The sequence below is a fragment of the Nocardia crassostreae genome (assembly GCF_001613405.1).
Taxonomy (GTDB): Bacteria; Actinomycetota; Actinomycetes; order Mycobacteriales; family Mycobacteriaceae; genus Nocardia; species Nocardia crassostreae.
The window spans coordinates 1-56,284 of sequence record NZ_BDCH01000043.1 but is presented as its reverse complement, the minus strand read 5'-3'; the positions used below and the strand labels follow the sequence as shown (position 1 = coordinate 56,284).

The following is a 56,284-nucleotide window of genomic DNA, read 5'->3' as shown; positions in this document are numbered from 1 at the left end:
CCGCCAGCCTGACTGTGGCTGCTTTTGAACCACCGTGCGTCGGATAGCTCTACATTCACGATGTGATCTCCCTTGTTCTCTGTCTCAACAGGTTACGACTGGTCACTTCATCCAGCGCCGCCTGACAGATCGTTCGATAGGCCTGGTAGTGGAACCGCACGTCCGCATCGTCCTCGAGGTACATGCTCCCAACGGCGCCTTCCAGATACACGACCGGTGGCTCGCTCGGTTCGCCTGGTGGTGGTGTCCCGAAGTCCATGACGACGAACGGCAACATCGACATGCCTCCGGGAAATCCTGCCTCGAAAGGCAGTATCCGAACCGAAATATTGTCGTGTGTCGACATGTCGGCGAGATGCCGCAACTGGGCCGCCAGGATCTTCGCGCCACCGACTACGCGGTGTAACGCGGCCTGGCCGACAACCACGTCGAGATCAAGCGGTCTGGTGCGGCGCAGGATCGTCGACTGGCGATACTTCTTGATCTGCACTCGCCGGTCCCGTTGATCTGCACTCGCCGGTCCCGCTCGCCCTCTGATTCGTCAGGCCAGCGTTGCCGCAACAGGGCACGATCGTACTGTTCAGTTTGAAGGAGGCCGGGGATCAGCTACGGTTGATAGGAGCACAGACTCGTAGCAGCGGCCTCCAATCCGACATACACGTCGAGATTCTTGGGCATCAGATCGCTGTATGAGTGCCACCAACTCTTCACCTTCGCCTGCTGCGCCAGACCGATCATTCCCGTTGCGATATCGACGGGAACTCCGTAGATCCCGCACGCCTCCTTGATGGTCGAGGTTCTGACGCGCGAGTTCTCGGCCTTCTCGATGCGCGCAAGACTGGTCGCTCCCATCTCCAGCAACTCGGCTGCCCTGGCTTGACTGAGTCCGGCCCGGTTACGCCACTCCAGCATCAGCCGACCGAGCTGGCGCAACGGAACCGTCGAGCCTGCATCGCCTCCACCCATGGCTTCTCCGTTTCGGGTAGTGGTGTTCACCCGTTTTGCGAGCCTCGCTTCACCCGGTTCGGTGCAAGAGTCCCATCGAATCGGTGATCTTTCAGGCGTTTTGGCGAATCCGATCCGGAGACTCTGAATCGGTGTCCTTGCTCGATGTGTGCCGCGTTGCATTGACGCACGGCAGGCGGGCCAGCGTTCCCCCGGCCTCCCAACCGAATAAGTCTGGAAGTTCACACCCTCGGGAGGTAGCGATGAGTGATATCGAGATCCGAGTGCTGCATGAGGTGATCGAAGCCGTTGAGATTCACCTGTCCGCGCTCGAGGCATCCGGAAGACCACTGGCCACAGCACGTTCCCAGATTCACGCGGCGGTCATTCATGCTGTCATTGCCAGCGCTCGCGCGAGCGGGCACTACGGATCCGGCAGCCTTGCCAGTGCTCCACTGTTGGACGCCATACTCGTCGGCGCTGAGGCATCGCAGTAGGACAGAGCGACTTTCGCCGCTCTGATCGACAGTGCGACCCTGAGCTGAGTAGGTGCGGCGAACTGCAACAGTGGCGACCGGGAAATGGTGGCGGGGGTCTCTCGGCGAATACCGCCACAGATTCCCGGTGATCGCCGGTCCAGGTCAGGGACTACGCCAGTTGTTCGATCTTGGCGGCCAGTTCGGCGCCGGTGATGGGTTCGCGGGCTATGACGGCGATGGTGTCGTCACCGGCGATGGTGCCGACTATTTCGTGGAGGGCGGCGCGGTCGAGGGCGCTGGCCAGGAAGTGGGCGGCGCCGGGTGGGGTGCGGAGGACTGCGATGTTGCCGCTGGAATCTGTCGAGACCAGGAGGTCGCCCAGGAGTTTCGAGAGGCGTTCGGTGCCGCCGGTGACGCCGCGGACGGGACTGCCGTCTTCGGGGACGACATAGACGCCTGCGCCGCCGTCGGCGGCGCGCAACTTGACCGCGCCCAGTTCGTCGAGGTCGCGGGAGAGGGTGGCTTGGGTGGTTTCGATGCCTTCGCCGGAGAGGAGGGCGGCCAGTTCGGATTGGCTGCGGACCTCGTGCTGGGAGAGGATGGCGACAATGCGGGCCTGGCGGCCGGCGCGGGTGCGGGCTATGGCCGCGCCCTTGCCGGTCGCCTGGGTACGTCGCTCGATGGTCATCGGGGGGTGCTTTCGTATTTCTCCAGGAGCCAGACCAGGAGGGCTTTTTGGGCGTGGAGGCGGTTTTCGGCTTCGTCCCAGACCGCGCTGTGGGGGCCGTCGATCACCTCGTCGGTGATCTCCTCGCCGTGGTGGGCGGGGAGGCAGTGCAGCACCGTCACATCGGGGGCGGCGCCCGCGAGGAGGGCGGTGTTGATCTGGAAGTGGCGGAAGGGGGCCACGCGGTCGCGGCCGTCATCTTCCTGACCCATGGAGGTCCAGGTGTCGGTGACCAGGGCGTCGGCGCCCTCCGCTGCCGCGATCGGGTCGTTCGTCAGGGTGATGGTCGCGCCGGTTTCGGCGGCGCGCTTCTGCGCGAGGTCGACGATCCACGGGAAGGGCTCGAAACCCTCGGGGGCGGCGATGGTTACGTTCAGGCCCGCCGTCACGCCGCCCAGGAGCAGGGAGTGCGACATATTGTTGGCGCCGTCGCCGAGGAAGGCGAGGTCGCGGCCGGTGAGGTCGCCCTTGCGTTCCTTCAGGGTCTGCAGGTCGGCGAGGACCTGGCAGGGGTGGAATTCGTTGGAGAGGGCGTTGACGACCGGAACGGTCGCGGCTCCGGCCATTTCGTCCAGACGGTCCTGGCCGAAGGTGCGCCAGACGATCATGTCGACATAGCGGGACAGCACGCGGCCGGTGTCGGCGAGGGTTTCCTCGCGGCCCAACTGGGTGTCACGGCCGTCGACCACGACGGCGTGCCCGCCGAGCTGGGCAATGCCCATTTCGAAGGAGAAGCGGGTGCGGGTGGAGTTCTTCTCGAACATGACCGCCACGCCGCGCGGGCCCGCGAGGGGCTTGCGGGCGAGCGGGTCGGCCTTGAGTTCCGCTGCCAGAGCGAGGACTTCGGCCTGCTCGGCGGGCGAGAGGTCGTCGTCACGCAGGAAATGACGGATGGTCACTTGGTACCCTCTTCTGCTTTGGCCTGCGCGGCATCGAGAATGCCGGGCAGGTCGGACAGGAAATTGTCGGCCTGTGTTTCGGTGAGAACCAGGGGCGGCGCCAGGCGAATCACATTGGGCTTGGCGGGATTCAGGAGATAACCGGCTTCCCGGGCGGCCTCGTCGACCTGTGCGGAGACATCCGCGGTCAGCTGGATGCCGATGAGCAGACCCGCGCCACGAGCATGGTCGATCAGCGGGTGGCCGAGCTCCTCGATGCCGTCGACCAGAATCTTGCCGACCGACTCGACATGCGCCAGCGACCCCTCCTCGTCGATGGTGCGCAGTACGGCCAAAGCCGCTGCGGCACACACGGGATTGCCGCCGAAGGTGGTGCCGTGCTGACCGGGCTGCAACAGCTCCGCCGCCGGACCCTGCGCGAGCACCGCGCCGATCGGCAGACCGCCGCCCAGCCCCTTGGCCAGGGTGATCACATCCGGCACGATGCCCGCCGCCTGATGCGCGAAGAACGCGCCGGTGCGGCCGATACCGGTCTGCACCTCGTCCAGAATCAGCAGCGCCCCATGCTCTTTGGTGATGGCGCGCGCCTTGGCCAGGTAATCGGCCGGTGGCACCACCACGCCGCTCTCGCCCATGATCGGCTCGATGAACACCGCCGCGGTATCGTCGTCGACCGCGGCGGCGAGCGCGTCCGCATCGCCGTAGGGCACGTGCACCACACCGGCGGGCATGGGCGCGAACGGTTCCCGCTTGGCAGGCTGGCCCGTCAAGGCCAGCGCGCCCATGGTGCGGCCGTGGAACGCCTCCTCGCACGCGACGATCTTGTGCTTGCCGGTCAGCCGCGCCATCTTGAACGCGGCCTCATTGGCCTCGGTCCCGGAATTGCAGAAGAACGCCTTGCCGTGCCCGTCGCCGAAGTGCGCGAGCAGTCGCTCCGCCAATTCGACGACCGGTTCGCTGGCATACAGATTCGACACGTGCCCGAGCGTCCCTAACTGCTGGGTGACCGCCTCCAGAATCGCCGGATGCGCATGCCCGAGGCTGTTCACCGCGATACCGCCGAGAAAATCCAGGTACCGCTTGCCCTCGGCGTCGTAGACGACCGCGCCCGCGCCGCGCACCAGCGCCACCTTCGGGGTGCCGTAGTTGTTCATCAGCGCGGCGGACCACCGCTGCTGGATATCGGCTGTACTCATGAGATCTCCTGAACGGGGGTCACCATCGTGCCGATGCCTTCCCCGGTGAACAGTTCCAGCAGTACCGAATGCGACACCCGCCCGTCGAGCACGTGCGCGGTCGGGACGCCGCTTTCGACGGCGCGCAGGCAGGCTTCCATCTTGGGCACCATGCCCGCATCGAGGCGGGGCAGCAACTTCGCGAGTTCATCGGTGTCGATGCGCGAGGTCAGCGAGGAGCGGTCCGGCCAATCGGTGTAGAGGCCCTCGACATCGGTGAGAATGACCAGCTTCTCCGCGCCGATGGCCTCGGCCAGCGCGGCCGCGGCGGTATCGGCATTGATGTTGTGCACCACGCCGTTGGCGTCGGGCGCGATGGTCGAGACCACGGGAATCCGCCCGGCGTCGATCAGGTCGTGCACCGCATCGGGATTCACCGAGGTGACATCGCCGACCAGGCCGATATCGGTTTCCGCGCCGTCCACGTTCACGGTGCGCCGGGTGGCGGTGAACAGGTGCGCGTCCTCACCGGAGATGCCGACCGCGTACGGCCCGTGCGCATTGATCAGCCCGACCAGCTCCCGGCCCACCTGGCCGAAGAGCACCATGCGCACGATATCCATGACCTCGGGCGTGGTGACGCGGAAGCCGCCGCGGAATTCCCCTTGCAGGCCCAGCTTTTTCAGCATGGCGCTGATCTGCGGCCCGCCGCCGTGCACCACCACCGGATGCACGCCCACGGTGCGCAGGAACGCCATATCGGCCGCGAACGCCCGCTTGAGTTCCTCGTCGATCATGGCGTTGCCGCCGTACTTCACGACGACGATCTTGTCGCGGAACTTCTGCAGCCACGGCAGCGCGTCGGCGAGCACATGCGCCTTGTCCAGCGCCGATAGACCGTCGATGGGTGTGCTCATGAGCTGTACGCCGAATTCTCTTCCACGTACCCGTGCGAGAGGTCCGTGGTGCGAATGGTCGCCGTGCCGTCGCCCAGGCCGAGCTCGACGGTCACCTGGATATCGGGCCCGGACAGGTCGACCTCGCGCGCCCCGGGCGCGGCGGTGCCGTCGACGCACACCGGATGCCCGTTGAACGCGACCGTGATCTTGTTGGGGTCCAGTTCGATCGGCGCGATGCCAATGGTGGCCAGCACGCGGCCCCAGTTCGGATCGGAGCCGAAGAACGCCGTCTTCACCAGGCTGTCCCGCGCGATGGTGCGCGCTCCGATGAGCGCCTCGGCCTCGCTGACCGCGCCGCTCACGGTGACGTGCACCCGCTTGGTGACGCCCTCCACATCGGCCATGAGCTGTTCGGCCAGATCGTCGCAGACCGCCATGACGGCGGCATTGAGCGCATCCTGGCTGGGCGCGACCCCGCTGGCGCCATTGGCCAGCAGCAGCACGGTGTCATTGGTGGAGCAGGAGCCGTCCACGTCCAGGCGGTCGAAGGTCATGCGGGTGGCGGCGCGCAGCGCGGTGTCCAGCTGTTCCGGGGTGGCCACCACATCGGTGGTCAGCACGACCAGCATGGTCGCCAGCGACGGCGCGAGCATGCCCGCGCCCTTGGCCATACCGCCCACATTCCATTTGTCCTGATGGTGGAAGGCGGCTTCCTTCGGCACGGTATCGGTGGTCATGATGGCCCGCGCGGCCTCCGCGCCGCCCTGCAGTCCGCCGCCCATCTCGTGCACGATCTCGGTGACGGCGGGCAGCAGCTTGTCCATGGGCAGCCGGTCGCCGATGAGACCGGTCGAGCAGACCGCGATCTCACCCGCGCCGGTCTCGGTTCCCCAGTTGCTCAATGCCTTCGCCAGCTCCTCGGCGGTGGCGTGGGTGTCCTGGAAGCCGCCCGGACCGGTACACGCGTTCGCCCCACCGGAATTGAGGATGACCGCCCGCAGCCGCCCGCCTGTGAGGACCTGCTGCGACCACAGCACCGGCGCGGCCTTCACCTTGTTGCTGGTGAACACGCCCGCCGCCGCGTACTCCGGCCCTTCATTGAGAACCAGTGCCAGGTCCGGCTTTCCGCTGACCTTGATCCCGGCCGCGATGCCCGCGGCGCGGAAGCCCAGCGGCGCGGTGACGCCCTGGGTCCGGACCAGCTTGCCGTCGTTGATTGAAGTCACGGAGCCACTCCTACGGTGGAAAGTCCTGCGGTCTCGTCGAATCCGACGGCCAGGTTCATGGATTGCACCGCGGCGCCCGCGGTGCCCTTGGTCAGATTGTCGATGGCGCCGATCACGACCAGCAGCCCGGCGTCGGTATCCACCGCCACCTGCAGAGTGACGGCATTGGAGCCGAGCACCGCACCGGTCTGCGGCAGTACGCCTTCCGGTAGCAGGTGCACGAACGGCTCATCGGCATAAGCTTTTTCGTAGACCGCGCGGGCCTGGGCGGCATCCACGCGGACCGGGGCGGTGCAGGTGGCCAGAATGCCGCGCGGCAGCGGGGCCAGCACCGGGGTGAAGGAGACGGAGACATCCGTGCCGACCGGAGTGCCCGCACCGCTCGCGGCGGCGGCCTTCAGGTTCTGGGTGATCTCCGGGGTGTGCCGGTGTGCGCCCGCGATGCCGTAGGCCCGCAGCGACCCCATTACTTCGGAGCCGAGCAGCCCGACATCGAGTTTGCGTCCCGCGCCCGAGGTGCCGCTCACCGCGACCACGTTCACGGTCGGCTCGATGATCCCGGCCGCGATGGCCGGGGCCAGCGCCAGGCTCGCCACCGTCGGATAGCAGCCCGGCACCGCGATGCGGGTGGCGCCGCGCAACTTCTCGCGGCCGCCCAGCAGCTCGGGTAGACCGTACGGCCAGCTGCCCGCGTGCGGGCTGCCGTAGTACTTCTCCCACGCCGCCGCATCGGTGAGCCGGAAATCCGCCCCGCAGTCGATAATCACCGTCGACTCCGGCAATGCCTTGGCAATCGCGGCGGACTGGCCATGCGGCAGCCCCAGGAAGACGACATCGTGCCCGGCGAGCACCTCGGCGGTGGTGTTCTCCAGAATCCGGTCCGCCAGCGGCAGCAGATGCGGCTGCAGCTCCCCCAGCGCGCTTCCGGCATTCGACCCGGCGGTCAGCGCCCCGATCTCGAGGCGCCCGGCTCGGTACGCTGGATGCCCGAGTAGCAGTCGCAGGACTTCGCCGCCCGCGTACCCGCTCGCACCAGCCACCGCGACCCGAACCGTGGGTCCACCCGAGGTATCCACCATGTGATGATTATGCACGACTGTGCAAGCTCATTCACCATCGGGTGGAGTTCGGGCGTCAAGTGCGGTTTTCCGGCACACTCGATAGAGCCATGCACGACGATGACACCGAACCCATCCCGGCCGTCCGCCGCCAAAGCGGCAACCATCGAGCATCCGATGCGCCAGCCACCACCCCGGCAGGCGACAACGCGGACTCGGAAACGGCCACCGCGCGGCCCCGCCATGCCCGTCGCGGAATGCGCGGCCGCCACGGCGCCGGTCCGGTTTCGCACCGGCGGCGAGCGGAATCACATCCGCTGCGACGGATCGGACAGGTCGTCTCCGCCATGGCGGCGGTCACAGTCGTCACGGTCTCCGGTATCGCCTGGTACGGCGAGAACAGCCTGGAGGACGGCTTCGTCCGTTCGACCGGCGGCATCGCCGAGGAGGACCGCAGTCTCGACGGCGATATCAATATCCTGCTCATCGGCCTGGATACCCGGAAAGACCTCAACGGCAACGACTTACCGAAGGACATCCTCGATCAGTTGCACGCCGGGGACGGCACCGAGGGCGGCTACAACGCCAATTCCCTCATCCTCGTGCACATTCCGAAGGATATGAAGAAGATCGTCGCCTTCTCCATCCCGCGCGACGACTACGTGCCGGTGACCGGCATCCCTGGCTACACCAATATCAAGATCAAAGAGGCGTACGGCCTGGCCAAGTATTACGCCGAGCAGAAGCTCGAAGCCCAGGGCGTCACCGACAAGGTGCAGCTGGAACGCGAAGGGCGCGAAGCGGGCCGGGCATCCATCGTGCGAACGGTGAAGGCGCTCGCCGGCGTTCCCATCAACCGCTTCGCCGAGGTCTCCCTGGTCGGCTTCTACCATCTGGCCGAGGCCCTGGGCGGCGTCGACGTCTGCCTCAACAATGCCGTCGACGACAGCTACTACTCGGGCGCGGTCTTCCCCGCGGGCCGCCAGCACCTGGACGCCGCCAGCACCTGGACGCCGCCAATGCCCTGGCCTTCGTCCGCCAGCGGCACGGCCTGCCCAATGGCGATCTCGACCGCACCCACCGCCAGCAGGCCTTCCTCACCTCGGTCGCCAATTCGCTCAAACAGGCCGGAACCTTCACCAATATCGGCAAACTCCAGGACCTCATGGACGTCGCCCACCGCGATATCGTCCTCTCCGACGGCTGGAGCCTCACCGACTTCCTCACCACCCTCGGCCGCGCCGACTCCCCGCAGGTGGAATTCCGCACCCTGCCCGTGCTGCGCTACGACATGATCAACGGCCAGGACGTGAACATCATCGACCCGGTCGCCATTCGCAAGGAGGTTCGCGCCGCCTTCGGCATCGAGGACCCGGCCCCGCCGACCACCCCCGTCACCACGCCGGTCTCCACCCTCGACGTGGTCAATGCCAGCGGCACCTCCGGCCTGGCCGCCCAGCTCTCGAAATCCCTGACCGCCAAGGGCTTCCCCGCAGGCACGGTCAGCACGGGCACCTACTCCGACGGCACCACCACCGCCATCTACCACGGCACCGGCGCCGACACCGACGCCAAACAACTCTCCGACATGCTCGGCGGCATCCCGGTCTCGGCCTCGACCAGCGTCACCCCCGGCCACGTAAGACTCGTCCTGGGCACCGATTTCAACCTCCCCGATACCCTCGACCCGGCCGCCGCCTCCACCACCCCCACGACCACCACCCGCGCCACGACCACCACCGCCCCCGACACCCCCGACGCCGGAAAACCGGTCACCACCACCATCGGCGGCGGCATCCCCTGCGTCAACTGACCTGCGCGCCTCGGAAGACGAGCAGGAGGATGTGCATCTCGGCGGAGGTGAGGGAGCCGTGCTGACCGAGGAAGCTCGACTGGAGGGGTTCCACCGCCGAGCGGATGATGCCGCCGTGGTCGCCCGCCACGGCAATGACATCGCCTATGCGGGACGCGTTTTCGGTCAAGACGGTGGGGCCGAACCAGCCGTCGCGAATGGCCTCGTCGCGGGTCAGCACGGTGTAGTTCGCGCCGAGCACCTCGCGCCAGGCGGCGGCGACATCGGTGGCGGCGCCGTTCTCGGTGTAGACGTGGCGGGCGCGGGCCTCGCCGCCGAGGTCGGCGACGCCGTCGTGCAGGGCCGTCGTGGTGTCGAAGTCGATGCGGTCGTGCATGGCGACCATGCCGTGGTCCGCCGTGACGAGCAGGGCCGCGTCCTTCGGGAGCCGTTCGGCAATGGCCTGCACGGTGCGGTCCACCATGCCCAATTCCAGTCGCCAGGCCAGGGATCCGGGGCCCCGCACATGTCCGGTGGTGTCGAGATCGGCGTGGTAGGCGTAGACCAGAGAACGCTCACCCTGACCCAGCGCCGTGAGGGTGCCGTCGATGAGGTCGCCGAGTGAGACGTCGAAGCGGAACTCACTGCCGCGGAACGACGCTCGGGTGAGACCGGAACCAGCCTGGAAGATCGGCCCGACATGGGTGACCGCGACCCCGTCGGCCGCAGCGCGCTCGAACACGGTCGTATGTGGCTGAAACTGCTCCGGCGCAAGTTCTTTCAGCAGATCGACCTTGGGCCCGTCCCCGAACAGCCGCCATTTCAACGGGCTCATCAGCCGATCCTGACCGGGCACCCGCAACAGATAGCCCACCAACCCGTGCTCCCCCGGCGGCACTCCGATGCCAAGCGAGCTCAAACTGGTGGCGGTGGTGGTCGGAAAGCCCGCGGTAATGGTCCGCCCGACGGCACTCGACAGGAACGGCGCATCCCCCGCATGCGCCGCGAGCTGCTCCGCCCCCAACCCGTCGATGAGCAACACGCAAACCCGCCTGGCATCCAACTCCAGCCCGAGCCGGTCGACCTCCCTCGGCACCCCCAGCCCGGCCAACAACGACGGAAACACATCGGCCAGCGAATTCAACCCATACTGCGGCAGCGTCAACACGAGCACCACCATCCCAAGCCCCGCTCCCCGGATCAAGGACCGAATCACCGGCGCGGCCTGGGAACTAATCAGCCGCCGCGGAATCAGGGCTGAATCGCTCCAAACCCGTGACGCGCAGGAGGTCCAGGGCGGAAGCCGCACGAGTGCCGGGGGCCGCCGAGTAGACGATGACCGTTTGATCGGAATCGGGGACCAGCAAGGTGTCGCAATCCAGGGTCAGGCGGCCGAGATCGGGGTGCCCGATCGTCTTGGTGGACGAGCGCAGTTGGTGGGAGCGGCCTGCACGCCAGAGGTCGTCGAATCTCGGGCTGCGGGAGCGCAATTCGTTGACCAGCCAGGCCAGGTCGGGGTCGTCCGGGTAGCGGGCGCGGACCGAGCGGAGGCAGCCGACGCAGTAGTCGGCGGTGGCGGCTTCCTCCTCGGGGGTCAGCCAGGCGCGGCCGAGGCCGCTGCCGAGGAAGCGCTGGTAGATGATGTTGCGTTCGATGGGCGGCCATTCGGAGAAGTCGCCGAACAGGGCGGCGGCCAGTGGATTCCAGGCCAGCACATCGGATTTGGCGGACAGCACCACGACCGGCAGATCGGCCATTCGATCCAGCAGGCGGTAGACGCTGGGGCGGATGAGCATGGGGATGCGGCCTTCGGCCGGGGGCGCGGAGCCCGCCAGGTGGAACATGAGGTTCCGGTCGTCCTCGTCGAGGCGGAGAGCGCGGGACAGGGCGCCGAGCACCTGATCGGAGGGCTTCGGGCCGCGGCCCTGTTCCAGGCGGACGATGTAGTCGACGCTGACGCCCGCCAGCATGGCGACCTCCTCACGGCGCAGGCCGGGGACCTGGCGGCGGGAACCCGCCGGGAGCCCGACATCGGCGGGCGCGAGACGGGCGCGGGCGGTGCGCAATACCGTCGCCAATTCGGTTCTGTCCACCTCCTCATCGTCCCGCACCCGCGCGGCGGCGGGGTGGTACCGCCGGTCCCATGCCGAAGCGTCCCTGGTGGGGGCCGTATCGGCCGCCGAGACTGGGGATATGACAGCTACGACAATCGCTTTGGTCACCGGAGCGAACAAGGGAATCGGTCAGGAGACGGTGCGGCGGTTCGCGGAACTGGGTTGGGAGGTTTTTCTCGCCGCCCGAGATTCGGGCCGCGGCACCCGGGCGGCCGCCAAGCTCACCGCGCAGGGGATGAACGTGCATTACCTGCCGCTGGATGTGACCTCCGATGATTCGGTGTTCGCGGCGGCGGACACGGTGAAGGCGCGGGTCGGGCGGCTGGATGTGCTGGTGAACAATGCGGCGATCGGCGGCCACGACAGCGATCCGGCCGATCTGCGGCCCGATGATCTGCGAGAAGTGTTCGAGACCAATGTCTTCGGACCCATTCGCGTGACACATGCCTTTCTACCGCTGCTACAAGCCTCCGACGCACCGCGCATCGTCATGGTGTCCAGCGGCATGGGTTCCATCGCCACCATCACCGATCCGAAATGGGCCGGGATTCTGCCACCGGCGGTGGGCTACCCCGTGACCAAGGCCGCGCTGAACATGATCACCACGCGATATGCCCAGGCATTCCCCGAGATTCGGATCAATGCCGCCGATCCCGGTTACACCGCAACAGATTTGAACGGCCACTCCGGCGTCCAGACCGTCACCGAGGGCAGTGATGCGATCGTGCGCCTGGCCCGCATCGGCGCGGACGGCCCGACCGGCGGCTTCTTCGACCGCACCGGCGCCACCCCGTGGTGAGAGTCCTCCGCCGCGGGCGGCGCGGGCTCATTGCGGCCGTACCACTCGTCCTGATCGCTAGCCTGGTGGCAGTGCTGTGGTCAGTAGCATCCGCGAAGGAGAACACCGTGGCTGAAGCGAATTCGAGCAGTAAGGACCGTGTCCTGTCGATCGGCCTGCATCCCAGCGCCGTCGACTTCACCCCGTATCCCGGGCAGAGCGAGGCGACGCTGACCGCGCGCATTCAGGCCGGTGAGGACGCCATGCGGGCGGCCGGGATCGATTTCACGACCTGCCTGGTGACCACCGATCCGGAGGCGGCCGAGGCGAAGGTGCGCGAATGCGCCGCCGCCGGGCCGTTCCGCGTCGCCATGATCGGCGCGGGCGTGCGCATGGCTCCCGAACTCACCGAACTGTTCGAGCGCCTGATCAATACGGTTACCGAGGTGGCCCCCGGTATCCGGTTCGCGTTCAACACCTCACCGGAATCCACCATCGATGCCATGCGCCGTGGACTGCGCGCCGATTGACTGGACGCTATGTACAGTGAGCCGCGATACGCGGCAGGCAGGAAAACCAATGGCTGACAACAGCACCGAATCGACTCCCCTCACCCTGAGCGGGCGCTTCAACCACTTCTCGACCACGCGTCTGGGCCGGGCCGCCCGTTTCTACGCGCGCCTGCACCGGAGGCTGTACGACCGGTTCGGCGGGACGCGGTTCACGACGCTGCAAGGTAAGCCCGTATTCCAGCTGACGGTCACCGGCCGCAAATCCGGCGAGTCACGGCCGGTCATGCTCATGCTCGTCCGCGATGGCGACGACCTGCTGGTCTGCGGCTCCAATGGCGGGAATCCGGGGACGCCCAACTGGTGGGGGAACCTGCTCGCCACCGACAAGCCGGAGGTCAGGGTCGGACGCGAGTCCTGGCCGGTGACCACGCACGTGGTCACCGATCCGGCCGAATACGAGAAGCATTGGCGCACACTGGTCGCCGGATATCCCGACTTCGCGACCTACCGGGCGCTGAGCACCCGAAGGTTCCCCATCGCGGTCCTGCGCCGCGCCTGATTCAGACCACCGAAGGCCGGGTGATGCTGGACCACAGCGCATCACCCTGCTCGGCGAATCGCTGGGCCAGTTCACCGCGCGCATCGGTGACACCGGTGCCGGATCGCCCGCCCGAGACACAGAAGTGGGTCTCGGCCAGCGTCAGCAGTTTGATATTGACCAGGCGGATCGGCCCCAGCGGCCCGTCCACCGTCGCGGGGACGCTCTCGTCGGACATGCCCAGCAGTACGCACGCATCGCCTTGGTCATCGACGAAAGCACCGCGCGCCTCATCGGGAAATCCCTGGCCGGACAAGGTCATCGACAGCGACCCGTAGTGTTCGAGATTCTGAATGAACCGCAGCCCGTGCTTGGACACGGTCTGCGCCACCGACCACACCATATGCCCGAGCCAGGTGTCCGAAACCATTTGTGTCGCAGCCCAATCGGCGGGCATTCCGGCCGCCGCGCCGTAGCCCTCGACGCCGAGGCCATTACCGGGCTCGGCATCACCCCAGGTATCGGGGAACGACAACCCGTACGAGGTCAGCAGCGCACCGTATTGCCGCCGCACCACCGCGAAGCTCGGATGCTCCACGCTCGGCGGCTCCGGTTCCTGCACGCCCACGTGCTGCCAGACCTCGGTGGGAATGAACCGCGACTGATACCGCGGCGCGGCCATCTCCTTGTCGAGCCGCCCCCACGTGTTCCACTGCCGGTCCAGCGCCCGCCATGTCTCCCCGGCGTAGCGCTCGGCCTCCCCGTCACCTGATGAACTCACCTGGCGACGCTAACCGGCACGCCGCGCCCACCGCAACGGATAGCGGGCAATCGCCGGGCCGGATTCCGGCGCGGCGACTGCCCGTCCCCCTCAGGACACGAAGGCGAACAGCACCGCCGCGACAGCGAAGCTGACCACCGACAGCACGGTTTCCAGCACCGTCCAGGTCTGCAGCGTCTGTTTCACAGTGAGGTTGAAGTACTTCGCGATGATCCAGAACCCGCCGTCATTGACGTGGCTGAGGATGATCGACCCGGCGGCAATGGCCATGGCGATGAGCGCGATGGCCATCTGCGAATAGCCGTGGTCCACCACCAGCGGGGCGACAATGCCGCCGGTGGTGACGATGGCGACCGTGGCCGAACCCTGCGCTATGCGGAGCCCGCAGCTGATCAGATAGGCCAGCACGATGACCGGCAGCCCGGCGGCGGACATGGTATCGGCGAGCGCGGTGCCGATACCGGTGGCGGCGATGACCTTTCCGAAGAACGCGCCCGCACCGACCACCAGCAGCAGCATGCCCACCGGACGCAGCGATTCGGCGGTCAGCGCGCAGAGTTCCTGCACGGTGGAGCCGCGGCGGATGCCGAGCACGTAGAAGGCGATGAGTACCGCGATCAGCAGGGCCACCGCGGGCGTGCCGAGGAAGGTGAGCACCTGCATGAGCTTGAAGCCCTGGTCGAGCAGCTGGCTGCCGAAGCTCGCACCCAGGACGAGCACCAGCGGAATGGCGATGATGCCGGCGATCAGACCCACCGACGGGGCCGTTCGCTGCACATCGGTGGCCGTCGCCGCTCCCGGACCCTCCTTGGGCGCGCCGTTTCCGAGCTTCCCGTTCTCCGCCTACACCAGGAATTCGTCGGGCACCTCGACCTGCACGCGCTTGCCGATCCAGCTGCCCCAGACAATGCCCGCGGCCACGAATCCCGGTAGGCCGCAGAAGAATCCCATGAGAATCAGCCAGCCCAGGATCACCCCGAGCAGCCCGCCCAGCGCGACCGGGCCCGGATGCGGCGGCAGGAAGGCGTGCGTCATGGACAGGCCCGCCAGCATCGGCATGGCGTAGAGCACCAGCGAGCGCCCGCCGCGCTTGGCGGCCACATAGATGAGCGGCGCGAGCACGAAGATACCGATATCGAAGAACACCGGAATACCGAAGATGAGCCCGAGCAGGCCCATGGCCAGCGGAGCGCCCTTGTCCCCGAACAGTTTCAGCAGCCGCTCGGTGAGCACGTCCGCGCCGCCGGAGCGTTCCAGAATGGCGCCGAGCACCGTGCCCAGGCCGATGATGACCGCGATATGCCCGAGAATGCCGCCGAATCCGGTCTCCAACAAGGATTCCCCGGCCTTCAATGGCGTGCCGACGATCTTCGCCACCGGCAGCCCGGCCGCCAGGGCCAAGCCCAAACCGGTGAGCAGCAGTGCGATGAACGGTTCCAGCTTGAACCGGATGATCGTGACGAGCAGGACGGCGATGGCCAGCCCGCACAACACCAGCAAGCCCGGTGTGGTGGTGCGCAGCCAATCGACTGTGTCGCCCATGGGGTACCTCAATTCATGGATCGAACGAACGATGCCGCGCGAGCGGCGATCTCGGGCCACCGGCCCGCGGCGACATCGCCGGGGGCGACGACATCGGTCCCGGCGGTCACGGCGATCGCGCCGTGCGCCAGAAACTCGGCGGCATTCCCGGCATTGACCCCGCCGGAGGGGATGAGCTCGACCTGCGGGAACGGCCCGCGCAGATCCTTCAGATAGCCCGGCCCGAGCGCGCGGGCGGGAAATATCTTCACCGCGGCCGCCCCCAGATCCAGGGCCTGCATGACCTCGCTGGGGGCGAAAGCGCCCATCACCACGGGAATCCCGTGCCGCCCGGCCACTTCCGCCACCGCCACCCGGATGCCGGGGGTGACCAGGAACCTCGCCCCGCTGTCGATGGCCGCGGCCGCCTGCTCGCCGTCGAGCACCGTCCCCGCCCCGACCACGGCATTCGGCGCTTCGGAGGCCTTGCGCAATGCGTCGAGCACGCCCGGCGTGGTGAAAGTCAGCTCCAGGGTGTGGATTCCGGCCCCCGCCAGCGCCTCGGCGAGCGCCACCGGATCGGGAATCTCGGGTGCGCGCACCACGGTCAGCACGCGATCGGCGCGAATGACGTCCATGGCCGAGGTCATCGGGTTTCCTTCCGGCTAGGGTCCATGCGTAGTGCTCGACCGGCTCGGACGCCGGTCGGCTTGCCGTCTTCGAGGGCGAACTCGCCGTTCACCAGGACGTGGCGGATGCCTTCGGCCTGTTGTTTGGAGTTTTCGAAAGTGGCGGTGGCGGTGATGGTTTCGGGGTCGAAGAGGACCAGGTCGGCGGCGTGGCCGGGTTTGATCAGGCCGCGGTCGCGCAGGCGGAGGCGTTCGGCGGGGCGGTCGGTGAAGTGGTTGACGCAGTCCTCGAGTTCGAGGTGGCCCAACTCGCGGACGTAGTGGCCGAGGTAGCGGGGGAAGGTGCCCCAGGCGCGGGGGTGCGGCCGGTGGCCGACCAGGAGGGCGTCGCTGCCGCCCATGTGGCGGGAGTGGCGCATGATGGCGCGCACGTTCTCCTCGTGGCCGACGTGCTGAATGATGGTGGTGGCCAGCTGATCTCGGGTGAGCAGGTCGAAGAAGACCTCGACCGGCGGCATGTCCCGATCGGCGGCGATCTCGGCGACGGTGCGGCCGACGTACTCGTCGAGTGCGCTGTTGCCGACGCCGCTGATCTGGATGGTCTCCCAATCGACGGTGACGCCGTGACAGCCGTCGGAGCCGTGCAGGTTCACATCGAGGGCGATGCGAATCCGCGTGGACTCCTCGGCGATCCGCGCCAGGGCGGCATCCGGGCCACCGGACATGGCCCAACTCGGCAGCAGCGCCGACAGCGTGGTCGAACCCGGCAGGTAGGGGTAAGTGTCGAGGCTGACGTCGTGGCCGTCGGCGAGCGCGGCGTCGATCATGGCCAGCAGTTCCGGTGCGCGGCCCCGGTTCTCGCCGAATTTCATGGTGGCGTGGGTGAGATGCAGGGCGCAGCCGGTGCGGCGGGACAGCTCGATCATTTCGGCGTAGGCGTCGAGTGCGCCCGCACCGTAGGAGCGGGTGTGCGGGGCGTAGAAGCCGCCCGCCTCGGCGACCACCTCGCACAGTGCGGCGAGTTCGCCGGTGTCCGCGTACATTCCGGACGTGTAGGTCAATCCGCTGGACATGCCCACCGCGCCTTGCGCGAGCCCCTCGGCGAGCAGCTCTCGCATGTGGGCGATCTCTTCCGGTGTGGCCGGGCGCTTTTCGGCTCCGACCACCATGAGCCGCAGCGTCCCCTGCGGGACCAGATACGCGGCATTCGGCGTGATCCCCGCATCCAGCCGATCCAGGTACTCGGCCACACTGCGCCAGGAGAAGTCGAAATCGGGGGGATTGCCATTCCACCCGGCGATCTGGCGGCGCAGCACCGCCAGCGCCGCATCGTCGATGGGTGCGTACGACAGCCCGTCCTGACCGATCACCTCGGTGGTGATGCCCTGGCTCAGCTTCGGGAAATGGTCCGGCTCGGTGAGCAGGTGCAGATCGGAATGGGCGTGCATATCGATGAATCCGGGTGCGAGCACCAGATCCCCGCCGCCGTCCACGACCCGATCCGCCGTGGTGATCGCACCGGGTGCGGCGATCTCGGCGATGCGCCTGCCGTCGACGACCACATCACCGCGATACCGCGGCGCACCCGTCCCGTCGACTATGTCGATACTGCGAAAAAGCAAGTCGGCCACTGTATTACCGCCGATCAGAAGAAGGTGTGCACGAGATCGACCAGCACCGGCCGCTCGGCCCCGGCATCGTCGATCACCGGAATGAGCCGCCATTTGTCGAAGGCGGTGCAGGGATGCGAGAGCCCGAGCCGCACCACGCCGCCCACCGGCAGTTCCTCGGCGGCGCCGCCGGGCAGCCGCAGGAAGGTGTGCTGGTCGTTGAGCGCCGAGACCGTCGCCTCCGGATTCAGCTTGGCCGCACCCGGTCCCGCAATGAGCTGCGGTACGGGCAGCCCCTCGTCGAACGGCAGATCGCGCTTGCCCGCGTCCAGCAGGGCGAGCTCCGTCTCGGGGCGCGAGACCACGCGCGCCCAGCCGTGCATGGCCGAGCGCAGCGGCCGGTCGGCGCGACCGGCGGCCAGCGGGGAAATGCCGGAGTAGAAGCCGTCGTCGTGAATCAGGTAAGCGCCAGAACGCAAGACGACAGTGGTCGGCACCCCGCGCTCCCCGCTCTCGTCCGCGAGCCCGGCGAGATGCTCCACCACCAGATCGGGATAGGCGCTGCCGCCCGCGGTCACCACGGCGGGCCCCTCATACCAACCCGCCGCGGCGATCCCGCGCTGCAGCTGCGCCATATCGTCGAGGTAATGCCGCACCGCCGCAATGCCTTCCGAGCTGCGATCGTGAGCGAGCGCGCCCTCGTATCCGCTCACCCCGGCCAGCGTCAGCCGCGACGACCGATGCACCGCCTCGGCCACCTCCAGCGCCGCCGCGAGCCCGCGCGCACCGGTGCGCCCGTGCGGCCCACCGAGTTCCACGAGCACCGACAGCCGCACGCCCTCCGGAGCATCGGCCAGCTGCCGCTCCATCTCGCGCACCGACCCGACCCCGTCGACCCAGCTGAACAGTTCGAACCCCGGATCGCGCGCCAATTCCGCGGCGGCCCAGCGCAATCCGACCGGATCCAGCAGCGCATTGGCCAGCATGATGCGGGCCACCCCGAACGAGCGCGCCACCTGCACCTGCCAGCCGGTAGCCAGGGTGATCCCCCACGATCCGGCGGCGAGCTGCTCGGCCCACAGCTGCGGGGCCATGGTGGTCTTCCCGTGCGGGGCCAGCCGCACGCCCGCGGCCGCCGCCCAATCCGCCATGACGGCACGATTCGAATCCATGGCGGCGCGGTCCAGCGTCAGCACCGGCGTCGCGAGCTCATCGAGTCGCGGTGCGCCCGCGAGGTATTCGCGCACGGTCTTGCCCCATGCCGTCGGCGGCAGCGACTTGTGCTCCGGTCCCAGCGTCCGATCGTGCAGCGCTGCGATGACGGCATTGTCGATGGCCACGGCACTCCCTTCCTCAGGTTTGTCATATCAACAATGCACTGCATATTCTGCAACGCTTGTTGCACATCGTGTTTGTGGTGGTTATTCTGCATGCGATGACCGATAGCCGCAAGCACTCGAAGGAGATTGGTGTGACCCGAGCGACGCCGGCCCGCCCGCGAGCGATCACCGTCGGCGAAGGACTCGCCGTTCTGATCGCCCGGCCCGGACCGCTCGAGGACTCGCCGACCTTCGACCGGAGCGCGGGCGGCGCGGAGGCGAATGTGGCCGCCGTTCTCGCCCGGCTCGGGGTGGAGACGGCGTGGATGTCCCGGGTCGGCGCCGACGGATTCGGCCGCTTTCTCACACTCCACCTGGCCGAACGCGGTGTGGACACCGCGGCGGTCACCGTCGACCCGGCCCGGCCGACCGGGGTCTATGTGAAGGAGCGCGGCGGCGGGTCCGGGCACGACGGCGATCTGCCGATCGGGGCCAGCCGGATGCTCTACTACCGCACCGGTTCGGCCGCCAGCGCCCTGTCCCCCGCCGATCTCACCGCCGCGTCCAGCCTCCTCGACGGCTGCGATCTCATCCACTGCACCGGTATCACCACGGCGCTGTCCCCGTCCGCGACGGAGCTGACCACCGCGCTCACCGCGCTGCCCCGTCACGGCCGGTTGATCAGCTTCGACCTGAACTACCGTCCGGCCCTGTGGGCGCAGCGCGCCGATACCGCCGCCGAGATCCTCGCCCGCCACCTGGACGCCTGCGATGTGGTGTTCCTCGGGGCCGACGAGGCCGAAACCGTCTTCGGCACCGGCGATCCCGGAGCATTGCGCGCCCTGTTCCCGCGACCGCGCCACCTCGTGGTCAAGAACGACAAGCATTCGGTCACCGGATTCCTCGGCGCGCACCACCGCGAGGTGCCCGCGCTGCGACTGGACGTGACCGAGCGCATCGGCGCGGGCGATGCCTTCGCGGGCGGCTATCTGGCCGCCCTGCTGCACGGCCGCCCGCACGAGGAGCTGCTGCGCTTCGGCCATCTGTGCGCCGCGGCCGCCCTCACCGGCGCCGGGGACATCGCCGAACTGCCCGGCCTGCCCGTCCTGGAATCCCTGGCCGCCCGCGCGGATTGGGCCGAACTGCACTACGACCCGGCCGCGCTCGTACCGGAGAATGTGGCATCGTGAGCGAGCTTGCGAGCGAACCATCAATACAGCGCCCTTGGCTCTCGACGGGGCCGAGCGCCAGCGAGGAGCCGTCGTGAGCCAGAGTCTGCATCGCGCCCTGACCATCCTCGCCCAGCTCGGCGAGGATTCGAAGACCTTGGACCAGTTGGCCACCCGGCTGGGCGTGCACAAATCCACGGTGCTGCGGCTGTTGCAGACCATGGAGTCCGAGCGCTTCGTCACCCATGACGCCGAGCATCGCTATCGGCTCGGCTCGCGGCTGTTCGAGCTGGCCAACCGGTCCTTGGAGGGCCGCGATGTGCGCACCGCGGCCCGGCCCCATCTGACCGCGCTCAATGCCGAGACCGGGCAGACCATCCACCTCGCCACCTACGAATCCGGCGAGGCCATCTATATCGACAAGCTCGACGCCACCCAGAGCGTGCGCATGTATTCGCGCATCGGCCGTCCCGCACCGCTGCACTGCACCGCGGTCGGCAAGGTGCTGGTCTCCGCGCAGCCGCGCGGGCTCTGGCGCGAGATCGCGGAGGGCATCGAGTACCGCCCCTTCACCGATCGCACCATCCGCACCCCCGAGCAGTATCTGACGGAGCTGGAACTCGTTGCCGCCCAAGGCTTCGCCGAGGATCACGAGGAACACGAGAGCTTCGTCAACTGCGTGGCCGTCCCCATCCGCAATGGCACCGGCGCGGTCGTCGCCGCGCTGTCCATGTCGGTGCCGGACATGCTGCTCGATCACGATCAAGTGCTCGGCCTGCTGCCGCGGGTGCGCGCAGCGGCCGACGCCGTATCCACCGAGCTCGGCTGGAGCCCGAGCGCCGACCGCCTCGGCTGAGCCGAGTATCGATTACCGAAAGGCATTGCACATGAGTGAGAAGATCGCCGTCCGAACCGATCTCGCCCCCGCGCCCGCCCACACCTTCTCGCAGGGCGTGCGCAAGGGACCGTTCGTCCAGGTCTCCGGGCAGGGGCCGGTCGACCCGGTCACCAGCGAGTACCTGTTCCCGGGCGATGTGGCCGCGCAGACCACCCGCACCCTCGAGAACGTGAAGGCCATTGTGGAGGCCAGCGGCGCGAGCTTCGACGATGTGGTGATGCTGCGCGTCTACCTCACCAAGCGCGAGGATTTCCCGATCATGAACGAGGCCTACGGCAAGTTCGTCACCGAGCACACCACCGGCGGCGTGCTGCCCAGCCGCACCACGGTCTTCACCGGCCTGCCGCGCGAGGAGATGCTGGTCGAGATCGACGGCATCGCCATCGTCGCGGGCTGAGCGGTCAGTCCCCGTCGGGGGAGGGCACCAGGGTGTACATCGACCACGGCCGCCGCGGCAGCTCCACGCGGAACAGGTGAATGTGCATGGTCGTCCGCTCCCCCGTCTCCGCCGATCGCACGCGAATGGGGCGGCGTGGAATGTCCGCGGGCGCGATCTCGGTCGACCAGAAGCGTTCCCAGTCCGGCGACCGCCCGCAGACCTCGATGACCTCCGCCATGCGTTCCGGCGCGACGACGCCGGGCGCCATGTGCCGGAAGGCGAACACCATGAAGTGCGTCTGGCCTTCCCAGTCCTCGAGCACGTATTTGGCGTTCGGGTTCAACAACATCCACTCGATGATGTTGCCGCCCGGCGCCAGCCCCGGAAAGGCCCGCAGGTAGGCCTCGTTCGCGGCGATGAGGTCCACCGAGGGCAGGGTCTGATAGCAGGCCGGATACGGCAGGCTGTTCAGGAAGGCCAATTCGGCCGGGCTCGGCGCCTCGTCGTCGAATCCGAGGGCGGTCAGCTCCGGCTGCATCACGCTCGCGGCGTACTCACGGAACTGCGCTGGCACATCGAGGGCCTCGAACAGCGCGCCGAGCGTGGCCGAGGTCGGCGGGCGGGTGCCCTGTTCGAGCTTCTGGATCAACGCTTCGGAGACACCGGCTTTGCGGGCCAGCTCGGCCCGGGTCAGCCCGGCAGCCTCCCGGCGTTCACGCAGATAGCCCGCGATCGACGACCGTGCTTCAGCCACGTGCAGTTACCTCCCGACCGGATGCCCTTGTGCCAAGAAAACCTACCGTTTGGTCTAGACAGTCGGGTGACTGGGACAAATTGGGACAGGGCCTCGGCTTGACGATAGACCGGCCGAGTCGCGATGCTCTCAAGGCCGCCCGAACCGGACGGCACACGGGTGCCAGCGGAGGGGACGGCACGTACGCCGGTCTCATCGCCGATCACGATGTCGCTGCGTGGTACGTGCCGCGTGGGGCATCCCGCACGGCCACCGATCCGTCATCCGGGCGGCCGTGCGCACCTCGCCGCGGCGGCCGGTGCGCGAGGCGCTGTCTCACCCGGAGGCACTGTCTCACCCACCCGCCGCGGCGTCGATCGGGCGGAGCTCAGGATTCGTCCTGCCACACCGCGAGTTCGCCGCCCGGCATGGAGGCGATCATGCTGCGTGGTCCGGTGAAGGTCCACGCCTCGTAATAGCGGTCCGGGTCCACCACCACGTGCGCGCCGGAATCGAGGACGATGCGCAGGCCGCCCTTGTCGTTCACGGTGGCCGATTCGATCGTGCCATCGAGGGCTCCCACCAGATTGTCGTGTGTGCGGGTGGGGTCGCCGACCACGTGATGCACCACGCCGTTCGGGGTTTCGATGGTCAGCTCACTGCCGACGTGCAGCTCGTACACGCCGATCCCGATGGCGAGCAGGGGCTCGGTGGACAGCACACACAGTCGCTCTCCGGCCAGCGGCAGCTTCATGATCGTTCCTCCCGTGCGGTTCGTCTGATTCCACTGTGCCCGAAATGCCGATCGGCCCGTTTCCGCAACTGCGGAGACGGGCCGAAAGTGTGTGGTAGATCGCGTTTTCAGGCAGTTATTCCGGTGATCAGCTACCGCTCAGCACAGCCAGCACGGGCTCGGAGAGGAAGAAGGGCTCCAGTCGCTCGCGAACCAGCTTGGCCAGCACGCCGTTCCGCTTGGCGGCCTCGACCACGGCCGGGCCGTAGCGCAGGATCTCGTTCGCGATGGCCTCGTTGGACAGGCCCAGTTCCGGCAGCATGGCGGCTAGGGTGTGGTCGCCGTACTTCTCGAAGAACACCTCCACGCCCTGATCCACCAGGACGCCGAAGTACTCCTTCTCGCGGGTGGTCAGCGCGATGCGGTAGATGATCAGCGCCAGATCCTGCAGGTCCTGCTGGGACAGGTACTCCCGCAGCCCGCTCACCGGCTCACCGGCGTGCAGATCCCAGAACTCCATGGCGGCGTCGTGCACCGGGGCGTCGCGCAGCATCTCGCGAATGGCGTTATTGGTGCGCTTGAGCGCGAACTGTGCGCCCTTCCCGGCCATTTCGCCCAGGAAGGTGCCGTCTCCGGCGGCCTTCTCGGCGGCCTTGCGCGCGGTCTTGGCGGCGGAGGTGCCGAAGGAGACCAGCGAGCCGACGCCCGGGAGCTTGCTCGCCAGCTGGCGGTTGGACTCCATGAAGTCGTCGATCAGCTTGTCCACGAACTTGGAGGCGACGGTGGCGATGAGCGGGCTCTCGGTGAGCCGCTCCAGGATTCGCTCCTGCGCCTGGTTCATGCCGAATATCTTCTCCAGCAGCTGTTCGACCGGCTCGCGGTCGACCACGTCGCCGAGGGTGTACTCGTTATTGGCGGCGATGTCCTCGTAGAGCGAATTCGCCAGGGTGCCGACCATATCGCCGAGCACCGGGCTGCCGCCGATCAGTTCGACGACATTGGCCACGGTCTGCTTGGCCTGGTCGATCTCCACCACATCGCGGAAGATGATGGTGTCGGCCACGCCGATCACGGCGTCCACATCCCGGGCGATGACTTCGGCGAACCGATCGCCCGTCACCTCGGCGACAATGAAGTCGACTTGCAGATCCAGCAGCCGTTCGGCGATCTCACGGGCCTTGGCGTCGGCCATAGGTTCCACCCTCGGTATCGAGCGGAGGGCCGGATATCACTCGTTATCGTTGCCGTGCACCGATTTTCGAATTTTCTCCAGGCGCTCCCGCGCGGCTTTCTCCCGCACGTCCCACTGTTCCTCGACGCTGCGGCCCACAGGTGTCTGCTGGTCGAGTTCGCCCATCCCCCTGGCGGTGCCGTAGCGCTGCTCGACCTTATCGCGAACTGACTCGAAAGTAGGGACACCGGAGTTCGAATAGCCTCCGACCCCGCCGCCGCCCGGCATACCCGCCGGAGGTACCACTGTCCCGGACACTATCGGACCGGCTCCCGCCTGCCCGAACGTTCCCGGCGTTTCCGGCAGCCGATGACCCGCCCCCGATTGCGTGTCAGGAGTCACATCGATGGTCTGCGGCGCATGACCCACCGTGGCGGCCACCGACGCCGCCACCGCGTGCAACGCCGCCAATCCTGCCCGTCCGTCGGTCGCCTGCTCCACCACCGCCGCCAGCTCAGCATCGGGCAGCTGAGCCAACAGCACCGCGAGTTCGTTGTTGGCATCACTCATGGCACCCAGGCTACGCAGCGCCGCCCGCACACGGGCCGAGCTGCGGCTGTGCGCTCACACAGGATCGCGAGCGAGGGTGCGGCGCACCCACGCGGCGAGGGTCCCCGGCCACTCCGGAATGGCCACCAGATTGTCGTGCGCGGCCCCGGGATAGATGACGAGCTGCTTGGGCTCGGGGGCCGCCTCGTACAAGGCCCGGCCCATACTCACCGGCAACAGCTCATCGGCATCGCCGTGCATGATCAGCACCGGGCACCGCAACCGCCGAATCCGCGCCAAGCTCGGATACGCATTGGGCACGAACACCTTGGGCAGAAACGGATATACCGCCTTCGCCGCATTCCGCAGCCCGGTGAACGTCGACATCAACACCAGCGCCGCAGGCGGAAACGCATCCGCCAACTCCAACAGCACTCCCCCGCCCAACGACTTCCCCAAATACACAACCCGATCCGCCTTCACCCCCGGCTGCTCCAGCAACGCCGCCCGCGCCGCCCGCGCGTCCAGATAGGTCCCCCGCTCACTCGGCTTCCCACTGCTCCGCCCGAACCCCCGGTAATCGAAGGTCAGTACGTCGAATCCCGCCGCCGCCAGCACCGCCAGCACCCCCGACCGATCCCCGATGTTCCCGCCGTTCCCATGCGCATACAGCAAGTGCCCCACCGGTTCCCCCACCGCCCGCACGAACCACGCATTGATGGTCTCCCCATCGCCGGTCCGCAACCACAGATCCTCGTACCCCACCCCGAACTGCTCCGGCGTCGCGACGATCCGCCGCTCCGGGAAATAGGTCAGTGCATTCAGAACCGCGGTAGCCGGATGCTGCATAGGTGTATTCCTACCCCACCCGCCGACCGCGACACCGCAGGGCGAACCGAATGGTGTAGAACCGATGGATGCCGGAGCCCAGCGAGCGCCCCCAGATCGTTGTCGTCATGGGCGTCTCCGGCTCCGGAAAATCCACCGTGGCCGAATTGATCGCCGCGAAAACCGGCTGGGAACTGCTCGAGGGCGACAACCTCCACCCCGCCGCGAATATCGCGAAAATGGCTGCCGGACACCCCCTGACCGACGAAGACCGCTGGCCTTGGCTCCAGGCCATCGCCGAATGGATGACCGCCCAGGTGGGCACCGGCCGGTCCGGCGTGGTCACCTGCTTCGCCCTGAAACGCGCCTACCGCGACATCTTCCGTGACTCCCTGGCCGAATTCCCGCACACCCGGCCGACTTTCGTCCACCTGACCGGCTCCCGCGACGAACTCCTCCGCCGAATGACAACCCGCCCCGGCCATTTCATGCCCGCCGCACTCCTCGACTCCCAGCTCGCCACCCTCGAGGACCCGGCATCCGAGCCGAATGTCATCACCCTCGACATCGACTCCACGCCGGAAGAGCTGGCAACGGCCGCGCTGGCGAATATCCGGACCGGCGACTGACCGGTTCGAACGCGATGGCGGCTCGGCGCGGCACCGTAGCCGGTGCCGCGCCGCTGCCGAATTATCCGCGCAGTACCGCGCCGACAGCCGCGGCCGCCGCGGCGACGGCGGCATCGCGGGCCGAGCTGGCCTCGTCCTCGGTGAGGGTGCGGTCGGGGGCGCGGAAGCGGAGGGCGTAGGTGAGGGACTTGCGGCCCTCACCGGCCTGGGCGCCCTCGTAGACGTCGAAGAGGGAGATGTCTTCGAGGAGGTCGCCCGCGCCGGTGCGCAAGGCGGACTCGACCGAGACGGCCGGGGTGGCCTTCTCGACGCTGACCGACACGTCCTGCAGAACCGCCGGGAAGGCGGAAACCACGGGGGCGGGGCGGTTTTCGCGGAGCGGGAGGGCGTCGAGGTCGATCTCCACGGCGCAGGTGCGCGGCGGCAGGCCCGAACGCTCGAGAGCGGCCGGGTGGAGTTCACCCGCGTGGCCGACGACCTTGCCGTCCACCACGAGTTCGGCGCAGCGGCCCGGATGCCACGGCAGGTGAGCCGCCGAGCGGCGCTCGATGACCACGCCCGCGGCGTCCGCCACGGCATCGACGAGGGCGAAGGCGTCGCTCGCCTCGACGGCGCGGCCCTGGCCCCAGGGGCCGCGGGGTTCGCGCTTACCGGTGAGCACCGCGCCGACGCGGACCGGCTGCTCGGGAAGCGACCGGAGCAGGACGTCGATCTCGTCCTCGGTGGGGCGGCGGTCGACCGGGAGGGCGTCCACCGCACCGGTGTTCGGGGTGGGCAGGGTGACCTGGCCGATGCCGTAGACGGCGAGATCGCGCTGGCCGCGGGCGATATTGCGGGCGGCGATTTCCAGCAGGCCGGGGAGCAGGGTGGAGGACAGGTCCGGGCGCTCGGTGTCGAGGGGGTTCAGGACCTTCAACGTATTGCGGCGCGGATCGTCGGCTTCCAGACCCCAGGTGTCGAAGACCGCGGCGGACATGAAGACCGGGGCCGGGACCTCGACGCAGCCCTCGAAGGCCAGGGCCTTGCTGACCGCGCGGCGGCGGCGCTGTTCGGCGGTGAGGCCGCGGCCCGCCGGGGCGGTGGGGATGACGGACGGGATCTTGTCCAGGCTCTCCAGGCGCAGCACCTCTTCGACCAGGTCGGCGGGCTGGGTCAGGTCGGGCCGCCAGGTCGGCGGGGTGACGACGAGCTGGCCGTGGCCGGAATCGCTGACGCCGACCTCCACCGTGCAGCCGACCTGCTGCAGGCGGCGGGTGGAGGTGCCGGGGGCGTAGTGCACGACCGCGGTGCGATCGGCCAGATCGATGTCCATGCTGATCGGGGCGGCGGCCGGAACCGGGACGCGCACGTCGGTGAGCACGGATTCCACGGTGCCACCAGCGATTTCGACCAGTAGGGTGGCGGCGCGGTCCAGCGCGGCCACATTCACCTCGGGATCGACGATGCGCTCGAAGCGGCGGCTGGCCTCCGAGGACAGCTTGTGGCGGCGCACGGTGCGCGCGATGGCGACCGGGTTCCAGGTGGCGGCCTCGAGCAGGATGTCGGTGGAGTCCGAGCCGACCTCGGTGCTCGCGCCGCCCATGGTGCCCGCCAGGGAGATGACGCCGGAATCATCGGCGATCACCACGTCCTCGGCGTCCAGGGTGCGCTCGACATCGTCGAGGGTGCGCAGGGTTTCGCCCTTGTTGGCGCGGCGCACGATGAGGGTGCCGTTGACCTTCGCGGTGTCGAAGGCGTGCAGCGGCTGGCCGAGCTCGAGCATGACGTAGTTGGTGACGTCGACGGCCGGGGAGATCGGGCGCACGCCCGACAGCATGAGGCGGCGCTGCAGCCACCACGGGCTGACGGCCTTCGGGTCGACGCCGGTCACACGGCGCACCGCGAAACGCGTGCACAGCGACTCCGGTTCGATCTTGACCTTCCAGGCCTCGTTCTCGGCGTCGGGCAGCAGGCGCACGGCCGGATCCTGGTATTCCAGATCGAAGCCGCAGGCCAGTTCGCGCGCCAGGCCGCGCGCCGAGAAGGCGTAACCGCGGTCGGGGGTGATGGCCAGCTCGATGACGGTGTCGTCCATGCCGAGCACTTCATTGGCGTCCGCGCCCGGCTCGGCGGTGCCCGGCTCGAGCACCAGAATGCCATTGTGATCCTTGCCGATGCCGAGTTCGGCGACCGAGCAGATCATGCCATTGCTGGTGTGCCCGTAGGTCTTCCGCGAAGCGATCTTGAATCCACCCGGCAGCTCACCGCCAGGCAGCACCACGACCACCAGATCGCCCACGGCGAAATTCCGTGCGCCGCAGACGATCTCCTGCAACTCCGACTTGCCGATATCCATCTTGCAGAAGCGGATGGGCTTCTTGAACTCGGTCAGCTCGGTGATCTCGGCGACCCGGCCGACCACCAGCGGATGCTCGATCTCACCGCCGATCGGGTGCAGCGGATCGACCTCTTCGACCTCCAGACCGACCCGGACGAAACCGGCGTCCAGCTCTTCCGCCGACACCGCCCAGTCGGGGGTGGTGCGCTGCAGGATTTCCGTCAGCCAGGACTGCGCTACTCGCACTTGACGTTTCGCTTCCTCGTATCGAAGGGGATCAGGACTGGATGCCGAACGGCAGCGTGAAGCGCACATCGCCCTCGACGATGTCGCGCATATCGGACAGGCCGTTGCGGAACTGCAGGGTCCGCTCCAGACCCATGCCGAAGGCGAAACCGCTGTACACCTCGGGATCGATCCCGCTGGCAATGAGCACCTTCGGGTTGACCATGCCGCAGCCGCCCCACTCGACCCAGCCCGGTCCGCCCTTCTTGTCCTCGAACCACACGTCCACCTCGGCGGAGGGTTCGGTGAAGGGGAAGAACGAGGGCCGCATGCGCGTGGTGGTGTTCGGGCCGAACAGCGCCCGCGCGAAGGAATCCAGGGTGCCCTTGAGGTGGGCCATGGTCAGGCCCTTGTCGATGGCCAGGCCCTCGACCTGCGAGAACACCGGGGTATGGGTGGCGTCGAGCTCATCGGTGCGGAAGGTCCGCCCCGGGCACACGACATAGATCGGCAGCTCGCGCGACAGCATGGACCGCACCTGCACCGGCGAGGTGTGCGTGCGCAGCACCTGCCGCGAACCCTCCGGCGCGATGTGGAAGGTGTCCTGCATGGTGCGCGCCGGATGATCCGGCAGGAAGTTCAGCGCGTCGAAATTGAAGTGCTCGGTCTCGACCTCGGGACCCTCGGCGACCTCCCAGCCCATGGCCACGAACACATCCGCGACCCGCTCGGACAGCACCGCGATGGGATGCCGCGCGCCCTCGGCCCGCCGTCCCGCGGGCAGGGTCACATCGATGGTCTCGGCCACCAGCACCGCGGCATCGCGCTCGGCGAGCAGTTCGGCCTGCCGGGTCTCGTATGCCTGCGACACCCGGCCGCGCGCCACGTTCACGCGCTTACCGGCCTCGGCCTTCTCCTCCTTGGGCAGCGTGCCCAGCGACCGCTGCGCCAGGGAGACGGGCGATTTGCCGCCCATGAACTCGGTCTTCGCGGCCGCGAGCTCATCCAGGGTCGCGGCCGAGGCGAACGCCTTCTCGGCGGCTTCCGCGGCGGCGGCGAGGGATTCCTCGGTCAAAGCCGCAGTCTGCTCGGCACGGTCGATATCGTCGGCCACGATGCTGGTCTCTCCCCTGGCTGGTAAAAGGTCGGGCGATTGCCACCCCATTCTTGCTGGTCGAATCGTAGTCCTTGTAATCAGCCCGGTTCACCCGGATTTCCGCAGGCAGCGCGCACCCCGCCCGGCGTGGCGCGCGCCGCCGCGCCGAATCACGCCGAGCGGTACCGCTCCCGGAAGATATTCCGGTCGAGGCCGCGGCGACCGGGGTGAATCCGCTGCTCGGCCGGATAGCCGACGGACATGAGCGCCGCGATCATCGCGTCCTTCACGGCGTCAGGCACATATATGCCACAATACTCATATGGCACTGAAGCGCACGATGGTCTACGCCGATGCGGACGACCTAGCCGTGATCAAAGAGGCTGCGGCACGGAGCAACATGAGCGAGGCCGAAATCATCCGCAACGCCATACATCTGGCAGCCCTGCGTGTGCAGCGCCGGTCCGAGCCGTTGCGACTGAGACGATTCAGCAGTGGGGATCCAACGCTCGCCGAACGTGTGGACGAGTATCTCGCGGACGACTTCGGAGGTTCGGAGCATCGATGACGTTCGGAACCGACGGTCCGGGCATCGTCATCGGCGACACGTCCGGCCTTATCGCCGCATTCGACACTGCATCACCCGATAGTGATACTGCATTCCGTGTGCTCGAGACAGCGGGTTTGGTCGTCTTGTCGCCTTTGGTGCTCGCTGAGCTGGATCATGTCGCACGCCGCGTACTCGGCCGTCGCATTTCGATCGAGATGATCGAGGATCTCAGCGCACAAGCCCGTACACCGCACTTCGAAATAGCCGTGATAACCCCTGACGTGCTGGACCAAGCCAACGCAGTTCGCCGTCTGTACCCTGATTTGAACCTCGACCTCGCGGACGCTGTAACGGTGGCTCTCGCTGCAAATTATGAAACCGACGCCGTCCTCACGCTGGATCGGCGCGACTTCCGCGCGCTGACTCCCCTCACCGAACACAAAGCCTTTCGAGTGCTACCCGACGACCTGATCTGACGGATTCTCGGCGGGCTCACCCGGACGGTTCGCTCGCATGCTGCTCCCGCAGCGCGGTGACTTCGGCTCGCAGGGAACGGATTTCGGCGAGCAGGAGGCCGATCTCGCCTTCGGTGCGTTCGCTGGTCTTCTCGACGGTGCCGAGTTTGTCGACGACCCAGCTGGTGGTGGCGCCGATGGCGAAGCTGATGAGGCCGATGCCGATGGTCATGAGGATCAGGGCCACGAGGCGGCCTTCCACCGTCACCGGGTAGCGGTCGCCGTAGCCGACGGTGGTGACCGAGACGGCGGCCCACCAGAGGGCGTCGCCGAAGCTCTTCACATTGGCGCCCTCGGCGTCGCGTTCGGCGTCGTAGAGGGCGAGGCTGCACACGAACAGGAGCAGCAGGGAGCCGGTGCCGACGAAAACCGACATGCGCGTGCGGGATTGGAAGCGGCTGCGGCGGTCGGCGGCATCGAGGACCAGCAGGACGGCGCGCAGCAGGCGCAAGGGGCGCAGTGGGGGCAGCAGCACCGCGACGAGGTCGAGCCAATTGCGCCGGACGAAGCGGCGGCGGTTGGTGGACAGTCGCAGCCGGATGACGTAGTCGACGGCGAACAGGGCCCAGACGGTGGCGTCGAGGATATTCGCCCACGTTCCGATTCCACGGGTGCCGCCCGGCGTCGAGCACATGCCAGGCGTAGGCGGCCAGGAACAGTAAGGCCAGCGCCGCCATGGGGATCGCGGTGGCGCGTTCCCAGGCGACCCTGCGGGTGTGGGGTACGAGATCGGGCGGCAGTGCCGGTGCCCGGTCGGTGCCGGTGTGCATGGGGATCTACCTGGGTTGATGCGGTCAAGCCAACCGCAGCGTATCCCCCGGCGCAGCGAAGCAGGGTATGAACCGACCGGTCCCGCGCACGTCCGGGTCAGGCGTCGAGGTCGGAGGCGATCAAGCCCGCGATCTTGTCCAGGGTGGCCTGATCATCCGAGCTGACGATCACCTCGGCCCCTTTGGCGGCGCCGAGGCTCATGATCATGAGCGCCGAACCGGCGTCCACCGGAGCGCCGTCGGGCAGCGCGATGGTGACCGGGACGCCCGCGGCCAGGACGGTCTGGGCGACGATCGCGGCGGGCCGGGCGTGCAGGCCGACGGCGGAACCGACGGTGACGGTCGTGCTGGGCATGGTGATCCTCCTTGGTGATTACACGGTCGCGGGAACGGCGGGCGTGGATTCGGAACGTGGTCTGACGAGTTGTTTGGCGGCGGTCACGCACAACGTGCCGACCACGGTGCCCGCGGCCAGCGCGAACAGGAACCAGAGCAGGTGGCCGACGGCGAAGAAGACGAAGATGCCGCCGTGCGGGGCGCTCAGCGTGGCGCCGGAGGCCATGATGAGACCGCCGGTGACCGCACCGCCCGCCATCATCGAGGGAATGACGCGCACCGGATCGGCGGCGGCGAACGGGATGGCGCCCTCGGAGATGAACGAGGCACCCAACAGCCATGCGGCCTTACCGTTTTCGCGCTCGGCGGTGGTGAAAAGCTGCGGCCGCACGGTGGTCGCCAGAGCCATGGCCAGCGGCGGCACCATGCCCGCGGCCATGACCGCCGCCATGATCCGCAGCGTCGCCGGATCATTGACGCTCAGCCCGGCGACAGCGAACGAGTACGCCGCCTTGTTCACCGGCCCGCCCAGGTCGGAGCACATCATCAGCCCGAGAATGACACCCAGCAGCACCGCCGAGGTCCCCGACAGACCGTTGAGCCAGTCGGTGAGCCCACTGGTGATGGCCGCCAGCGGCCTGCCGAGCACGATGAACATGACCCCGCCCACGATCAGCGATGCGAACAGCGGAATCACCACCACCGGCATGAGCCCCCGAGCCCACTGCGGCACATGCATTTTCGCAATCCACAGCGCCGCGAACCCGGCGATCAAACCGCCGACGAGACCACCCAGGAATCCGGCTCCCACGAACACCGCGACCGCACCCGCCGTGAATCCCGTTGCGAGACCGGGCCTATCGGCAATCGCGTACGCGATATATCCGGCCAGCGCCGGTACGAGGAAGCCGAAAGCCAATGAGCCCAGCTGGAACAGCACCGCGCCGAGATAGATCCGCAGCCCGCCATCGGGCAGTGAACCCAGCGTATTGTCCAGCACGATCGTCTTCGCGTCGGTCGAGATCTCATACCCGCCCAACAGGAATCCCAGCGCGATGAGCAGTCCACCGGCGGCCACGAACGGAATCATGTAGCTGACCCCGGTCAGCAGAATCTGCCGCAACCGAGTCCCCCACCCCAGCTCCCCCGAAGCCGTTGCGGCAGCGCCACTCCCCGCCCCGCCACGCTCCGCCGCGACGGTCCGCGCATCCGGATCCGCTGCCGCTCGAAGCGCCTCGGCCACCATCACATCCGGCTCGTTGATCGCCCGCTTCACCCCGGATTCGACCACCGGCTTCCCCGCGAACCGCTCCCGCCCCTTCACCCCCACATCGGTCGCGAAGATCACCGCATCGGCCGCCGCAATGGTCGCCGCCGACAACGGCACGCTCCCACTCGACCCCTGCGTCTCGATCTCCACAACGACCCCGGCCCGCTCCCCCGCCGCCACCAGCGAATCAGCCGCCATATAGGTATGCGCGATCCCGGTCGGACACGCCGTCACGGCAACGAGGATGCGACCGGCCGCGGGATCCCCTCCCGCCCCAGCCTCCGCCATCGCCTCGTCGATCCGGGAATCACCCTGCGCCCCAGCCGAATCCCGTTGCGGCTGCGGCGCTACGGCCGGAGCGAGGACCTCATTGACGAGTTCCAGCACCACCGCCGGGGAGGTCGCCGCCCGGAGCGCGCCGACGAATTCCGGTTTGATGAGAGCGCGCGCGAGGGCCGAAAGCAGCGTCAGGCGTTCGGCCCCTCCGCCCTCCGGCGCGGCGATCAGAAAGACCAGATCCGCGGGCCCGTCCGGCGCGCCGAAGTCGACCCTCGGGGCCAGCCGTGCGAAGGCCAGCGACGCTGTGCGGACCGTCTCCGCCCGGCAGTGCGGAATGGCGATGCCCCCGGGAAGCCCGGTCGCCGACTGGCTCTCGCGCTCCGATGCGGCATCACGCAGCGCATCCGCATCGGTCGCCCGGCCGCTGGCGGCCACGCGCCCGGCGAGTGCTGCGATCACCTCCTGCTTGGTGGCGCCGAGATCGGCGTCCAGGGTGATCAGGTCGGTGGTGATGATCGGGTCAGCCATCGAATGTCCTTCAGCGATGGGGCAGGGAGTCGAGGGCCGTGACGATCACGGCGTCCGGGGTGATGTGGTGGGGGCCGGGGAGGCCGGTGCCGGGGAGGGCGACGGCCGCGCTGCCGTAGGCGACGGCGCTGCGGAGGCGGTCCGCCGGAGGGCTGCCCGCGAGGTCGGCGAGGAGGTATCCGGCCAGGGCGGAATCGCCTGCGCCGACGGTGCTGCGCGGGGTGATGTCGGGGGCGGTGGCGTGCCATGCGCCATCGGGGGTGATCAGCACCGCGCCTTCCGCGCCGAGGGTGGCGAGTACCGCGCCCACACCGCGATCCACCAGGATGCGCCCGGCCCGCGCCGCGGTCGACGGGTCGTGGAGTTCGTCGTGGTCCAGGCCGGTGAGCTGGGCCAGTTCCTCGGCATTGGGTTTGAGCAATTGCGGGACAACGGAATCGAAGCCTGATGCCAATGCGCGCAGCGGTGCGTCGGAGGTGTCCACGGCGACGGGGGTGCCGCGCAGCTGCCGCAGCAGGTCGCAGTACCAGTCGTCGGGCACCAGCGGCGGCAGCGAGCCCGAGAGCACCACCCAGGCGGCGTCGGCGGACAGTTCGACCAGCAGGGCGGCCAGCCGCCGCAGGTTGTCCTCGGTGAGCGCGGCGCCGGGTTCGTTGATTTTCGTTGTGGTGCCGTCGGATTCGGCAAGGGTCAGGTTGGTGCGAGCGGAGCCCTGACAAGGCACCGCGCGATGGTCGAGGCCCGTTTCGCGGAGTGCGCGCAGCAGCGGGTCGTCCGGACGGCCGGGGAGGACCGCGACGGTGGGGACACCGGCGGCGGTGACCACGCGGGAGACATTGATGCCCTTGCCGCCCGGCTGCGTGGTGACCGTGCGGGCGCGCAGGACCGCGCCGGAGCGCAATGGCTCGGTCAGGGTGACGGTCCGGTCGATGCTAGGGTTCGCGGTGAGGGTGACGATCATGCGGTGACCACCTCGATTCCGGAGTGCTCCAACTCGTTTCGCAGGGATTGCGGGAGGTCGGTGTCGGTGACGAGGACGTCGATCTCGTCGATGGTGGCGAAGCGCACGAAATCCTCGCGGCCGATCTTGCTGGAGTCGGTGACCACGACCACGCGGTGCGCGGTGCCGACCATGGCCCGCTTCACGGCGGCCTGATCGGTATCGGGGGTGGACAGGCCGTGCCCGGAGGTCAGCGCATTGGTGCCGATGAAGGCCACATCGACGCGCAGCTCGGCGAGCACCCGCAGCGGCTGCGCGCCCACCGCGGCCTGCGTCAGCCCGCGCACCCGCCCGCCCAGCAGATGCAACTGCACCCCGGCGTGGCCGGAGAGCCGGGTGGCGATCGGCAGCGAGTTGGTGACCGCCACCAATTCCCGGTCGGCGGGCAGCAGGGCCGCCACCCGTCCGGTGGTGGTGCCCGCGTCGAACAGCACGCTGCCCCCGGAGGACGGCAGGAATTCCAAGGCCGCCTTGGCGATTCGGTCCTTCTCCGCCGACTTGCTGTGCTCGCGCTCGGTGGTGCCGAGCTCGATGGCGGTCAGCGCCGCCGCGGGGACCGCGCCGCCGTGCACGCGGCGCACCAGGCCCATGCGATCCAGCACCGCCAGATCGCGGCGGACGGTCTCGGTGGTGACGCCGTACTGCTCGGCCAGATCGGCGACGGCCACGCGCCCGAGTTGCCCGACCAGGGTGGCAATGGCCTGCTGCCGCTCCTCGGCGTGCATACCGATCCTTCCGCTCGATGTTTGATCCTGTTGTTTTATGCCCGATTATATTGCTTTGTCAAGCCTCGCGAGTAGCCTGGATCACATCGATTCACAACCGAAGGATGCACCGCATGACCCGCTCAGTCCAGGAAAACGCCACTTCACCAGTGCTCTATGGCACTCCGGCGGTACCGGGCGTGGTCGCCGGTCCGACAGTCCGGCCCACCCCTCGGGTGCGTGTGGAGCCGACCGCGGTGCCGATTGCCGAGTCCGATCGGGCATCCGAGGCCGAGAACTTCCGCCGGGCCGCCGCCGCGGTCGCCGACCGGCTGCGGGCGCGCGCGGCCACCGCCACCGGCGCGGCCGCGGAGGTGCTGGCCGCGAATGCCGCCATGGCCGCCGACCGCGGCTGGCTGGGCGCGGCCGAACAGCGCATCGAGTCGGGCAGGCCCGCGCCCGCCGCGGCGGTCGCGGCCACCGAGCAGTTCGCCGAATTGTTCCTGAAACTGGGCGGATTGATGGCCGAGCGGGTCACCGATCTGCGCGATGTCTGCGACCGCGTGGTCGCGGAACTGACCGGTCGGCCCGAACCCGGCATTCCGGTGCCCGACCACCCGTCGATTCTGCTCGCCGAGGATCTGGCCCCCGCCGATACCGCCGGTCTGGATCCGGAACTCGTTGTCGGCCTGGCGACTTCGCTGGGCGGCCCGACCAGCCACACCGCGATCATCGCGCGCCAGCTCGGCATTCCCTGCGTGGTCGCCGTCGAGGGCCTGGACGAAGTCCCCGCCGGAACCGAGATCCTGCTGGACGGCGCGGCCGGTCTGGTCACCGTCTCCCCCGATGCCGAAACCGTCACTGCGGCAGTCGATGCGTACCGGGCGAGTTCGGAGCGCGCGGCGGCGTGGACCGGTCCGGGCGCGACCGCCGACGGCCACCGGGTGGAGATCCTGGCGAATGTGCAGGACGGCGCGGGGGCCCGCGCGGCCCAGCGCTTCCCCGCCGAGGGGGTGGGCCTGTTCCGCACCGAATTGTGTTTCCTGGACCGCGAATCCGAGCCCGCCCGGGCCGAGCAGGCCGCGATCTACGCCGAGGTGCTCGACGCCTATCCGGAGGCGAAGGTGGTGCTGCGCACCTTGGACGCGGGCTCGGACAAGCCGCTGCGCTTCGCCGACCATCCCGAGGAGGCCAATCCGGCGCTGGGGCTGCGCGGTATCCGCCTGGCGGTCCGCGACGGCCTGCTGGAGCGCCAGCTCGACGCCGTCGCCGATGCCGCCGCCGGTCGCAAGGTCACGCCCTGGGTGATGGCCCCGATGATTTCCACAGCGGCCGAAGCGAAGTCCTTCGCCGCCCAGGTGCGCGAGCGCGGGCTGATTCCGGGAGTGATGATCGAGGTGCCCGCCGCGGCGCTGCTGGCCGAGGCGATTCTCGAGCACGTCGATTTCGTGTCGATCGGCACCAATGACCTCGCCCAGTACACGATGGCCGCCGACCGCATGTCCCCGCAGCTGGCCACGCTCACCGATCCCTGGCAGCCCGCCGTGCTCGCCCTGGTCGCCCGTACCGCGTCGGCCGGGCGGGCGCTGGGCAAGCCGGTCGGCGTGTGCGGTGAGGCCGCCGCCGATCCGCTCCTGGCCTGTGTCCTCACGGGATTGGGCGTCACCTCGCTCTCGGCCGCGGCCCCCGCCGTCGCCGCCGTCGGCGCGGCCCTGGCCGCGACCACCTTCGAGGACTGACGCCGCGCTGCCGAATCCGTGCTGGGGACAACCGATCCCACCGAGGCCCGAGCCGCGGCGCGCACCGCACTCGATTTCTGACATCCACGCGACCGCGCCCCTTCCGAATCGAATCGGAAGGGGCGCAGTGTTGTTCGAGCCGCCTCGATCAGGCGGCCACCGTCTTCGGGCGAATCCGAGCGAGAGCATTCCGCACTCCGACTGTCCTCAGCGCCGCCCAGAGGGCGATGCCGATGTAGACGACCTGCTCGGGCAGACGGAACCACAGCGGTGTGGCAGGATCACCGTTGAGCGGGATTTCCTCCACCGCCGCATAGATATTGGCGGAGGTCATGAGCACGAACAGCACGGCCAGCCCGATTCCGGCGTACTTGCGCGCGCCGGTGATCACCAGCCCCGCCGCACCGGCCAGCTCCAGCACTCCGGTCAAGTAGACCATGAGGTCGGGGAAAGGCACGAAGTCCGGAACCATGGCGGTCAGATCGTCGTGGCTGGGCATGGCATCCACGGTGTCGGGGACGAAATGCGCCGCGCCGGTGAAGAGCAGCAGCACCGCCAGGCCGTGCGCGAACGACACCTGCCAGGTGGCGAACCGCCGGACGCCTAGCGCGCCGAGGGTGCGGAAGCCGAGGGTGGGGACGAGCATCAGGACGAGGGTGTCGAACATGATCTTTCTCCGTACCGGGTGACTACGAATTCGTTCGGGCGGCAGTGTTCTTCGGCCGACCGGGGAGGAGCAGGGAGATCAGCGCGCCGACCGCCACAACGCCCGCGCCGGTCCATACCGCGGGAACCAGGCCGTCGACGTAGCTCTGCGGGCTCAGATACGAACCCTGGGAGGCGAATACCGAGGCCAGCACGGCGACTCCCATGGCGACGCCCACCTCGCGAATGGTGTTGTTGGCGCCGGAGGCCATGCCCTGATCCGCGGGCGCGGCGCTGGCCATGACGACGCTGGAGGCGGGCGCGAAGGTCAGGCCCATGCCCACACCGGCGAGCACGAAGGGCAATACCAGTGCGCCGTAACCGGTGTCGGCGGTACTGATGAGCGCGATCCAGCCCAGCGCCGCCGCCAGGAACACCTGACCGGTCGCGATGAGGACGCGCGGTCCGACCTTGTCGACGATCAGACCCGCGATCGGCGCGACCACCATCGGGGCCATGGTCCACGGCAGGGTCCGCACGCCCGCCTCCAGCGGTGAATAGCCCTGCACCACCTGGAAGAACTGCGCCAGCAGGAAGACCGAACCGAAGACGCCCACCGAGAAGGTGAACAATACGGTGTTGACGGCGCTGAACGCCCGCGACCCGAACAGCCGCAGCGGCAGCATGGGTTCGGCGGTGCGCCGCTCCCAGGCGATGAATCCGGCCAGCAGGACCGCGCCGCCGATCAACCCGCCCAGCACGCCCGCCGAGGTCCAGCCGTCTTCGGAGCCGTGCACCACACCCCACACCACGGCGAGCACGCCGCTCGCCGACAGCGCCAGTCCGATCACATCCGAACGCCGTGCGCCGCCGAAGGATTCACCCAGGATGCGCGCCGCGAACGGCAGTGCCAGCAGGCCGATGGGGACATTGATCCAGAAGATCCACTGCCAGCTCAGACCGTCGACCACCGCACCGCCCACGACCGGCCCGAGCGCCACGCCGAGTCCGGAGATGCCGCCCCAGATGCCGATGGCGGCGCTGCGCATCTTCTCCGGCACGGCGTTCGACAGCAATGTGAGCGACAGCGGCATGACGGCCCCGAACCCTTGGATCGCGCGCGCCCCGATGAGCATCCACGGTTCGGTGGCCAGCGCGCAGGCCGCCGAGGCCACGGTGAACAGCGCGATGCCGAACAGGAACACCCGCCTCCGCCCCAGCCGGTCGCCGAGGGCCGAGGGCCGAGGCGGTGAGCAGCAGCGAGGCGAACGACAGCGTGTAGGCGTTCACGAACCATTGCAGATCGGTGAGCGACGCGCCGAGCTCGGTCTTGATGATGGGCAGGGCGTTCGTGACCACGAGATTGTCCAGCGTGACCATGAACATCGGAATGCCGACCGCCGCCAGCACCGCCCACAACGGACGGGGCGTGACGGCGGAACTACTTGCGGGAGAGGTCTTTTCAAGAGTCTGAGTCATGTCCAGTCCTTGTTATAATCGACTGATAACTAGAGAGTATGCATCGGCTGATAACATGTCAATGGGAAATTCCATTCCCGCCGCGATTCCGACGATGAGAAGGCTCCCCAGCCATGACGAGAACCCGGATGACCGCCACCGAACGCGGCGAACAGGTACTCGAGGCCGCGATCTCCGCCTTCGCCGAATCCGGTTACACCGCAACCAGAACCGATGAGATCGCGCGTCGCGCCGGGGTCTCCCAGCCGTATGTCATCCGACTGTTCGGCACCAAGCAGCAGCTGTTCCTGGCCGTGAGCGAGCGGGCCTGCGATCGCATCGAGGAGACCTTCCGAACCAGCGCCGAGGCGGCGGATCCGGACGCCGACACGGCGGGCAAGCTGCTGGCCCTGGGCGATGGCTACGAGGTCTTCCTGACCGAGCCCGAACTACCCCTGGTCCTATTGCACGGCTTCTCGGCCAGCGCCGATCCGGCCATCGGCGACCAGGTCCGCGACCGCTACGGCCGCATGTACCGCCTGATCCGGGAACTCACCGGCGCATCGGTGTCGGAGGCCCGCGAGTTCATGGCCACGGGCATGCTGTTGACCGTCATGGCGGCCATGCGTGTCACCGGCCCGCACGCCGTACCCGCCGACTGGGCCCAGGAGATCATGCGGGACCTCGAGGAGGACGACTGACCGCCGGGGCGCTCAGCGCCCCTCCAGCACCTCGATATGGTCCGGATCGGCATCGGCCTCGATAATGTCCTCGGTCGGCTCGGGCAGCTTGCGCGCCAGCACCTCGCCGCGGAAGAACGGCGGCATGGCCTTCGCCAGCGCCAGGTAGATGGGCACGCCCAGCAGCAGGGTGCCCACGCCGAGCAGGAAGGTCGCGCCGATATGCCAGTGCGGCGGGAACGGCAGCTGCCAGAACGAGCCGTCCTCCTCCACCCACCAGGAGGTCACCGCGGTCCACCCGGCCGCGAACAGCAGCATGAAGCCGCCCGCCGCGGGCAGGACGCCCTTCATGACGAGAGCCCTTGGGTTGGCGGCGAATCGGTCGCGGTACAGCCAGGCGCAGCTGAGCCCGGTGAGGCCGTAGTACACGCCGATCGAGATGCCGATGGCGGTCACGGCTTGGGCGATGAGCCGCCCGCCGGAGGCGAAGTTCAGCGCCACATACAGCACCACCGAGGCCGCGCCGAACACGATGGCGGAGAACGACGGTGTACGGAAACGCGGGTGAATCTTGCCGAACGCCTTGGGCAGCGCGTGGTGCAGCGCCATGGAATAGGTGGCGCGGGCCGTCGGCAGAATGGTCGTCTGTGTAGAGGCCGCCGCCGAGGTGAGCACCATGAGGAACAGTAGGTGCACCAGCACCGTGCCCACCGCGCCCTCGCCGAACACCGCGCTGCCGAGTGCGCCGAGCACATCGTCGACATGATCGGGGTTGGCCAGCCCGAGCCCCTCGGTGCCGGTCCCCGCGAAGGACTGGCTCGCCACCGTGACCAGCAGGTACAGCGCCACCAGCGTGATGGTCGACAGCACCGCCGCACGTCCCGGCGTATGCCGCGGATCCACCGTCTCCTGGTTCACCGCCACGGCCGAATCCCAGCCCCAGTAGATGAACACCATGAGCAGCATGGCGGTCACGAAGTCCGAGAACGACCCGATCTCGAACGGGTTGAACCACGACCAGTCCGGCAGGCTCGCCCCCTCCGGCGCATTCCCGATGACGACCCGCGCGAGGGCGACCACCGCGAACACCACGAGCATCCCGAACTCGATGGTCAGCAGCCACTGCTGCAGCCGCGCCGACACATCGATGCCGAACACCGCGACCAAGGTCATCACGACCAAATAGACAATCCCCAGCAACAGCACCCACACATTGGTGGCGTCCCCGCCGATACCGTGCGCCCCGAACAAATGAAAGGTGTACTGCGAGCTGATCTGCGCCAAACTCGCCATCACCAGCAGATCCGACACCACGATCGCCCACCCGGCCATCCACCCCGTGAACGGCCCGAACGCCCGCGTCGCCCACACGAACGTGGTCCCCGGATCCGGTTCCACCTCATTGAGATCCCGGTAACCAATGGCCACCAGCAGCATGGGCACGAAGGCCAGCAGCACAATGACCGGCGACTGCAATCCCACGGCGGCCACGACCAGTCCGAGCGTGGCGGTAATGCTGTAGGCGGGTCCAGCCGACGCCACCCCGATCACCACACTGGATGCCAGGGACAGCGCACCGGACTTGAGGGTGCTGGGCAATGTCACCGGGTAATGCTAAGGGCAAACCCGCAGCACACCGAATCAGCACGCCAATCCTCATCCCGGCGTGCCATGAGCACGCCGGGATGCCGGGGTCAGCGCCGCGGCGTGTGCTGGACGCGGGCGCTGGCGTAGAGGCAGATGGCCGCCGCGGCAGCCAGATTCAGGCTTTCGGCGCGGCCGTGGATGGGAATGCGGACGCGGTGGGTGGCGCGGTCGGCGACGGTGCGGTCGAGGCCGTGCGCCTCATTGCCGAATAGCCAGGCGACCGGGCCGGAGAGGAGGTCGTCGGCCTCGTCCAGGTCGACTTCACCCTTGGCGGTGGTCGCGAGGATGGTGATACCGGCCGCTTCGAGGGCGGTCAGCGTCGCGTCGGTGTCGCGTTCGCGGGCGACCGGCACGTGGAAAAGGCTTCCGGCGCAGGCGCGTACGCATTTGCCGTTGTGGGGGTCGACCGAATCACCGGACAGCACAACGCCATTGGCGCCGACGGCGTCGGCGACGCGGATGAGGGTGCCCGCATTGCCGGGGTCGGCGATCTCCACCGGGACGGCCAGCAGGCGCGGCGCGGCGTCGAGGACCTCGCGCAGCGGTACGTCGACCTGGCGGCAGACCGCGACCAGGCCGGGCGGAGTCACGGTCTCCCCCAGCATTTCCGCGGCGCGATCGCTCACCAGGGTGGTGCGCACGCCCGCGGCGGCGGCTCCGGCGACGAGCTCGTGCTCACGCCCGGCGGCCTTCGCGGAGTAGAAGAGTTCCTCCACGCGTCCCGTATCCAGGGCGGACTCCACCGAATTGGCTCCCTCGGCGAGGAAGAATCCGGTCTTGCGGCGCTGGGCGGTGCGGTGCAGCTTGACAGCGGAAACGACCCGCGGATTGCGCTCTGAGAGCGCATCCACGGGCCGTTCGGAATGCTTTGTCACGCAGTCCTGGCTCAGGCGGCCGGGGCGTTGACATCCTCGGGCAGCGCGGCCTTGGCCACGGCCACCAGACCGGCGAACGCCTCGGCGTCGGAGACGGCCAGCTCGGCGAGGATCTTGCGGTCCACCTCGACACCCGCGGCCTTGAGGCCCTGGATGAAGCGGTTGTAGGTGATGTCGTTCAGACGCGCGGCGGCGTTGATACGAGCGATCCACAGCTTGCGGAAGTCACCCTTGCGCGCGCGGCGGTCCCGGTAGGCGTAGGTGAGCGAGTGCAGCTGCTGTTCCTTGGCCTTGCGGTACAGGCGCGACCGCTGACCGCGGTAGCCCTTGGAGGCCTCGAGAACGGAACGGCGCTTCTTCTGAGCGTTGACAGCCCTTTTGACGCGTGCCACTTGTCAGTCCTTGATCGATAGGGGGCGCTGCGGTTGCGCCCGGGTGTTGGTCGGTTTATGCGTCCGCGGAAACGGATCGCGAATTGGCTTGCTCGGCCGACTTACTTGGCGAGCAGCTTCTTGACGCGAGCGACGTCCGCCTTCGCCACGACCTCCACGCCGTCCAGACGACGAGTGCGGGTGGTCGGCTTGTGCTCGAGCAGGTGGCGACGGTTCGCCTGCTGACGGAGCAGCTTGCCCGAACCGGACACCTTGAATCGCTTCGAGGCTCCGCTGTGGCTCTTCATCTTCGGCATGGATTCACCATTTCTCTCGTGCCGGAGGCAGGGGTGAACCCGCCTCCGCCAATGCTGTTAGTTATTACTGCTGCGGGACGTCAGCACCCGAAGCCTCGACCGCCGCATCGGCGGCCGGGGCGCTGTCGGCCGCGGGCGCGCTCTCACGCGTCTGCGAAGCCGACTGCTGGGCCTTCACCCGCGTCTTCGCACCCTTGTGGGGCGCGAGGACCATGGTCATGTTCCGGCCGTCCTGCTTGGCCGAGGTTTCGACGAAACCGAGATCGGCGACGTCGGAGGCCAGCCGCTGCAAGAGTCGGTAACCCAGTTCCGGACGCGACTGCTCACGACCACGGAACATGATCGTGACCTTGACCTTCGACCCGGCCTCGAGGAACCGCATGACGTGGCCCCGCTTGGTCGCGTAGTCGTGGTCGTCGATCTTCGGGCGGAGCTTCTGCTCCTTGATCACGGTCTGGACCTGGTTCTTCCGGGACTCACGCGCTTTCTGCGCGGTCTCGTACTTGAACTTGCCGTAGTCCATGATCTTGCATACCGGCGGGCGCGCGTCCGGTGCGACCTCGACCAGGTCGAGATCAGCCTCCTGGGCGACGCGTAGTGCATCTTCAACACGCACGATCCCAACCTGTTCGCCACCGGGTCCGATGAGGCGGACCTCCGGTACGCGGATGCGATCGTTGATGCGGGTCTCAGTGCTGATGGGGCCTCCTAGGTCAAGCGGTTCGTCAACGACCGCAAGCAATAAACTGCAACCCCAATTCCAACACGAAAGCCCCGCATTGGTATTTCACCAACACGGGGCCCGAGTCGACCGATCCACGACGCAAACACTGCGCATCGCACCCCAGCTGGGCGAACCCAGCGAGGAACCCATCCGAGAAAAAGATGGGCGACCGGACCGTTCAACCTCGCGGCTGACGGTGGGAGTCGGGCTCCACTTAAAGCCCCGGTCCGGTCATGAAAACCGGTCTGGGGCGATCGTCGCAGGTCAGTCTAACAGCCACCTGGGCGGATCCCGAAATCGGCCTCCCCCGCGACCTGGGACAACCCGCTCGATGCCATGCTCTACCCCATGACAGAGGCACGTGTGAACGAGGAATCGGCGCTCATCGAAGGCGAAGTGGTCCGCGAACTGGCCGAGATCCCCGCGGTGGAGGTTATCAGCCGCGCCGCCGTCATGCTCATGAGTTCGGCCGCCGAAAAACTCGGCCTCGGCGAAGACGACCCCTCTGCCAGCCCCCACCTCGACCTCGACGAGGCCCGCCGCGTCATCACCGCCCTCGCCGGTCTCGTCACCGCCTCCGTCGAATACCTCGGCCCCCACGCGGGCCCCATCCGCGACGGCCTCCAATCCCTCCAGCGCGCCTTCCGCGAAGCCTCCGCCCACCCGGACGCCCCCGGCTCCGGCCCCGGCGAAAAGTACACCGGCCCCGTCTACTGACCTGAGTTCGCCGTCGCCCCAAGTCGGCGAGCGGGTTATCCTTCCGCCCTTCTTTATTCACGAGGGCGTTGTAGTCGCACTCGGATCCGACTTCGAGGAGCCCGAGAGGTTGAAGTACGTGACCCGGCGGGCATGATTCCCTTGCTCGGCGGGGCAGCCACGGGCTTGGGGACCCTGACCGATCCATGGGTCGGATGTCGGTCCGGCGTGGAATGCTCGGGGCATGGCACACATGGTTCTGGCTCCTGGATTCTGGCTTGGTGCGTGGGCGTGGGATGAGGTCGCGGAGGAATTGCGGCGGCGGGGGGACGAGGTGGTGGCGTTGACGCTGCCTGGGCTGGACGGGGAGGATCCGGGGCGGCTGGGGGCGACGATCGCGGATCAGGCGCATGCGATTGTCGCGGCGGCGCCGAAACCGGTGGTGCTGGTGGCGCATTCGGGGGCGGCGCTGCCCGCGTATTTGGCGACCGACCTTGCGCCGGAACGGTTTTCGCGGGTGATCTATGTGGATACCGCGCCGTTGCCGGATGGGTTCACGGCGATTCCGGCGCTGGGGGACGCGGCGGAGTTTCCGCTTGGGGATTGGGCGCAGGTGGAGGCGGACGGGAATAGCCTGGAGGGGCTGGACGAGGCGGCGCTGGCGCGGTTCCGGGAGCGGGCGGTGCCGGTTCCGGCGGGGGTCGCGGGCGCGGCGCTGAAGCTCTCGGATTCGGATGCCCGGCTGTCGGTTCCGACCACGCTGGTGTGCACCAGCTGGCCCAGCGAGGTGGTGCGGCAGGGCGCGGAGGCGGGGCAGGTGCCGATCTTCGCCGAACTCGCCCGTTTCGACGCCGATCACCTGGACTACGTCGACCTGCCCACCGGCCACTGGCCCATGTGGTCGAAACCCGTTGAGCTGGCCGAGATCCTGCACGAGGCCGCCAACCGCTGACGGCGGCCGCGAGGCATGCAAAGCGGATCCAGCAATTTGTCACTAGCGGTTTCCGATCAATTGCCAGAGATTTGCGAGAAGTTTTCCCGAGGGCCACTCGAGAGACGCCCGGCCGGTACGGCGCGTATTCTATTGTCTCGCGCTGTAGTTGCCGTCATTTAAACATCATTGCAAGATCACGCTTCGGCAAATATCTAGCTATACACCGGGATTGGGCTGGTAGGCGGCGCGCCGTACAAACGGGCCGGTCCGCGTGTCCGGCAATATTGCTGGTCACGCGGGTCCGGCAGGGATCCCCCGGAATAAGTTGCGGCCCTGCGTTATCGAACGTGGCGCGCGGAACGATGTGGTGCTGAGTGGATGCCGCATTCGTTCCTGCCCCAGCGAAACGCGGGCGCGGTGCTGCATACTACTCCGGGGACAGCGGCTGCTGTCCTTACAACGGCGTTGAAACGAACTCCACGGGGGTTGTACATGATTGACTCTATTTCGCGAGGGCGAACCTCCAGCCGACTGCGTCGGTTCGCTCCGATCTTCGCGGCGGTGTCGGTAGCCGCGGCTCTGGTGGCGGGTTGCTCGTCCTCCAGCGACGACACCGGCACCACCACCGCGGCGCCGCCGGCCCAGTTGCCCGACGGCGCGCAGATCGTGGCGGAATGCGCTCGCACCACCCAGACCCTGCAGTGGGTCCACTTCAACCTTTCGGTCTCGAATGTGCCGAACCTCCCGGTGGAGACCATCTCCGCCGACGTCACCAACCAGCCGCAGGGGGCGGGGCAGGCCATCGGTGACGCCAAGGTCCGGTTGAAGCCGGAGGCCGAGTTCACCGATACCAAGTTCCTGGTCTACGACAAGACCCTGTACGCCGGTGACGGCACCAAGTACAGCAAGGTCGGCCCGGCCGAGCAGATCTACGATCCGGGCGTCATCCTGGACAAGGACAAGGGCCTGGCCAATGTCATCGCCCAGATCCAGAACCCGAAGGCCGAGGCCCGGGAGAAGATCGACGGCATCGACACGGTGAAGATCTCCGGCACCATCAACGGCTCGGTCATCGACCCGGTCGTGCCCAAGGCCGGTGACGGCGTCGGCTCGCTGCCGATCACGGTGTGGATCAAGGACGTCGCCCCGCCGACCGGCACCACCTCGACGCTGCCGTCCGAGGCCGCCTCGCCCGGCACCGGCCCGAACCTGGTGAAGGCCGTGGTCACCAAGGACTCCGGCACCATCTCGGTGGTGCTGTCCAACTGGGCCAAGGAATTCACCGTCCCCAAGGTCGGGGGGTAAGGGACACCCTCGTCCCTGAAGTCTGAGTTCGGAACCGGTCCGGGATAGCGGAACGCCGACAACGGCTGTAATCCGCTGGCCCGGGCCGGCTTTCGTATTGAAGGGGTCACGCCGGGAACTTGTCGGCACCCGCTCCTAGGGTCTCCGGAGACGCCCCGCTAACGAAGCTAATGGTTTAAGAGATTGTTCAGTGGAATGCAAGGCCCGGCAACGATAGTTCATGTAGAACGCTCGAGGGCAGTGTGTGATGAGGCCTGATCGGCGCGGAACAGGCAGGTACCAGCCGATCGGACACGGAGGAAAGAGATGACTACCGACCGCCAGGACGTGGACGAGCGCGGGCAGGACACGGGGGAAAGCGAATTCCGTCGTCCCGACGGCCCTCCCGGTCCGCGTCCGGTTTCCAATGTATGGGTCTACAACGGCAAAGCCTACGACCTGAGTGACTGGATCTCCAAGCATCCCGGCGGCGAGTTCTTCATCGGCCGCACGAAAAACCGGGATATCACCTCCATTATCGGTTCGTACCACAAGAACCCGGAGGGAATCTCGAAGCTGATCGAGCGGTTCGCGCTCAATCGCGAAGCCCTACCGGAGGATATCCACCCCAAAGCGAACGCGCCGGACTTCCTGTTCAAGGAGGGCTTCGATTCCTGGCACGACACCCCGAAGTACCGGTTCGACGACAAGAACGATCTGCTGCACGCGGTCAAGAAGCGGCTCAAGGAGCCGGAGCTGGCGGCGCGAATCAAGAAGATGGACAAGCTGTTCAACATCGTCGTGGTGTTGATGGCCATCGCCTACTTCGCGGTGCAGGGCCTGCGGCTGGCGGTCCCGGCGTGGATGCCGCTGCCGGTCTTCGTCTTCGCCATGGTGGTACTGCGCAGCTCGCTGGCGGGCTTCGGTCACTACGCGATTCACCGGGCCCAGAAGGGCTGGAACAAGATCTGGGTGAACGCCTTCGACCTCAATTGCGTCGCACTGTCGTTCGTGACCGCGGACGGGCACGCGCTGCTGCACCACCCGCACACGCAGAGTGAAGTCGACATCAAGAAGAACGTCTTCACCATGATGACGCGGGTACCGGTGCTCTACCGCATTCCGGTCCACACCCTGCACAAACTCGGGCACACGCTGACCGGCATGATCATGCGCCTGCTCGATGTCTGCCGCCTCACCCGCAAGGTGGGCATCAAGGATATGTACGGCACCTGGGGAGGGGCGCTGCCGCACTTCATCGGCTCGTTCGCCGTGCGCTTCCTGCTGGTCGGCGAGTTCCTGGTCTTCCTGATCATGGGCGATATCTGGGCCTGGGTCCTGCAGTTCGTGATCAGCCTGTGGGTCAGCACCTTCCTGGTGGTGGCCAGCCACGACTTCGAGATGGACACCGAGGAGATCGAGTCCGATACCGAGGACTGGGCCATCAACCAGCTCGAGCAGGCCTACGACCTGAAGGTGGTCGGCAACCGCTACGTCGACTGCTTCCTGTCGGCCGGGCTGAGCTCGCACCGGGTGCACCATGTACTGCCGTATCAGCGCAGCGGTTTCGCCAATATCGCGACCGAGGACGTGGTTCGCGAAGAGGCCGCGAAATTCGGTGTCGAATGGCTCCCGGCGAAGAGTTTCTTCACCGACCGTTTCCCGAAGCAGGTTCGCGTATATCTCCTGTCTCGTTCCGATGAAGCGAAGGAACGCAATTGGGGATTCGTCCGGGAGCACTTGTCCCCCGGCGCGCTGAAAACCTCCGCGGTCTACACGGTTCAAGGATTCACCGGAATCGGAACAGTCTGATCCTGTTTCGCTCACGGTCGAATCGGCCGCGCCTCCGCCTATTGCGTAGCCGGCCATAGCTATATCGAAAGAAGGGGAGAATTTCGTGTCTATCACTATCGACGAGGGGGGCGCTGTGCCCAACGCGACTCGGTTGTCCACCGCGGCAACTCGATTCACCGGCAATGAACTCGAATACGGCTTCGGCGAGCAGGGCCTGCCGCCGACCCCGCCCACCACGGTCGCGGTCATCGAGGGCATTGCCACCGGCTCGCCGGACCAGATCTTCGAGCAGGCCGATGCCGCCGAGCGGGTGGCGGAGCGGTTCGAGGATCCGGCCCACCAGGAGCGCATCCGCCGCGTCTTCAAGAAGACCCGGATCGACACCCGCCGCCTGGCGGTCGATCCGCTGGAGCCGGAGTTCCTGGAGTTCAGCGGTAAGCCCGCCACCATCCGGGAGCGGATGAACCTGTACTACCGCTACGCCGCACCGCTCGCGGTCGACGTCGCCGGGCGCGCCCTGGCCGCTGCCGATACCGCGGCCGAGGAAATCGGGCTGCTGGTCTTCGTCACCAGCACCGGCTTCATCGCGCCCGGCGTGGATGTCGCCATCGTGAAGGAACTCGGCCTGCCGAAGACCGTCGGCCGGGTGGTGGTCAACTTCATGGGCTGCGCGGCCGCCATGAACGGCGTGCGCACCGCGGTGGATTACGTCCGCGCCAACCCGGACAAGAAGGCCATGGTGGTGTGCATCGAGGTCAGCTCGGTCAATGCCGCGTTCGACACCGACATCATCCACACCATTACGCACAGCCTTTTCGGTGACGGTTGCGGAGCCGTTGTCATCGGGGCTTCCCAGGTGCAGCAGCCGCTCGCACCCGGCAAGGTGGTGCTGCGCGATACCTTCAGCTACCTGTTCGACGGCGCGGAGGACGGCATCGTGCTCGGCGTCAACGACAATGGCATTACCTGCGAGCTGTCGGAGAACCTGCAGCAGTACATCTTCGACGGTGTAGATCCGGTGGTCTCGGAAGTCTTGGACCGCAATGGTTTGCAGAAGTCCGATATCGAGCTGTGGGCGATCCACCCGGGTGGCCCCAAGATCATCGAGTCGTCCTCGGCCTCGCTCGGGATTTCCGCCGACACCGCCGACCTGAGCTGGGATATCCTTGCTCAGCACGGAAATATGCTCAGCGTTTCGCTGATCTTCGTGCTGGAGCAGATGATTCAGCGGGCGGAGACCACCAAGCCCATCTCGACCGGTGTGGCGTTCTCCTTCGCACCGGGCGTCACCCTCGAAGGGATGATCTTCGACATCGTTCGCCGGTAACGACGAACCGCCGTCTCAGAGAGCAGCAATCATGCAACTCATCAGATTTCTCATCTCGATCTCCTGGATGCGGATCGCGGCCGTCATCGCGGCGGGCCTGGTCTGCGGCGTGGCCAATACCTACCTGGTGACACTTATTCGGGGAGTGGTGTCACCGGAACCGCATCCGGCGGTCACCGTCCAGAGCTTCGCCGCGACCGTGGCGGTCATCCTGGTCAGTGGCGTGCTGTCGCAGGTGCTGCTCATCCGGCTCGCCCAGGATGCGATCTATCAGCTGCGCGCCCAGCTCAGCAATGGCATCGTCTCGACTCCGCTGGAGCATCTGGAACGGCTGGGCATGCATCGCCTGATGGCGACGCTCACCGAGGATGTGCGGTCGCTGTCGCAGGCCGTGACCGCCATTCCGAGCATCTGCATCGACGTCGCCACCATCGTGGGGTGCTTCGTGTACCTGTTCATGGTGGACGGCAAGGTCTTCGCCGTCACCGTGGCGGGCACGCTGCTCGGAATCGCTTCCGTCGAAGCGATTCTCAAGAAGGTGCGCAAGATCTACCAGGCTGCGCGCGAGAACGACGACGCCCTGTTGCGGTCGTTCACCAATGTGACGCTGGGCATCAAGGAGCTCAAGCTGCATCGGGGGCGGCGCAAGGACTTCATGGACAAGCACCTCCTCGGCACCGCCGGGGAACTGCGCGACCAGAATGTCGACGCCGGGTCGAAATTCTCGGTGGCGCAGGGGTTCGGGCAGCTGCTGCAGCTGGCCACCATGGGGCTCATCCTGTTCGTGCTGGCCAAGGCGTTCAAGCTGGACCGCGACACCATGTTCGGGTACATCCTGGTGACGACCTTCCTGGCCATGCCCATGCAGAACTTCATGCACCGCATTCCGGACCTGCTGCGCGGTGATGTGGCGCTGGCCAAGATTCGCTCCATGAGCCTGTCCATGGCCACGCTGCACAATGAGGACGAGCTGCCCTACACCGAGCGGCCCATTGTGGGCGAGGCTCGGCTGGAGCTGGCGGGTGTGGGCTACACCTATGTGGGAGAAGCGCCTTCGCTGATTCCGCCGCCGCCGGGCTCCGAATCGCAGCCGGGTCCGGGTGCGGGCCGGGGCGGGCGTCCGGGCCCGGGTGGACCGGGCGCCGGTCACGGTGGGCATCCCGGTCCTGGTCCGGGCGCTCCCGGTGGACGTCCGGGTGCGGGTCCGGCGGGGCATCCGCCGCGGCCGGGCGGTCCGGGCGGGCATCCGGGCGCGCGGCCCGATGTCAATGGGCATCGGTTCGTGAATCCGTTCGCCACCAAGAACATTCCGGTGCCGGTGACCCCGCCGCCGAGCGAGGATGTGCCGGGATTCAATCTCGGCCCGATCGATCTGGTCTTCGAACCCGGTCAGGTCACCTTCATCGTCGGCGGCAACGGCAGCGGTAAATCCACGCTGGCCAAGCTCATTACGGGGCTGTACTTCCCGCGCACCGGGCAGCTGACGCTGAACGGCGAGCCGATCGATCACGAGAATATCGAGTGGTTCCGCCAGAACTCCTCGGCCATCTTCACCGATTTCCATCTGTTCGAGGACTACCTCGGCTTCGATCGCCCCGGCATCGACGACGAGGTGCGGCACTACCTCGAGGAGTTGCAGATCTCGCACAAGGTGACGGTGCAGGACGGGCGACTGTCCACCATCAACCTGTCGCAGGGTCAGCGCAAGCGGCTGGCGCTGTTGACCGCGCTACTCGAGGACCGGGCCATCTACCTGTTCGACGAGTGGGCCGCCGACCAGGAACCCAAGTTCCGTGACGTGTTCTACCGCGAGATCCTGACCAAACTCAAGGAGCGCGGCAAAACGGTCATCGTGATCACGCACGACGACCGCTACTTCGACCTCGCCGACCAGATCGTCAAACTCGACTTCGGCCGCGTGGCCGAGGCCAAGCTGCTGGCGCAGCCGGTCGCCGAGTAGAAACCAGGAATGGCCCCCACCTAACGGTGGGGGCCATTCGCATTCGCGGGCCGGACTGATGCGCGGGCGAGGTTGGCGGTGGCGGGGGTGGAGTGCGGGGTGGATAGAGTCGAGAGATGGGTGGTGAGACTTCGGCGGCGAGGCGGGCTCGGCGGGACGAGTTGCGGGATTTTCTGCGGGCTCGGCGAGGGCGGATTTCACCTGCTGAGGTTGGGTTGGTGAGTGTTGGGCAGCGGCGCACGCCCGGTTTGCGGCGGGAGGAGGTGGCGCAGCTGGCCGGGGTCGGGGTGTCTTGGTACACGTGGCTCGAGCAGGGGCGGGATATCAACGCCTCCCCCGAAGTCCTGGAGGCGGTCGGCCGGGCATTGCAGCTCAACGAGGCGGAACGTGCGCACCTGTTCGTGCTCGCGGGGCTGAATCCTCCACGCGTGCGGCCCGTTCACTCCACGTCGGTGAGTCCGGAACTGTCCCGGCTCATCGATACGTGGAACCCGCGCCCGGCCATTCTGCGCGACCGCTACTGGAACCTCATCACCTTCAACAACGCGACCCGGCTGGTCTTCGGCTACGGCGACACCGACAACAACTGCCTGACCACCTTCTTCACCAATGCCCGCTATCGCGATATGCACACCGAATGGGAGGCGATCGCGCCCGACGTCGTCGCCGCCTACCGCGCCGACGTCGCCTACTCCCCCGCCGATCCGGGCTTCCAGCGCATAATCGGCCAACTCAGCAGTGCCAGTACGGAATTCGATGAACTCTGGGCCCGCCACGACGTCGCCGCCCCCACGCAATCGATGAAGGCCGTCCGCCACCCGGAGGTCGGCGACCTCGTCTTCGACAAGACCACCATGGCCTTGATCGACCGGCCCGACTGGCATCTGGAGTTCTACAACCCCCGTCCCGGCACGGGCACCGCCGAGCGCCTGGACGAACTGACGCGCAGCAACACCCTCGCCTCGGCCTGAAAGCACTGCGATCCGGCACTGGTCTCACGCCCCGACGGGTCTACCTGGTGGTGGCGGACCCAGGTTGGCTGCGCACTGTTTGCGACCGGATAGGGTCGGCAGGCTGAATGGCATGACACAGAGCAACTCCCGTTTCGCCGATAAGATCGCCCTCATTACCGGCGGGACCAGCGGTATGGGCCTGGCCGCGGCGCAGCGGCTGCTGGCCGAGGGCGCGCACGTGGTCATTACCGGCCGCGACAAGACTCGACTCGATGCTGCGGTCAAGGAACTCGCGGGGACTGCCCCCGATGCGGGCGACCGCATTCTCGCGGTGGCCGGTGACGTGGCCGATCGGGGCGACCGGGACGCCCTCATCGAGGCCGTTCGCACTCGCTACGGCCGACTCGATGTGCTGTTCGCCAATGCCGGGGTCGGCTCGTTCCAGGCCATCGGGGACGTCACCGAGGACGAGTTCGACCGCGTTGTCGGCATCAACTTCAAGGGCGTGTATTTCACCATCCAGCAGGCGCTTCCATTGCTGGTGGACGGTTCGTCGATCGTCATCAACGCGTCCTGGACCCTGCATCGCGGTCTGACCAACGGCACCGTTTACTCCGCGACCAAGGCCGCGGTGCACAACCTCGCCCATACCCTCGCTGCGGACCTGGCCCCCAGGCGAATCCGCGTCAACTCGGTCAGCCCGGGCTACATCGCCACCCCGATGTTCCACGACAATGTCTCCGAGGACGCGAAACCCGAAGTCATGGCCAGCGTGGCCGCTGCTCGCTTCGGCACCTCCGAAGACGTGGCGAATGCCGTGGCCTTCCTCGCTTCGGACGAGGCGTCCTACGTCAATGGCCAGGATCTGATCATCGACGGCGGCCTGGTCTCCGTGATTCCCTCCCCGATGCTCTAGCGAAAACGTTGGAGCCCCGCACGATCGAGTGCGGGGCTCCAACCCGGCCGGGGCCCGACTAACCGCCGCCGCCACAACCTCCTCCGCCGCAGCCTCCGCCCCCGCCGCCGCCGTCACCACCGCCGTCGCCACCTAGATCCCAGCCGATATCGCTGAAGTCCCCCATACTCCAACCGCCTGAAGACGATCCGCCCTCGTCGTCCCACATCGTCTCGTAATCCGCAGAGTCGTAGGGCATACCCCCATCGCTGACGACGAGACTGCCCGTCATCGCCATCCCCATCAACCGCTTGAAGCGCGATCGCGGGGTATTGAAGAACCCTTCGGGCGCACCGTCTTCGGGCTCATCGCCCTCCCGCAGCGGAACCTCCCCACCGGGCGCGGTATCGCGACCGGCTTGTGCCGCGACATTCTCCTGAGGCGATTTCTCCCACCAGTAGTCCGGCTCCGCCCGCCACTCCTCGAGCAGCCGCTCCGTCTCCCGTCGCAGGGCGTTCAACAGCCGCCAACCGGCAACTGTGCGTTTGGGTTTCCACAGCAGATACAGCCCGGCCAGCACCGCCACCGCCAGCGCGGCAACGGTCCAGCCGCTCACCTTATCGGTCACCAGCCGGGCGAACGCTGCGACCGGAATCAGCACGACGGCAATCGCTTTGACGATTTGCCGCTGCCACGCCCGGGGAATCAGCCCGTCGGCGCGAAGCCGATCCCGTATCGCCCGCAATTCCGCACCGGTGCGGCGTTTCCTGACCAGCGCCCGCAACCGCGCGGGCGTGCCCACATCGAGGTAGATGGCCTGTTCCAGCTCATCGGCATCCGGCGGCGGTTCCGCTCCGATGCGCTTCACCTTCGTCCGCGGCCTGTTCTGCCCGACCGCACCGTCGATATCCAACCCGGTCACCGCCGCGACCAGCGCACCGCGCGCACCGGCTCGCAGGAACGCCATTTCGCTCGTGGACAATTCGCGTTCCGAACGCGCCGCCAGCGGCTGTATCCGGACGGCGACGGCGACAGCCAGCAGTCCGAAGATCAACCACAGCAAGAGATCTCCCACCGTAAACACCCCCAGAGCTCACCAATGGTGATCTCAGTATCCGGCGGCGGGTTTCCGCCTGGCGAGCCACCAGTTTCGGTGGGTCGGGGCACGCTCAGTCGCGGATCTCCAACTCGGCGGCCACGATCACGCAATAGTTCAGCGGCAGCGTGGCCATGCCGACCGCGGTGCGGGCGTGGCGCCCGATCTCCTGTCCGAACACATCCAGGATCAGATCCGAGAAACCGTTGATCACCGTGGTGGATCCGGCGAATCCTATGTCGGCGTTGATCATGCCTTGCACCATGAGCCAGGCGGAGGTTCGATCCAGGTCGCCCAGGGTGGTTTGGAGATTTCCGAGCATGGCTATGGCGGCTGCTCGGGCGGATTCGTAGGCGTGATCCGGTGGGACCATGCTCGGGATCTTCCCGAACGGTCCTGCGGGGCGGCCGTCGTCGCTCAAGGCGCCGTGGCCGGAGACCAGGACTCGGCGGCCGGAGACGCGTACCCAGGCGAACGGGGTCACCAGGCCCGGGGGTGGTTTGGGGGACGGGGGTAGTTGGATTCCCAGTTCCGTCAACCGTTTCGCGATGGTGCTCTCTGAGTCAGTATGCGGGGGTAGGGGGTGGTTTTTCGTGGCCCTGGCCGCTATCCGCGATCGCCCCTCACCTACCGGCCTGGCTGGATGGCTGTGGTTATCGGCGGACTTCGTAGAAGAAGCAGCCGTATTCGACGGCGCGGACGTGGACTAGGGCTACCTCTGGGTCGGAGAAGGCTTCGGTGAAGGCTTGGGTGATTGTTTCCGTGGAGAGGTCGGTGTCGGTTAGGAGGTGGCCGCCGAGGATTCGGCCTTCGGTGGAGTAGCGGCGGAGGACTCGGGGGGCGGTGATCAGGGGGTAGGTGTTGTGGTTGGGGGGTTGGCAGGGTTCGGCGTGGATGAAGGCGGGGCCCTGTTCGTCGTAGGGGCCGGGGGTGGCGCCGGATTCTGCGGCCCAGCGGCGGAGGGGGGCGTAGGAGATGAGGGCTATGCGGTCGCCTGGGGCGCTGCGGCGGAGGCAGCAGCGGAGGGGGGCGCCGCCCTCAGGGTCGGTGAAGGCGACGGTTGGGTTTCCGGCGTCGTCGGTGACGCGGAGGGCTTTCAGGGCCTCGGGGCTGATGGGGAGGGCCTTGTAGGGCGTCGTCATCAGTTCAGCTTCGCGCGCTGGGAGGGGTGGCACTGGCGGGAATTGGACGTTGCGCAGTCAGAGGGA

General features: G+C 67.6%; 58 protein-coding genes and 3 pseudogenes (1 of these 61 cut by a window edge). 21 read left to right on the top strand and 40 right to left on the bottom strand.

From position 1 onward, the window contains the following. The 4 genes in view from NC4_RS39730 to NC4_RS43745 are tightly spaced (at most 3 nt apart) and all read right to left on the bottom strand, a layout consistent with a single transcriptional unit that may run on beyond the window. A protein-coding gene (locus tag NC4_RS39730) for a DUF397 domain-containing protein (RefSeq protein ID WP_084530126.1) crosses the window boundary here: on the bottom strand, positions 1–59 show its 5' end (the start). 136 nt of this gene lie to the left of the window's left edge; 59 of the gene's 195 nt are visible here — the first part of the coding sequence; the start codon lies at positions 57–59; its stop codon lies off the left edge, out of view. After that, positions 56–490 carry a DUF5753 domain-containing protein gene (locus tag NC4_RS43750; protein ID WP_281186571.1) on the bottom strand — a complete coding sequence of 145 codons (435 nt, stop codon included), beginning with the start codon at positions 488–490 and terminating at the stop codon, positions 56–58. Before NC4_RS43750 ends, NC4_RS39730 begins: the two co-directional genes overlap by 4 nt. Then, on the bottom strand, positions 394–603 hold the full coding sequence (locus tag NC4_RS44275; RefSeq protein WP_281186573.1) for a Scr1 family TA system antitoxin-like transcriptional regulator: 210 nt from the start codon (positions 601–603) through the stop codon (positions 394–396). Before NC4_RS44275 ends, NC4_RS43750 begins: the two co-directional genes overlap by 97 nt. 3 nt (positions 604–606) lie before the next feature. Beyond that, complete coding sequence (locus NC4_RS43745; RefSeq protein WP_245722176.1) at positions 607–996, bottom strand: helix-turn-helix domain-containing protein; 390 nt, start codon at positions 994–996, stop codon at positions 607–609. 212 nt (positions 997–1,208) lie between these two features. Here NC4_RS43745 and NC4_RS36475 point away from each other — a divergent pair, with 212 nt between their 5' ends. After that, positions 1,209–1,442, top strand: coding sequence for a hypothetical protein (locus NC4_RS36475; protein ID WP_067548401.1), 234 nt, complete (start codon positions 1,209–1,211; stop codon positions 1,440–1,442). Positions 1,443–1,593: 151 nt separating this feature from the next. On the opposite strand, the gene NC4_RS36470 is transcribed toward NC4_RS36475, so the two are convergent. Genes NC4_RS36470 through argC form a run of 6 tightly spaced genes read right to left on the bottom strand, consistent with a single transcriptional unit; the run spans position 1,594 to position 7,429 of the window. Continuing rightward, positions 1,594–2,112 carry an arginine repressor gene (locus tag NC4_RS36470; RefSeq protein ID WP_067548397.1) on the bottom strand — a complete coding sequence of 173 codons (519 nt, stop codon included), beginning with the start codon at positions 2,110–2,112 and terminating at the stop codon, positions 1,594–1,596. Next, entirely contained in the window at positions 2,109–3,050 is a 942-nt protein-coding gene (argF, locus tag NC4_RS36465; RefSeq protein WP_067548394.1) for an ornithine carbamoyltransferase, read from the bottom strand. Before argF ends, NC4_RS36470 begins: the two co-directional genes overlap by 4 nt. Further along, positions 3,047–4,246: an acetylornithine transaminase gene (locus NC4_RS36460; RefSeq protein ID WP_067548391.1), complete on the bottom strand. Its 1,200-nt coding sequence runs from the start codon at positions 4,244–4,246 to the stop codon at positions 3,047–3,049. Before NC4_RS36460 ends, argF begins: the two co-directional genes overlap by 4 nt. Next, entirely contained in the window at positions 4,243–5,142 is a 900-nt protein-coding gene (argB, locus tag NC4_RS36455; protein ID WP_067548388.1) for an acetylglutamate kinase, read from the bottom strand. The genes NC4_RS36460 and argB overlap by 4 nt, the downstream gene beginning before the upstream one ends. Next, a complete protein-coding gene (argJ, locus tag NC4_RS36450) occupies positions 5,139–6,350 on the bottom strand; it encodes a bifunctional glutamate N-acetyltransferase/amino-acid acetyltransferase ArgJ (RefSeq protein ID WP_084530125.1) in 1,212 nt (403 codons plus the stop codon). The genes argB and argJ overlap by 4 nt, the downstream gene beginning before the upstream one ends. Next, the gene (argC, locus tag NC4_RS36445; RefSeq protein ID WP_067548533.1) at positions 6,347–7,429 is read right to left on the bottom strand and encodes an N-acetyl-gamma-glutamyl-phosphate reductase; all 1,083 of its coding nucleotides are present in this window, start codon (positions 7,427–7,429) and stop codon (positions 6,347–6,349) included. Before argC ends, argJ begins: the two co-directional genes overlap by 4 nt. A gap of 236 nt (positions 7,430–7,665) precedes the next feature. On the opposite strand from argC, the pseudogene NC4_RS44980 reads away from it, so the two are divergent. After that, a pseudogene (locus NC4_RS44980) lies at positions 7,666–9,221 on the top strand (LCP family protein). Here NC4_RS44980 and NC4_RS36435 read toward each other — a convergent pair. Both NC4_RS36435 and NC4_RS36430 read right to left on the bottom strand, forming a co-directional pair. Then, complete coding sequence (locus NC4_RS36435) at positions 9,214–10,380, bottom strand: alkaline phosphatase family protein (protein WP_067548382.1); 1,167 nt, start codon at positions 10,378–10,380, stop codon at positions 9,214–9,216. The pseudogene NC4_RS44980 and the gene NC4_RS36435 sit on opposite strands and share 8 nt — an antisense overlap. Before the next feature lie 52 nt (positions 10,381–10,432). Next, positions 10,433–11,293 (bottom strand): helix-turn-helix domain-containing protein, encoded by an 861-nt coding sequence (locus NC4_RS36430; protein ID WP_067548531.1) that lies wholly within the window; start codon positions 11,291–11,293, stop codon positions 10,433–10,435. Positions 11,294–11,393: 100 nt separating this feature from the next. Between NC4_RS36430 and NC4_RS36425 the strand changes: the two genes are divergently transcribed. The 3 genes from NC4_RS36425 to NC4_RS36415 all read left to right on the top strand — a co-directional run bounded on the left by NC4_RS36425 (position 11,394) and on the right by NC4_RS36415 (position 13,163). After that, positions 11,394–12,113 (top strand): SDR family oxidoreductase, encoded by a 720-nt coding sequence (locus NC4_RS36425; RefSeq protein WP_067548379.1) that lies wholly within the window; start codon positions 11,394–11,396, stop codon positions 12,111–12,113. 107 nt (positions 12,114–12,220) lie between these two features. After that, positions 12,221–12,622 carry a hypothetical protein gene (locus NC4_RS36420; protein WP_067548528.1) on the top strand — a complete coding sequence of 134 codons (402 nt, stop codon included), beginning with the start codon at positions 12,221–12,223 and terminating at the stop codon, positions 12,620–12,622. Positions 12,623–12,671: 49 nt separating this feature from the next. Then, entirely contained in the window at positions 12,672–13,163 is a 492-nt protein-coding gene (locus tag NC4_RS36415) for a nitroreductase/quinone reductase family protein (RefSeq protein ID WP_169814941.1), read from the top strand. Between the two features lies 1 nt (position 13,164). Here the strand turns inward: NC4_RS36415 and NC4_RS36410 are convergent, their stop codons facing one another. The 5 genes and pseudogenes from NC4_RS36410 to NC4_RS36390 all read right to left on the bottom strand — a co-directional run bounded on the left by NC4_RS36410 (position 13,165) and on the right by NC4_RS36390 (position 19,017). Continuing rightward, entirely contained in the window at positions 13,165–13,923 is a 759-nt protein-coding gene (locus NC4_RS36410; RefSeq protein WP_157555440.1) for a hypothetical protein, read from the bottom strand. Between the two features lie 90 nt (positions 13,924–14,013). Next, a pseudogene (locus NC4_RS36405) lies at positions 14,014–15,465 on the bottom strand (GntP family permease). Between the two features lie 8 nt (positions 15,466–15,473). Next, positions 15,474–16,094: a bifunctional 4-hydroxy-2-oxoglutarate aldolase/2-dehydro-3-deoxy-phosphogluconate aldolase gene (locus NC4_RS36400; RefSeq protein WP_067548373.1), complete on the bottom strand. Its 621-nt coding sequence runs from the start codon at positions 16,092–16,094 to the stop codon at positions 15,474–15,476. Beyond that, positions 16,091–17,704, bottom strand: coding sequence for an N-acyl-D-amino-acid deacylase family protein (locus NC4_RS36395; RefSeq protein WP_067548370.1), 1,614 nt, complete (start codon positions 17,702–17,704; stop codon positions 16,091–16,093). Before NC4_RS36395 ends, NC4_RS36400 begins: the two co-directional genes overlap by 4 nt. A gap of 14 nt (positions 17,705–17,718) precedes the next feature. Next, positions 17,719–19,017, bottom strand: a complete 1,299-nt coding sequence (locus tag NC4_RS36390; RefSeq protein WP_439957589.1) for a type III PLP-dependent enzyme domain-containing protein — start codon at positions 19,015–19,017, stop codon at positions 17,719–17,721. 137 nt (positions 19,018–19,154) lie between these two features. Here NC4_RS36390 and NC4_RS36385 point away from each other — a divergent pair, with 137 nt between their 5' ends. The 3 genes from NC4_RS36385 (at position 19,155) to NC4_RS36375 (ending at position 21,466) form a co-directional block, all read left to right on the top strand. Next, entirely contained in the window at positions 19,155–20,192 is a 1,038-nt protein-coding gene (locus NC4_RS36385) for a sugar kinase (protein ID WP_245722174.1), read from the top strand. Between the two features lie 73 nt (positions 20,193–20,265). Next, positions 20,266–21,027: an IclR family transcriptional regulator gene (locus NC4_RS36380; RefSeq protein ID WP_067548364.1), complete on the top strand. Its 762-nt coding sequence runs from the start codon at positions 20,266–20,268 to the stop codon at positions 21,025–21,027. 31 nt (positions 21,028–21,058) lie between these two features. Then, complete coding sequence (locus NC4_RS36375) at positions 21,059–21,466, top strand: RidA family protein (protein ID WP_067548361.1); 408 nt, start codon at positions 21,059–21,061, stop codon at positions 21,464–21,466. Positions 21,467–21,470: 4 nt separating this feature from the next. Here the strand turns inward: NC4_RS36375 and NC4_RS36370 are convergent, their stop codons facing one another. The 5 genes from NC4_RS36370 to NC4_RS36350 all read right to left on the bottom strand — a co-directional run bounded on the left by NC4_RS36370 (position 21,471) and on the right by NC4_RS36350 (position 25,483). Further along, complete coding sequence (locus NC4_RS36370) at positions 21,471–22,202, bottom strand: helix-turn-helix domain-containing protein (RefSeq protein ID WP_067548358.1); 732 nt, start codon at positions 22,200–22,202, stop codon at positions 21,471–21,473. Positions 22,203–22,569: 367 nt separating this feature from the next. After that, on the bottom strand, positions 22,570–22,935 hold the full coding sequence (locus NC4_RS36365) for a DUF6188 family protein (RefSeq protein ID WP_067548355.1): 366 nt from the start codon (positions 22,933–22,935) through the stop codon (positions 22,570–22,572). A gap of 127 nt (positions 22,936–23,062) precedes the next feature. Then, positions 23,063–24,106 (bottom strand): hypothetical protein, encoded by a 1,044-nt coding sequence (locus NC4_RS36360; protein WP_067548352.1) that lies wholly within the window; start codon positions 24,104–24,106, stop codon positions 23,063–23,065. Positions 24,107–24,142: 36 nt separating this feature from the next. After that, complete coding sequence (locus NC4_RS36355) at positions 24,143–24,655, bottom strand: PspA/IM30 family protein (protein ID WP_067548349.1); 513 nt, start codon at positions 24,653–24,655, stop codon at positions 24,143–24,145. A 54-nt stretch (positions 24,656–24,709) separates the two neighbouring features. Further along, positions 24,710–25,483 (bottom strand): alpha/beta hydrolase, encoded by a 774-nt coding sequence (locus NC4_RS36350; protein ID WP_067548346.1) that lies wholly within the window; start codon positions 25,481–25,483, stop codon positions 24,710–24,712. Between the two features lie 68 nt (positions 25,484–25,551). Here NC4_RS36350 and NC4_RS36345 point away from each other — a divergent pair, with 68 nt between their 5' ends. Next, positions 25,552–26,091 (top strand): gluconokinase, encoded by a 540-nt coding sequence (locus tag NC4_RS36345; protein WP_067548343.1) that lies wholly within the window; start codon positions 25,552–25,554, stop codon positions 26,089–26,091. Positions 26,092–26,152: 61 nt separating this feature from the next. Here NC4_RS36345 and pheT read toward each other — a convergent pair whose 3' ends face one another. The 3 genes from pheT to NC4_RS44270 all read right to left on the bottom strand — a co-directional run bounded on the left by pheT (position 26,153) and on the right by NC4_RS44270 (position 30,031). Next, positions 26,153–28,654: a phenylalanine--tRNA ligase subunit beta gene (gene pheT / locus NC4_RS36340; protein ID WP_067548340.1), complete on the bottom strand. Its 2,502-nt coding sequence runs from the start codon at positions 28,652–28,654 to the stop codon at positions 26,153–26,155. Between the two features lie 31 nt (positions 28,655–28,685). Continuing rightward, entirely contained in the window at positions 28,686–29,747 is a 1,062-nt protein-coding gene (pheS, locus tag NC4_RS36335; protein ID WP_067548337.1) for a phenylalanine--tRNA ligase subunit alpha, read from the bottom strand. A gap of 152 nt (positions 29,748–29,899) precedes the next feature. Beyond that, entirely contained in the window at positions 29,900–30,031 is a 132-nt protein-coding gene (locus tag NC4_RS44270) for a hypothetical protein (RefSeq protein ID WP_281186570.1), read from the bottom strand. A gap of 20 nt (positions 30,032–30,051) precedes the next feature. Between NC4_RS44270 and NC4_RS36330 the strand changes: the two genes are divergently transcribed. Together NC4_RS36330 and NC4_RS36325 are read left to right on the top strand one after the other, a co-directional pair. Continuing rightward, entirely contained in the window at positions 30,052–30,297 is a 246-nt protein-coding gene (locus tag NC4_RS36330; RefSeq protein ID WP_067548332.1) for a ribbon-helix-helix domain-containing protein, read from the top strand. After that, a complete protein-coding gene (locus tag NC4_RS36325) occupies positions 30,294–30,755 on the top strand; it encodes a PIN domain-containing protein (protein ID WP_067548329.1) in 462 nt (153 codons plus the stop codon). Before NC4_RS36330 ends, NC4_RS36325 begins: the two co-directional genes overlap by 4 nt. 16 nt (positions 30,756–30,771) lie before the next feature. Here the strand turns inward: NC4_RS36325 and NC4_RS36320 are convergent, their stop codons facing one another. The 5 genes from NC4_RS36320 to NC4_RS36300 all read right to left on the bottom strand — a co-directional run bounded on the left by NC4_RS36320 (position 30,772) and on the right by NC4_RS36300 (position 35,702). Next, positions 30,772–31,428 carry a potassium channel family protein gene (locus NC4_RS36320; RefSeq protein ID WP_245722173.1) on the bottom strand — a complete coding sequence of 219 codons (657 nt, stop codon included), beginning with the start codon at positions 31,426–31,428 and terminating at the stop codon, positions 30,772–30,774. A gap of 233 nt (positions 31,429–31,661) precedes the next feature. Then, positions 31,662–31,919 (bottom strand): HPr family phosphocarrier protein, encoded by a 258-nt coding sequence (locus NC4_RS36315; protein ID WP_067548326.1) that lies wholly within the window; start codon positions 31,917–31,919, stop codon positions 31,662–31,664. Positions 31,920–31,937: 18 nt separating this feature from the next. Next, positions 31,938–33,977, bottom strand: coding sequence for a PTS fructose transporter subunit IIABC (locus NC4_RS36310; protein WP_067548323.1), 2,040 nt, complete (start codon positions 33,975–33,977; stop codon positions 31,938–31,940). 10 nt (positions 33,978–33,987) lie between these two features. After that, positions 33,988–34,938 (bottom strand): 1-phosphofructokinase family hexose kinase, encoded by a 951-nt coding sequence (locus tag NC4_RS36305; protein ID WP_067548320.1) that lies wholly within the window; start codon positions 34,936–34,938, stop codon positions 33,988–33,990. Beyond that, the gene (locus NC4_RS36300; RefSeq protein WP_067548317.1) at positions 34,935–35,702 is read right to left on the bottom strand and encodes a DeoR/GlpR family DNA-binding transcription regulator; all 768 of its coding nucleotides are present in this window, start codon (positions 35,700–35,702) and stop codon (positions 34,935–34,937) included. Before NC4_RS36300 ends, NC4_RS36305 begins: the two co-directional genes overlap by 4 nt. A 113-nt stretch (positions 35,703–35,815) precedes the next feature. Here NC4_RS36300 and NC4_RS36295 point away from each other — a divergent pair. Continuing rightward, a pseudogene (locus NC4_RS36295) lies at positions 35,816–37,501 on the top strand (putative PEP-binding protein). A 67-nt stretch (positions 37,502–37,568) separates the two neighbouring features. On the opposite strand, the gene NC4_RS36290 reads toward NC4_RS36295, so the two are convergent. Beyond that, positions 37,569–38,087 carry a DoxX family protein gene (locus NC4_RS36290; protein WP_067548314.1) on the bottom strand — a complete coding sequence of 173 codons (519 nt, stop codon included), beginning with the start codon at positions 38,085–38,087 and terminating at the stop codon, positions 37,569–37,571. Between the two features lie 22 nt (positions 38,088–38,109). Beyond that, positions 38,110–39,270 (bottom strand): MFS transporter, encoded by a 1,161-nt coding sequence (locus NC4_RS36285; RefSeq protein ID WP_245722172.1) that lies wholly within the window; start codon positions 39,268–39,270, stop codon positions 38,110–38,112. Positions 39,271–39,657: 387 nt separating this feature from the next. Between NC4_RS36285 and NC4_RS36280 the strand changes: the two genes are divergently transcribed. Then, entirely contained in the window at positions 39,658–40,224 is a 567-nt protein-coding gene (locus NC4_RS36280) for a TetR/AcrR family transcriptional regulator (protein WP_067548311.1), read from the top strand. 12 nt (positions 40,225–40,236) lie between these two features. Here the strand turns inward: NC4_RS36280 and NC4_RS36275 are convergent, their stop codons facing one another. The 5 genes from NC4_RS36275 to infC all read right to left on the bottom strand — a co-directional run bounded on the left by NC4_RS36275 (position 40,237) and on the right by infC (position 44,155). Then, a complete protein-coding gene (locus NC4_RS36275; protein ID WP_067548308.1) occupies positions 40,237–41,808 on the bottom strand; it encodes an APC family permease in 1,572 nt (523 codons plus the stop codon). Positions 41,809–41,897: 89 nt separating this feature from the next. Then, entirely contained in the window at positions 41,898–42,701 is an 804-nt protein-coding gene (locus tag NC4_RS36270) for a TrmH family RNA methyltransferase (RefSeq protein ID WP_067548305.1), read from the bottom strand. Positions 42,702–42,736: 35 nt separating this feature from the next. Then, the gene (rplT, locus tag NC4_RS36265) at positions 42,737–43,117 is read right to left on the bottom strand and encodes a 50S ribosomal protein L20 (RefSeq protein WP_025348785.1); all 381 of its coding nucleotides are present in this window, start codon (positions 43,115–43,117) and stop codon (positions 42,737–42,739) included. Positions 43,118–43,218: 101 nt separating this feature from the next. Beyond that, on the bottom strand, positions 43,219–43,413 hold the full coding sequence (gene rpmI / locus NC4_RS36260) for a 50S ribosomal protein L35 (protein ID WP_033090982.1): 195 nt from the start codon (positions 43,411–43,413) through the stop codon (positions 43,219–43,221). A gap of 64 nt (positions 43,414–43,477) precedes the next feature. Continuing rightward, positions 43,478–44,155, bottom strand: a complete 678-nt coding sequence (gene infC, locus NC4_RS36255; RefSeq protein ID WP_084530120.1) for a translation initiation factor IF-3 — start codon at positions 44,153–44,155, stop codon at positions 43,478–43,480. A gap of 330 nt (positions 44,156–44,485) precedes the next feature. On the opposite strand from infC, the gene NC4_RS36250 reads away from it, so the two are divergent. From NC4_RS36250 to NC4_RS36215, 8 genes are all read left to right on the top strand, one after another. Beyond that, the gene (locus tag NC4_RS36250) at positions 44,486–44,854 is read left to right on the top strand and encodes a DUF1844 domain-containing protein (protein ID WP_067548519.1); all 369 of its coding nucleotides are present in this window, start codon (positions 44,486–44,488) and stop codon (positions 44,852–44,854) included. Positions 44,855–45,077: 223 nt separating this feature from the next. Further along, positions 45,078–45,785 (top strand): alpha/beta fold hydrolase, encoded by a 708-nt coding sequence (locus tag NC4_RS36245; RefSeq protein ID WP_067548299.1) that lies wholly within the window; start codon positions 45,078–45,080, stop codon positions 45,783–45,785. Between the two features lie 543 nt (positions 45,786–46,328). Continuing rightward, positions 46,329–47,072, top strand: coding sequence for an LppX_LprAFG lipoprotein (locus NC4_RS36240; protein ID WP_245722171.1), 744 nt, complete (start codon positions 46,329–46,331; stop codon positions 47,070–47,072). A gap of 306 nt (positions 47,073–47,378) precedes the next feature. Next, on the top strand, positions 47,379–48,863 hold the full coding sequence (locus NC4_RS36235; protein ID WP_067548293.1) for a fatty acid desaturase: 1,485 nt from the start codon (positions 47,379–47,381) through the stop codon (positions 48,861–48,863). Positions 48,864–49,059: 196 nt separating this feature from the next. Continuing rightward, entirely contained in the window at positions 49,060–50,172 is a 1,113-nt protein-coding gene (locus NC4_RS36230; RefSeq protein ID WP_157555446.1) for a type III polyketide synthase, read from the top strand. Positions 50,173–50,203: 31 nt separating this feature from the next. Beyond that, on the top strand, positions 50,204–52,132 hold the full coding sequence (locus tag NC4_RS36225; RefSeq protein WP_067548288.1) for an ATP-binding cassette domain-containing protein: 1,929 nt from the start codon (positions 50,204–50,206) through the stop codon (positions 52,130–52,132). A gap of 116 nt (positions 52,133–52,248) precedes the next feature. Next, positions 52,249–53,103, top strand: coding sequence for a helix-turn-helix transcriptional regulator (locus NC4_RS36220; RefSeq protein ID WP_067548285.1), 855 nt, complete (start codon positions 52,249–52,251; stop codon positions 53,101–53,103). 112 nt (positions 53,104–53,215) lie between these two features. Continuing rightward, positions 53,216–54,001, top strand: a complete 786-nt coding sequence (locus tag NC4_RS36215) for an SDR family NAD(P)-dependent oxidoreductase (protein ID WP_067548282.1) — start codon at positions 53,216–53,218, stop codon at positions 53,999–54,001. Between the two features lie 58 nt (positions 54,002–54,059). On the opposite strand, the gene NC4_RS36210 is transcribed toward NC4_RS36215, so the two are convergent. From NC4_RS36210 to NC4_RS36200, 3 genes are all read right to left on the bottom strand, one after another. Beyond that, positions 54,060–55,055: a TIGR04222 domain-containing membrane protein gene (locus NC4_RS36210; protein ID WP_157555439.1), complete on the bottom strand. Its 996-nt coding sequence runs from the start codon at positions 55,053–55,055 to the stop codon at positions 54,060–54,062. A 94-nt stretch (positions 55,056–55,149) separates the two neighbouring features. Next, positions 55,150–55,614 (bottom strand): RidA family protein, encoded by a 465-nt coding sequence (locus NC4_RS36205; protein WP_245722169.1) that lies wholly within the window; start codon positions 55,612–55,614, stop codon positions 55,150–55,152. Between the two features lie 115 nt (positions 55,615–55,729). Continuing rightward, on the bottom strand, positions 55,730–56,218 hold the full coding sequence (locus NC4_RS36200) for a DUF1203 domain-containing protein (RefSeq protein ID WP_067548273.1): 489 nt from the start codon (positions 56,216–56,218) through the stop codon (positions 55,730–55,732). Positions 56,219–56,284: the final 66 nt, after the last annotated feature.

What these genes read in the sequence shown, in the direction of transcription:
- NC4_RS36475 (WP_067548401.1), top strand. Translation starts at nt 1,209, where the DNA reads ATGAGTGATATCGAGATCCGAGTGCTGCATGAGGTGATCGAAGCCGTT.
- NC4_RS36470 (WP_067548397.1), bottom strand. Translation starts at nt 2,112, where the DNA reads ATGACCATCGAGCGACGTACCCAGGCGACCGGCAAGGGCGCGGCCATA.
- NC4_RS36460 (WP_067548391.1), bottom strand. Translation starts at nt 4,246, where the DNA reads ATGAGTACAGCCGATATCCAGCAGCGGTGGTCCGCCGCGCTGATGAAC.
- argB (WP_067548388.1), bottom strand. Translation starts at nt 5,142, where the DNA reads ATGAGCACACCCATCGACGGTCTATCGGCGCTGGACAAGGCGCATGTG.
- argC (WP_067548533.1), bottom strand. Translation starts at nt 7,429, where the DNA reads ATGGTGGATACCTCGGGTGGACCCACGGTTCGGGTCGCGGTGGCTGGT.
- NC4_RS36435 (WP_067548382.1), bottom strand. Translation starts at nt 10,380, where the DNA reads ATGGTGGTGCTCGTGTTGACGCTGCCGCAGTATGGGTTGAATTCGCTG.
- NC4_RS36425 (WP_067548379.1), top strand. Translation starts at nt 11,394, where the DNA reads ATGACAGCTACGACAATCGCTTTGGTCACCGGAGCGAACAAGGGAATC.
- NC4_RS36415 (WP_169814941.1), top strand. Translation starts at nt 12,672, where the DNA reads ATGGCTGACAACAGCACCGAATCGACTCCCCTCACCCTGAGCGGGCGC.
- NC4_RS36400 (WP_067548373.1), bottom strand. Translation starts at nt 16,094, where the DNA reads ATGACCTCGGCCATGGACGTCATTCGCGCCGATCGCGTGCTGACCGTG.
- NC4_RS36375 (WP_067548361.1), top strand. Translation starts at nt 21,059, where the DNA reads ATGAGTGAGAAGATCGCCGTCCGAACCGATCTCGCCCCCGCGCCCGCC.
- NC4_RS36365 (WP_067548355.1), bottom strand. Translation starts at nt 22,935, where the DNA reads ATGAAGCTGCCGCTGGCCGGAGAGCGACTGTGTGTGCTGTCCACCGAG.
- NC4_RS36360 (WP_067548352.1), bottom strand. Translation starts at nt 24,106, where the DNA reads ATGGCCGACGCCAAGGCCCGTGAGATCGCCGAACGGCTGCTGGATCTG.
- NC4_RS36355 (WP_067548349.1), bottom strand. Translation starts at nt 24,655, where the DNA reads ATGAGTGATGCCAACAACGAACTCGCGGTGCTGTTGGCTCAGCTGCCC.
- NC4_RS36350 (WP_067548346.1), bottom strand. Translation starts at nt 25,483, where the DNA reads ATGCAGCATCCGGCTACCGCGGTTCTGAATGCACTGACCTATTTCCCG.
- NC4_RS36345 (WP_067548343.1), top strand. Translation starts at nt 25,552, where the DNA reads ATGCCGGAGCCCAGCGAGCGCCCCCAGATCGTTGTCGTCATGGGCGTC.
- NC4_RS36330 (WP_067548332.1), top strand. Translation starts at nt 30,052, where the DNA reads ATGGCACTGAAGCGCACGATGGTCTACGCCGATGCGGACGACCTAGCC.
- NC4_RS36325 (WP_067548329.1), top strand. Translation starts at nt 30,294, where the DNA reads ATGACGTTCGGAACCGACGGTCCGGGCATCGTCATCGGCGACACGTCC.
- NC4_RS36320 (WP_245722173.1), bottom strand. Translation starts at nt 31,428, where the DNA reads ATGTGCTCGACGCCGGGCGGCACCCGTGGAATCGGAACGTGGGCGAAT.
- NC4_RS36315 (WP_067548326.1), bottom strand. Translation starts at nt 31,919, where the DNA reads ATGCCCAGCACGACCGTCACCGTCGGTTCCGCCGTCGGCCTGCACGCC.
- NC4_RS36310 (WP_067548323.1), bottom strand. Translation starts at nt 33,977, where the DNA reads ATGGCTGACCCGATCATCACCACCGACCTGATCACCCTGGACGCCGAT.
- NC4_RS36305 (WP_067548320.1), bottom strand. Translation starts at nt 34,938, where the DNA reads ATGATCGTCACCCTCACCGCGAACCCTAGCATCGACCGGACCGTCACC.
- NC4_RS36300 (WP_067548317.1), bottom strand. Translation starts at nt 35,702, where the DNA reads ATGCACGCCGAGGAGCGGCAGCAGGCCATTGCCACCCTGGTCGGGCAA.
- NC4_RS36290 (WP_067548314.1), bottom strand. Translation starts at nt 38,087, where the DNA reads ATGTTCGACACCCTCGTCCTGATGCTCGTCCCCACCCTCGGCTTCCGC.
- NC4_RS36280 (WP_067548311.1), top strand. Translation starts at nt 39,658, where the DNA reads ATGACGAGAACCCGGATGACCGCCACCGAACGCGGCGAACAGGTACTC.
- rpmI (WP_033090982.1), bottom strand. Translation starts at nt 43,413, where the DNA reads ATGCCGAAGATGAAGAGCCACAGCGGAGCCTCGAAGCGATTCAAGGTG.
- NC4_RS36250 (WP_067548519.1), top strand. Translation starts at nt 44,486, where the DNA reads ATGACAGAGGCACGTGTGAACGAGGAATCGGCGCTCATCGAAGGCGAA.
- NC4_RS36245 (WP_067548299.1), top strand. Translation starts at nt 45,078, where the DNA reads ATGGCACACATGGTTCTGGCTCCTGGATTCTGGCTTGGTGCGTGGGCG.
- NC4_RS36235 (WP_067548293.1), top strand. Translation starts at nt 47,379, where the DNA reads ATGACTACCGACCGCCAGGACGTGGACGAGCGCGGGCAGGACACGGGG.
- NC4_RS36225 (WP_067548288.1), top strand. Translation starts at nt 50,204, where the DNA reads ATGCAACTCATCAGATTTCTCATCTCGATCTCCTGGATGCGGATCGCG.
- NC4_RS36220 (WP_067548285.1), top strand. Translation starts at nt 52,249, where the DNA reads ATGGGTGGTGAGACTTCGGCGGCGAGGCGGGCTCGGCGGGACGAGTTG.
- NC4_RS36215 (WP_067548282.1), top strand. Translation starts at nt 53,216, where the DNA reads ATGACACAGAGCAACTCCCGTTTCGCCGATAAGATCGCCCTCATTACC.
- NC4_RS36200 (WP_067548273.1), bottom strand. Translation starts at nt 56,218, where the DNA reads ATGACGACGCCCTACAAGGCCCTCCCCATCAGCCCCGAGGCCCTGAAA.